This is a genomic window from Dysgonomonas sp. GY75 (genome assembly GCF_015234155.1).
Classification (GTDB): domain Bacteria; phylum Bacteroidota; class Bacteroidia; order Bacteroidales; family Dysgonomonadaceae; genus Dysgonomonas; species Dysgonomonas gadei.
Genome location: NZ_JADCLQ010000001.1, coordinates 1 through 42,285, shown reverse-complemented (window position 1 = coordinate 42,285; position 42,285 = coordinate 1). Strand labels below are relative to the sequence as shown.

At 42.3% G+C, this 42,285-nt stretch carries 41 protein-coding genes and 2 pseudogenes; 5 read left to right on the top strand and 38 right to left on the bottom strand.

Annotation, left to right across the window (positions count from 1 at the left end; translation table 11 throughout):
- Positions 1-267: 267 nt before the first annotated feature.
- From IR083_RS00215 to IR083_RS00100, 24 genes are all read right to left on the bottom strand, one after another.
- Positions 268-807, bottom strand: a complete 540-nt coding sequence (locus tag IR083_RS00215) for a DUF3872 domain-containing protein (protein ID WP_194222773.1) — start codon at positions 805-807, stop codon at positions 268-270.
- A 93-nt stretch (positions 808-900) separates the two neighbouring features.
- Positions 901-1,485: a conjugal transfer protein TraO gene (locus tag IR083_RS00210; RefSeq protein ID WP_194222772.1), complete on the bottom strand. Its 585-nt coding sequence runs from the start codon at positions 1,483-1,485 to the stop codon at positions 901-903.
- Positions 1,486-1,510: 25 nt separating this feature from the next.
- Positions 1,511-2,431 carry a conjugative transposon protein TraN gene (traN, locus tag IR083_RS00205; RefSeq protein ID WP_194222771.1) on the bottom strand — a complete coding sequence of 307 codons (921 nt, stop codon included), beginning with the start codon at positions 2,429-2,431 and terminating at the stop codon, positions 1,511-1,513.
- A gap of 134 nt (positions 2,432-2,565) precedes the next feature.
- Entirely contained in the window at positions 2,566-3,885 is a 1,320-nt protein-coding gene (traM, locus tag IR083_RS00200) for a conjugative transposon protein TraM (protein WP_194222770.1), read from the bottom strand.
- Positions 3,863-4,144: a TraL conjugative transposon family protein gene (locus IR083_RS00195; RefSeq protein WP_194222769.1), complete on the bottom strand. Its 282-nt coding sequence runs from the start codon at positions 4,142-4,144 to the stop codon at positions 3,863-3,865. The genes traM and IR083_RS00195 overlap by 23 nt, the downstream gene beginning before the upstream one ends.
- Before the next feature lie 12 nt (positions 4,145-4,156).
- The gene (gene traK, locus IR083_RS00190; protein ID WP_194222768.1) at positions 4,157-4,780 is read right to left on the bottom strand and encodes a conjugative transposon protein TraK; all 624 of its coding nucleotides are present in this window, start codon (positions 4,778-4,780) and stop codon (positions 4,157-4,159) included.
- A gap of 120 nt (positions 4,781-4,900) precedes the next feature.
- Positions 4,901-5,929: a conjugative transposon protein TraJ gene (gene traJ, locus IR083_RS00185; RefSeq protein WP_194222767.1), complete on the bottom strand. Its 1,029-nt coding sequence runs from the start codon at positions 5,927-5,929 to the stop codon at positions 4,901-4,903.
- 2 nt (positions 5,930-5,931) lie between these two features.
- The gene (locus IR083_RS00180) at positions 5,932-6,564 is read right to left on the bottom strand and encodes a DUF4141 domain-containing protein (protein ID WP_194222766.1); all 633 of its coding nucleotides are present in this window, start codon (positions 6,562-6,564) and stop codon (positions 5,932-5,934) included.
- A gap of 81 nt (positions 6,565-6,645) precedes the next feature.
- Positions 6,646-7,605: a fimbrillin family protein gene (locus IR083_RS00175; protein WP_194222765.1), complete on the bottom strand. Its 960-nt coding sequence runs from the start codon at positions 7,603-7,605 to the stop codon at positions 6,646-6,648.
- A gap of 92 nt (positions 7,606-7,697) precedes the next feature.
- Entirely contained in the window at positions 7,698-8,582 is an 885-nt protein-coding gene (locus tag IR083_RS00170; RefSeq protein ID WP_194222764.1) for a fimbrillin family protein, read from the bottom strand.
- Complete coding sequence (locus tag IR083_RS00165) at positions 8,582-9,508, bottom strand: fimbrillin family protein (protein WP_194222763.1); 927 nt, start codon at positions 9,506-9,508, stop codon at positions 8,582-8,584. Before IR083_RS00165 ends, IR083_RS00170 begins: the two co-directional genes overlap by 1 nt.
- Positions 9,509-9,555: 47 nt before the next feature.
- Positions 9,556-10,449, bottom strand: coding sequence for a hypothetical protein (locus IR083_RS00160; protein ID WP_194222762.1), 894 nt, complete (start codon positions 10,447-10,449; stop codon positions 9,556-9,558).
- A gap of 10 nt (positions 10,450-10,459) precedes the next feature.
- Complete coding sequence (locus IR083_RS00155; RefSeq protein ID WP_194222761.1) at positions 10,460-12,661, bottom strand: hypothetical protein; 2,202 nt, start codon at positions 12,659-12,661, stop codon at positions 10,460-10,462.
- Positions 12,662-12,708: 47 nt separating this feature from the next.
- Positions 12,709-13,251, bottom strand: a complete 543-nt coding sequence (locus IR083_RS00150) for a DUF3575 domain-containing protein (protein WP_194222760.1) — start codon at positions 13,249-13,251, stop codon at positions 12,709-12,711.
- Positions 13,252-13,270: 19 nt separating this feature from the next.
- Positions 13,271-13,717, bottom strand: coding sequence for a hypothetical protein (locus IR083_RS00145; RefSeq protein WP_194222759.1), 447 nt, complete (start codon positions 13,715-13,717; stop codon positions 13,271-13,273).
- Positions 13,718-13,837: 120 nt separating this feature from the next.
- On the bottom strand, positions 13,838-14,134 hold the full coding sequence (locus tag IR083_RS00140) for a DUF3876 domain-containing protein (protein WP_194222758.1): 297 nt from the start codon (positions 14,132-14,134) through the stop codon (positions 13,838-13,840).
- Between the two features lie 11 nt (positions 14,135-14,145).
- On the bottom strand, positions 14,146-14,598 hold the full coding sequence (locus IR083_RS00135; RefSeq protein WP_194222757.1) for a hypothetical protein: 453 nt from the start codon (positions 14,596-14,598) through the stop codon (positions 14,146-14,148).
- Between the two features lie 18 nt (positions 14,599-14,616).
- Positions 14,617-17,118: a TraG family conjugative transposon ATPase gene (locus IR083_RS00130; RefSeq protein ID WP_194222756.1), complete on the bottom strand. Its 2,502-nt coding sequence runs from the start codon at positions 17,116-17,118 to the stop codon at positions 14,617-14,619.
- An 11-nt stretch (positions 17,119-17,129) separates the two neighbouring features.
- Positions 17,130-17,471, bottom strand: a complete 342-nt coding sequence (locus IR083_RS00125; RefSeq protein WP_194222755.1) for a DUF4133 domain-containing protein — start codon at positions 17,469-17,471, stop codon at positions 17,130-17,132.
- A 43-nt stretch (positions 17,472-17,514) separates the two neighbouring features.
- Positions 17,515-17,814, bottom strand: coding sequence for a DUF4134 domain-containing protein (locus IR083_RS00120; RefSeq protein ID WP_194222754.1), 300 nt, complete (start codon positions 17,812-17,814; stop codon positions 17,515-17,517).
- A 146-nt stretch (positions 17,815-17,960) separates the two neighbouring features.
- The gene (locus IR083_RS00115) at positions 17,961-18,698 is read right to left on the bottom strand and encodes a hypothetical protein (protein WP_194222753.1); all 738 of its coding nucleotides are present in this window, start codon (positions 18,696-18,698) and stop codon (positions 17,961-17,963) included.
- 11 nt (positions 18,699-18,709) lie between these two features.
- Entirely contained in the window at positions 18,710-19,003 is a 294-nt protein-coding gene (locus IR083_RS00110) for a DUF3408 domain-containing protein (RefSeq protein ID WP_194222752.1), read from the bottom strand.
- A 41-nt stretch (positions 19,004-19,044) separates the two neighbouring features.
- On the bottom strand, positions 19,045-19,500 hold the full coding sequence (locus IR083_RS00105) for a DUF3408 domain-containing protein (protein ID WP_194222751.1): 456 nt from the start codon (positions 19,498-19,500) through the stop codon (positions 19,045-19,047).
- 5 nt (positions 19,501-19,505) lie between these two features.
- Entirely contained in the window at positions 19,506-20,255 is a 750-nt protein-coding gene (locus IR083_RS00100) for a ParA family protein (protein ID WP_410492833.1), read from the bottom strand.
- 773 nt (positions 20,256-21,028) lie between these two features.
- On the opposite strand from IR083_RS00100, the gene mobA reads away from it, so the two are divergent.
- Both mobA and mobB read left to right on the top strand, forming a co-directional pair.
- Positions 21,029-21,466, top strand: a complete 438-nt coding sequence (gene mobA / locus IR083_RS00095) for a conjugal transfer protein MobA (RefSeq protein ID WP_194222749.1) — start codon at positions 21,029-21,031, stop codon at positions 21,464-21,466.
- A complete protein-coding gene (gene mobB, locus IR083_RS00090; protein WP_194222748.1) occupies positions 21,451-22,698 on the top strand; it encodes a conjugal transfer protein MobB in 1,248 nt (415 codons plus the stop codon). Before mobA ends, mobB begins: the two co-directional genes overlap by 16 nt.
- Positions 22,699-22,745: 47 nt before the next feature.
- Here the strand turns inward: mobB and IR083_RS00085 are convergent, their stop codons facing one another.
- Positions 22,746-23,462 carry a hypothetical protein gene (locus tag IR083_RS00085; RefSeq protein ID WP_194222747.1) on the bottom strand — a complete coding sequence of 239 codons (717 nt, stop codon included), beginning with the start codon at positions 23,460-23,462 and terminating at the stop codon, positions 22,746-22,748.
- 191 nt (positions 23,463-23,653) lie between these two features.
- On the opposite strand from IR083_RS00085, the pseudogene IR083_RS00080 reads away from it, so the two are divergent.
- From IR083_RS00080 to IR083_RS00070, 3 genes and pseudogenes are all read left to right on the top strand, one after another.
- Positions 23,654-24,370 (top strand): annotated as a pseudogene (locus tag IR083_RS00080) (YWFCY domain-containing protein); the annotation flags it as partial.
- Positions 24,371-25,004: 634 nt separating this feature from the next.
- Complete coding sequence (gene ltrA, locus IR083_RS00075; RefSeq protein WP_194222854.1) at positions 25,005-26,669, top strand: group II intron reverse transcriptase/maturase; 1,665 nt, start codon at positions 25,005-25,007, stop codon at positions 26,667-26,669.
- Between the two features lie 105 nt (positions 26,670-26,774).
- Positions 26,775-28,079 (top strand): annotated as a pseudogene (locus IR083_RS00070) (TraM recognition domain-containing protein); the annotation flags it as partial.
- A 66-nt stretch (positions 28,080-28,145) separates the two neighbouring features.
- Here IR083_RS00070 and IR083_RS00065 read toward each other — a convergent pair.
- The 13 genes from IR083_RS00065 to IR083_RS00005 all read right to left on the bottom strand — a co-directional run.
- On the bottom strand, positions 28,146-28,574 hold the full coding sequence (locus tag IR083_RS00065; RefSeq protein WP_194222745.1) for an RteC domain-containing protein: 429 nt from the start codon (positions 28,572-28,574) through the stop codon (positions 28,146-28,148).
- A 280-nt stretch (positions 28,575-28,854) separates the two neighbouring features.
- Positions 28,855-29,508, bottom strand: coding sequence for a ParB N-terminal domain-containing protein (locus IR083_RS00060; protein ID WP_194222744.1), 654 nt, complete (start codon positions 29,506-29,508; stop codon positions 28,855-28,857).
- Positions 29,509-29,511: 3 nt separating this feature from the next.
- The gene (locus IR083_RS00055) at positions 29,512-30,819 is read right to left on the bottom strand and encodes a DUF3440 domain-containing protein (protein ID WP_194222743.1); all 1,308 of its coding nucleotides are present in this window, start codon (positions 30,817-30,819) and stop codon (positions 29,512-29,514) included.
- Positions 30,816-31,226, bottom strand: coding sequence for a hypothetical protein (locus tag IR083_RS00050; protein WP_194222742.1), 411 nt, complete (start codon positions 31,224-31,226; stop codon positions 30,816-30,818). Before IR083_RS00050 ends, IR083_RS00055 begins: the two co-directional genes overlap by 4 nt.
- Before the next feature lie 85 nt (positions 31,227-31,311).
- Positions 31,312-33,189, bottom strand: coding sequence for a BACON domain-containing protein (locus IR083_RS00045; RefSeq protein ID WP_194222741.1), 1,878 nt, complete (start codon positions 33,187-33,189; stop codon positions 31,312-31,314).
- 52 nt (positions 33,190-33,241) lie between these two features.
- Positions 33,242-34,186, bottom strand: a complete 945-nt coding sequence (locus IR083_RS00040) for a FimB/Mfa2 family fimbrial subunit (RefSeq protein WP_194222740.1) — start codon at positions 34,184-34,186, stop codon at positions 33,242-33,244.
- Between the two features lie 27 nt (positions 34,187-34,213).
- Entirely contained in the window at positions 34,214-35,554 is a 1,341-nt protein-coding gene (locus IR083_RS00035) for an Mfa1 family fimbria major subunit (RefSeq protein WP_194222739.1), read from the bottom strand.
- A 65-nt stretch (positions 35,555-35,619) separates the two neighbouring features.
- Positions 35,620-37,170 carry a DUF3868 domain-containing protein gene (locus tag IR083_RS00030; protein WP_194222738.1) on the bottom strand — a complete coding sequence of 517 codons (1,551 nt, stop codon included), beginning with the start codon at positions 37,168-37,170 and terminating at the stop codon, positions 35,620-35,622.
- 7 nt (positions 37,171-37,177) lie between these two features.
- The gene (locus IR083_RS00025) at positions 37,178-37,759 is read right to left on the bottom strand and encodes a DUF3575 domain-containing protein (protein WP_194222737.1); all 582 of its coding nucleotides are present in this window, start codon (positions 37,757-37,759) and stop codon (positions 37,178-37,180) included.
- A gap of 452 nt (positions 37,760-38,211) precedes the next feature.
- Positions 38,212-38,649 carry a polymer-forming cytoskeletal protein gene (locus tag IR083_RS00020; protein ID WP_194222736.1) on the bottom strand — a complete coding sequence of 146 codons (438 nt, stop codon included), beginning with the start codon at positions 38,647-38,649 and terminating at the stop codon, positions 38,212-38,214.
- 378 nt (positions 38,650-39,027) lie between these two features.
- Entirely contained in the window at positions 39,028-39,534 is a 507-nt protein-coding gene (locus IR083_RS00015; protein ID WP_194222735.1) for a hypothetical protein, read from the bottom strand.
- Positions 39,512-41,638, bottom strand: coding sequence for a hypothetical protein (locus IR083_RS00010; protein WP_194222734.1), 2,127 nt, complete (start codon positions 41,636-41,638; stop codon positions 39,512-39,514). Before IR083_RS00010 ends, IR083_RS00015 begins: the two co-directional genes overlap by 23 nt.
- A gap of 353 nt (positions 41,639-41,991) precedes the next feature.
- Positions 41,992-42,285: hypothetical protein (locus tag IR083_RS00005; RefSeq protein WP_410492832.1), on the bottom strand; the 294-nt coding region annotated here is incomplete at its 5' end.

Genomic DNA, 42,285 nt, shown 5'->3' with positions numbered 1-42,285 from the left:
AAAAAAACAAATCTGCAAGCCGGTTCAAAATCGAACCGGCTTGTGCCTTTCCGCTTATCCGTAACCCGAAAGATCTTATCTTGCGGAATTATAGTTACTTGTTGATTCGCGTTAGTTAAGCAGTTAAAATACAAATATACAGTATATGCGTATTATTTTTTGACATTCAAATGAAAGCAGCCCCTGATTCTAAAAATCAGAGGCTAATGTTATAATTATTCGATATCCTCATTCCACAGCTCCTTATCTGTAGGAGCCTTTCTTAGCTTATAGACAATAACTGCCCATACCACTACCTGATATACAAAGAAACCTATTGCCATGCCCATTTGTCAACAATTTAAATTGTTCATACTTCAAGTTTACTTCAATATTCTCTTCCTGCGTGGAACTATTGGTGAAACTAAAGGTCTTTTGAACCACTTTTCCAAAAGAATTCACGATGTACACGTCCAGAACCTGTCTGCTTGTCCCAAGAGATTTATAATAAAGCCTGAATGTTCTTTTTGTCAATGGATACAAATCATTAGGAGTGAAAATAGTTCTTTCATCATCCATCAAAATCCCCTCTCCGTCACTCTGGAAGTACCTGATATAGTATTCATTTCCAGAATAATCACCTTCCATAATCAACTGACATCTGATTTCCGCAGTTTCATTGACTGCTATTGTCTTTTGAACCGGAAGTGTTTCCAGATCAAACGCATAATCCTGTTTAATGTCCAGCTGGTCACTACAGGCACACACGAATGTCAGTGCACCCAGCACATAACATCCGATAAGTATTTTTCCTATTTTATTTTTCATTTTTATAAATAATTGAAAGTGTATAATCGTACATTTTAAGTATTACTGTTTTTATTACCTAAGCTTAGCTAGGTAATAAATAGCTCTGTGAGCTTAATTGATAATAAATTTTAATCCAACTCCTACTTGTGTATGGAACTTACTAACAGAGCTACCGAATAGCATCCGCTGGCGTGCACTAATGACCAGCACAATACGGTCAGACAGATAGTTTTCTATCTCTAGCGTGGCAGCTCCACCATATACAAAAGCACCTTCATTTGTAAGTGTAGAGCCATCGTAGAGAACCTTGTCCTCCCAATTGCAAGTCTCGTAGCCGCCCAGGGCTGATATTCCTAAAGACATAAAGAGTGTTTTGCTGCCATCAGACAAAAAGTTGTAGTAATAGCCACCCTCCGCAGTAAATGCAGAAACGGGGATTGCCATTTCTTTGTAATCATAGTTTTTCTGAAGATATTCCGCACCGAATACCCATTTATTTCCACCTGATGCATATTTGCTGATAGCAGCACCCAAATAAAAAGCTTCCTTGTTCTTCTCTTGTTTGAAGCCGTCAACCGTTCCCGCTCGAAGTTCTATGCCCCGCATCCCCGGCAGGCATCGTTGTGCCTGTATCTTCTCCATAAACAACAAGCTCATGGAGAATACCAATGATATGACCAATACTATTCTATTCATATTTTTCGTTTTCAAAGTGATGTACTTATTTTACTTCCAGTTCATTTATTACTCTGGCTCTTACCAGGTCATTGTTTTCAACAACAAAGGACTGGTGACGTCCGCCTTCTTTTTCATTGAGTTCAATAATAAGCTGTTTATCATCAGGAATTGTAAACTTGGGAAGTGCAAATACGGTCCTCTGGTCTCGTCTGCCATCTATCTGCATAGCGAAATTATGTGCCCTGAGCGGTGTTATGATCGTCTCCTGAATTGCTGTGCGTTTAGTTACTTTCTTATCTACAATCTTGAAGGTTACAAAATCTACACTGAAAGGAACATTGGAGGAATTTTTCACCTGCGTATGAAAATAAAGCAATCCATTGTGTGAGTAGATCCCTTTGAGTAAAAATTGTAGACCGAAACGTTTCGATCCGATGTGCTTTATTTCACGGCGGTCATTTTTATAGATCGAATTCATAATTAATTTTACTAATAAAGGTGATTCTTTACCCAATTCCGTCAAATAGATTTCCTGGGCATTATTCGGACGGTTTACTATTTCGCCGTCGTAGATGAAGTCTTTCATTTCAATATTCAGCTTTTGAGGTTCGTCCGAATATTTGATATTAAAAGTATAGTAGCTGCCATCATCGGTAATAACTGCCATATTGGTTTCGGTGCTGAAATCCCGTACAGAGGCTTTTACCCTGAGAACATTCTCCGCTCCGTCGGCTTTTCCTGCAATCAGGTCGGAGGAACCCAGATCGACATAACGTACAGCATCAGGAAAAATAATATGCACTGTTTTATTAAAAGTAATTTCCAGACCATAAGGAGGTATCATCCGGTCAAAAGTGACAGGACGTGTCAATCCATTATATAAGTCACCGGAGGATGGATTTTCCTGTGCCTTAACTGACAGGATACTTATAGCAAAAGCAAAAAATAAAATTAAATGTTTCATGACTAAAATTGTTTTAATGTTTTAAATACAGATTGTACTTGAAGAAGTGATCTTAAACATTCGTCCAATGCCTGTATCTTGTACTTCTTCCTGTAATAAAAAGGTCTGTGACCTTGACTTTGGATTTTTAGTGGTTATTTATCTGAAATAAGCAATACACGGTGTCCCGCTTTTAGGGTTATCTTCACTGTACGTAGCTTCTTTGAGATATATTGTGAGGCTCCCTGTATAACACCTTTGGACAGATCCGCTGCTATCTGTGATGCCGCATTGTCCGTGATGGAGATGCTTGTTCCCATATTCTGCCCCATATTGGCAACCATTTCCTTAGTGGCATTCATTTCGGCAGAGCCGGGAACAGATACCCCTTTACGCCCGTCCATGTCATAGGCAGCCAGTTCCACGGGCAGGATATTCCCGTCCAGTAAGATGGATGCAATATGAATATCAACACGCTCTCCGCTTATTTTTGCCGTTCCGCTGACAACCGTTCCTTTGGGTATATGGCGACTACCAACCTGAACAGTCTCCGCAAGACGGAGTTGTACACCTTGTCCGTCGGTAAGAGTCACTGTCCGGTAGATGGTAGCATATACTCCATTTCTGGGTTCATCATCTGTTTCATTTTTCAATGAATTAAACCCGATATTGCGGGGCTTGCTGTATTCGGCGATAAATGCCGAGTCGCTCATCTGTACAGGCAGTGAGGATACGATCTGTTCATGTATCCGGCTCATAGAAATTGTATTTTTATTATTTCCCGAAGATGGCGAAGATGTCCGGCTCTCCTCTGCTTTTAGTGCAGGCTCCAATGTTTGTCCCTGTGTCGTCTGAGGCATATATTTTGCTGCCATCTGATACGACTTTTCCATCAAAGCCAATTGATCTTCTGCTATCCGTTGCGTTTCTTTGCGCTCTTGCTCCTTTCGTTCCAATTCCTGCAAACGCCATTCAAGCTCCAATTGTCGCTGTTCCGCTTCCTCGTCTATCCGTGGTTCAGGCTCATAAAAACTACTCACCTGCCTGTTTACGTCCTGATAAGCATGAACAGAAGATTGAATTTTGACAGATGGTGCAGTCTCACTGTTTGTCGTGTTTGCCTTTTGGTCTTCGAAAGAAGATCTGTCTGTTTCTTCAAAGGCAAAGGACATATCCTGTAGAGTACGCCTTTTCTGTTGCTGTATACTTTCGAACTCATCTTTCTCGTAAGCCCCTTTCTTGTCGGATATAATACCTTCTTCTTTCGGCATCGGAAGTTCAGCATTATAACCCGATCCCTGATTTTCCTTTTCTTTATCCTTCTCTGATGGTGCAAAGATCAGGTACATAACTCCTGCAAATACCAGAAAGAACAAAGGAAAGATAAGAAGCTGCTTGCGTTTGCGGATCTGTTCAGGAGTCAGTTCTTTTTGAACTTCTGTCCCTTGCGTATTATTTATCTTGTCGCTGCTCATAATTAAAATCGTATAATTGTTTAATACTGTCCTCCTGTAATTTTAATTGCCGGATATGTTCTATCTGCAATTGTTCTTTACGTTGTTTCTCCTTTCCCCAATTATAGATAGTGGAAAAGGTAAAGTAGACGTTTACCGAAGTAAAGACCAGAATCATAATGATAACTACCGTTACCCTCTTTTCCAGGGTGATATCCCCGCATAGTTTTCGCAAATAGGAATCTATGCTGTAGCCTAATTCTTTTAAGATATGTTTCATAACCATTTACTTTTAGCGTTCCAATAGCCGTATATCCCTGTTTTCAAGGATTTCAAAGGATTCCATGGTAAAACCGTGAGGATTGTTGTCCGAGCGCACCGAATTGATCAGGTTACAACGGGTAACAAGGCTGCGTTCGGTCACATTACTTTCCCTGATAATCATTTGCCGTGCATAGGTTACAGCCTTATAGGGATAGGCATCAAAATTGCAAACGATGCTATCGACTTGTACACCTTGATTAATGTTTCCCGATACCACACGGTTGTAATACCCTTTCTCGGATAGATCCTTGTAATACCTGAACGCACTTTTGTCTACTAAAAACAAGGCACGGTTGATATTGCTTTCAATGGCGTTCTTATCCGGAGATAATGTGAAGAACAATTCATGGAAGCGACGTACATGCTCTTTGGCTTCCACAGGACGATTTTGAAATAAGTCCTGAGAAAGAGCCAGCATCAGCGACTTTCCGTCATCCAGCACATATATTTTCTGCCGTTGTTTTTCTGCAAAACTGTAAGAACTCCAGACCGAATATCCGGTAACAGCAGCACATAAACAGAGAAATATGATGGAGAAAAGACGTATCTGCTTGAAACTGGTTTCTATATTTTTTAATGATTTAAATTCCATATTTCGATGAATTATTGTTATTTAAGAAAGTATCGCCACTAGCTACCGAGCCATAGTAACCGAAGTCAGTCGCGATACTCTCTTTTGATGAATAACCGGCTCTGCTTATTTACATAAAGACTATTTGCCCATCAGACGTCCTGCAACATTTCCGGCAACGGCTCCGCCTGCACCTGCTACCGCACTTGCTCCGCCTTTCGCCATCTTTCCGGCACTCTGCGTCTGGGAATTGACATTCTTACCCAGATTCCCCATACCACCGGATTGGATGATCCAGTTGGAAACAGACGGTATTGTAAAATATCCGACTATCCCGATTAACATAAATATGATATATACGGCATCCGTACTATCGGGAATAAAGCTGGAATCAGACAAGTTTTCAATGTCTTTTTCGAGCATTTTGATCTGGATTCGTGCCAGAATGGAACTGAACAGGTCGGAAACAGGCAGCCACAGATAAACCGATATATAACGGGTGATCCACTGGATAAGTGTCGATTGAAACCCGTCATAAACACTGATGGCAAAAGCAATAGGCCCCAGAATTGCCAACACTATCAGAAAAAATGTCCGTATGACATCTATTACTAAGGCTGCCGCATGAAAGATCAGTTCCACGATATTTCGAAAAAGTTCACGGATTGCTTTTTGAGCTTTATAAGCAGTACGGGTAACATACATTCCTCCCATTGTCGCAATGTCTTTCGGTCCCCAACCTAATTCTTCGATTTGCCTGTCAAACTCAGCATCATCGACCAGATAAGCTGTTTCCGGATTTCTCATATTAGCTTCGTATTCCAGACGATCTTTTTTAGCCTGATACGCTTTCATGTCAAAAGTTTGTGTTTCCAGAATACTATGTGTGCCCGTTACTATCGGACTCATCACGGAATTAATCGTACCTAAGACCACAGTCGGAAAGAACATGATACAAAAACCGATAACAAACGGGCGGAGCAGCGGGTACACATCTATCGGCTCGGCTCTGGCTAACGCCTGCCATACCCTTGAAGCCACATAGAATAATGCACCGAATCCGGCCAGACCTTTGGCAACCCCTGTCATATTGCTACAGAGAGGCATCATTTCAGTATACAGATCCCGTAATACCTGATGTATGTTTTGAAAATCGACAGCTAACAGCATAATTACCAGTATTTATCGTTTGCATTTCCATAGAGGGCAAGTACACGGTCTGTCTGGTTCTTTTCCCTCGCTCTCAGGTAAGAGACAGAGATGTTTTTCTTCGTGTAATACACCGTCAGGTTGCGGTATTTCTTAATCTCACTATATACCTTGTCAATGATATCCATTCGTTCTTTGTCACTCATGGACAGACCATTTGCAGAGGTAACAATATTTTTAAGCTCGCTGAGCTTATCGGCTCCCTCTTCCAGAATCTTAGTATAGCCGAAAGAGATGGCAGCCAGTTCATCCACCGAATAATTGGGATCGGTCATCATCTTTTGGAAATTTTCGATATAGATATCGGATATTTCGCCTACAAGAAGTACCGTCTGCTGTACTTTACGGGCATCTTTCACAAGGTCATGGACACTTTTCAGCTTATCATAATACTCTTTGCCCTGATTGTAAATCTTAACTGTTTCCTGAAAACTCGACAGCATATTTTTTGCAGTCGAAGAGGTCTGAACTATCTGGTTAGCAGAGTTTACTATTCCCTGAGCCAGATTTGTCGGATCGGTCACTACCCATTGTGCATTCATATTTGTTGTGAAGAGCAAAAGGCTCACCCACAACATAAAAATCTTAGTTTTCATGCTGCTATTTTTTTAATAATAATGTTTTTTAAAGGAAGTATGGAGTATTAAACTCCATACTTTCAGAATTTAATACAACTATTAGTATAGATTAATCTCCCCTTTAGGCCCTTCTGTCCAGTCGGTGATAATTACATCATCGACAACCAGCTCCGTTCCGTTGAAAGTGACATTGTAGAAATACTTGGTTCCCTGTTTCCATTTTGTATCGTAAGGCACATTGTAGGTATAGATATCCCCGTCAATAAAGAAACGTATCATAACGCTTCCCGCTGAGTTTGTCTTGACTACAGGCAATACCATTACTTCCATGAAATCTTTATCTTCAGTTGGTTCTTTATCTGTAAGGGTATATAACCCATTGACATCTTCAATAAAAGCCGGACTGAACTGTGAATCGTAGTAAGTTAATTCCCCTGTCGCAAGATTCAGGGACGCACCACTTTTGAGATCACCCTTTCCTGTAGCATTAGACACTTCAATCCGGGTTAATTTACCTTCTCCCGGATAATTCATTTTACGGATACCGAATTGTATAAGGGCTTTGGCATGCTTCATACGAAGTCTTACATTCGGATTAGCCCTGTTGATATCACCCTGCCCTTCGGCATTCGTCCCATACATATTATCCACCTGATTGTTGTGGTATATATTCATATTGGCAGTACCGTTTGTATAAGCAGCACCGTAAGGGTAAAATGCAAATACAGTCGCAGGAGTATCACTCAGCTTAACGGCAGGAGTCAGTTCCCATTTGCCGGATTTATATTCCGCCTTCACATTGTTATACGGACCTTGCGGATAGTTACTACCCAATGTTCCGTTTGTTACGAAGAGACTGAGAGCCGATCCTTCGGGGAAACTGCTTAATGCGGCTTTTGTGGAACGCAAGCCTGTCTCTGCGGAAGTTATTTCCGTTTGGATACGTAAATCCGCAGTTTGACCCTGTGATGGGTTTACTGTTTCATCATCGTTATTACAACTTGAGAAGCTTAACACTGTAGCGGAAATCACCGCCATACATATAAATAATCGTTTCATCTTATTAAAAATTAATTGTTTATAAATAAGCCGTTTTACAGGTTTTGGCGCCTTATACCCATTCGACGGCTTTGGGTTTTTATAATTATTGTTTATTCGTACCAGGGCAGGTTTATCCTGTCTGTTCCCTGATCTATCCAATCCTCTATCCGCACATCCACAATTTCGAGCAGGCGTTCCTGTATCAGTACCTTATAGGTATATTTCTTCCCGCTTTCCCATTTGGTTCTCGCAGGTACAGGCCAGTGGGCTTTCAGGTTATCTGTATAGAAATCGATCATGATATCCCCATCATATTCTGTTCTGTCGACGGGAACGACCATCAATGACGCTTTTGCCCCGTCATAAAGATGATCGGAATCCAGCTGCCATCCGTAAATTATCGCCGGATCGTTCCATCCTTTCTGATGTTCCATCTTTCCGGTAAGAAGATCCAACTTCGCCTTGCTGTAAAGACTCTGCCCTTGAATAGAAATAAGATTCAGGTTTGCGGCTAGGGAAATATCCGTCCACTGAAACTCAAATTCAATCAGTGCCAATGCATGCTTCATGGTTAGCGAGAGCACCGGATTGGAACTGTTGACACTGTGCATATCACTATAGAGGTAATCCGTCTGACTGGAGTGTTCTATCTCAAAAGAGGACGCTACATTATTTTCAGGATCGTAAGGATAAGCAGCATATATATCCGTATAGCTTTCCCAAAGAGATACAGGAGTATGTAATACCCATGAGTTATTTTTATAAGTCATTCCTCTATACCCACTTCCTTGCAAATCATATATATGCAAGCCGATCTGATCACCCTGCTCAAAATAAGATTTAGATGTAGTACCATTTGCCGATTTGAGGTTAAATTCTACCTGTGCGACAGACAATAACTTTTCTTGTTCCTGATCTACCCAATCATTGGAATCACTGCAAGCATAAAACAGGGATAGTATCACCATCATTGAAAAAATAGATTTCTTTTCCATTAGTAACTGCTTGTTTGGGTTAATACTATGCTAATACCTGTCGCTGCACCGGAAGATTTGAATGTCCGTACCGGAGGAACCATATCCACCTGATAGGTATATTTCATACCCGATTGCCAGAGTGTTCCTTTTTTTAGAGGATATGTATAAATATATCCGTCGATTTCAAACTCAAAGAACAGATCGCCATCGTTTTTAACCGGTTCTATTGGCATAACCAGAACACAGGCATACTCTTCTTCGCTGGTATACGGCTCATAGAAATTCATATCTTCGGGTCTGATGGCAGCCTGGTCATAATAGCCATCCAAAGGCTCTATCTCTGCGTTTTCCAGATTTAGTGTTCCCCTGCTTTTCAGATGTGTTATCCCGTCCGCATTCCGGATAGAAACCTTTTGTACGGAACAGTCATGCGGGTAATCGTTTTTAATAAACTTAAATTGTACCAAAACCAGCACATGCCGCATAACTATATCCGCATAAGGGTGTTCATGCATTACATATCCGTCTACAACCGTTCCGTGCATATAATCGGTTTGGGTGATATGTTCCACATATATATACTTATCCGACTGGTAAGCATGTTTCTTTTGTTCGAAAGGGTAATATGCAAACAGGCGTGACGGCTCACTGCTTAAGAATATAGGTCCAGATAAATTCCACCAGTAATGATAGCGGGCTATATAAGGGAAAGGATATCCTCTATGGTATTCCGGCAGGTACAAACCGATTGTATCGCTATTCTCAAATTCGCGGATTGTCCCGTTTCCTGATTCCGGCCTGTCATTAAACACTGCCACCGATTTGAGTTGTAGCTGTGTATCATACAGAGTAGTACCCGTATCCGCTAAATTCTCATCTGAACAGGAAAAGAACAGAGCAAAAGCAGAAAAGAACAATATTGTTATCATTAAAATCTTTTTCATAATCGTATCGATTAGTTATGAAATAGTCAATAAAAAGGTCTGTGACCTTATAGTTCAATAATACCACCGTCTGAAACATTCCATCCGGTAATAGCGACCTCCATACCCATCAGCCCCAAGCGTATTTCAATCGAAATATTGATAATACGTGTTATAAATCCGCTGAAAACATTTGTCAGGTCGATGGTTTCATAGTATGTATTTCCCCCGGACGCTTCTAAAGCGATATCCAGCAGGTTATCTGTCCTCTCCTCACTTTGCTTATCCGGATTTACCCCGAATACCTCTAGAGTGGAAGAGAACACATTGTCTTTTTCTATGTTTCTTTGCGTATCAAAAGCCAGCCATGCAGCAGACTCCAGTGCATCTAACTGTTTAAAGCCATATTTGTAGGAAATACCTGAAAGTTCTCCGTTAATGGAGCTGACACCCACACCCGAATTATCTATCACCACAAAATCAATATTGATTTTCCGTGTTGCCGATTTCAATGCAGGCTGACTGAGAACCCTTTCAAAAGGGATCACCGTCAAATCTGTATTTGCCGCATACAATGCCGGAGCCTGAACCGTATATAGCCTGCCGTTACCTTCAGATGTATTTAATTCTACTTTAGCCGTGTTCGGACAATCCATGCCGGAAAAGTTGATGTTTCCCAATCCGTAAGAGTTAAATGCCAGTACCTTATAGTTTACCGCTTGTACATCTGTCACCAATGTATCCGATGTAATGCTGTACATATAGTTACGTTGTGGAGACAACAGATAAATATCTGTCAACGCAGGTCTGGTATCATCTTGAGCCAACCCCGACCAGTCCGGTTTGATTTCTACATCCCCGTAATAGGTGCAATCTTCTGAGAAATCGATCAGGTTGCAGGATGCCATCAGCATACAGCAGATAAACGATACTGTCAATCCTATTTTTTTTATTCTTTTCATAACTAGCTTTTTAATAATTATCATCGTCATCCTCTTCCTGATTCAGGTTATACGCCTTAATCAGCTTATTGATCTCAGGATCGAGGGTACCCCGCCAACGTTTCATAGGATCGAGTTCTACCGAGTGCAGGTAACGGGTGACAGCCTCCTCGGTCTTACCCAGCCGTGATGCGACTACAGCCAGCAGATACTCGCTGTTTGCCGTTTCAGGTTCATTCAATAGTATATTGTATGCCGCCTGATCGTAGCCTAAACTCATCAGGCAAATAGCCGTATTGTAATCGTTATACTCATGGAGTATCGAAAGGGCTTCGGCGTACTTGCGTTTTTTCATCAGCTCCATACTCCTTGCATACACCGTATCAGGCTCCGTGGTATGGATGGTATCTTTTACCATTCCTTTACGATGCACATGGAAAGTAAAGTCCACAGCCCGCAGATGCGGATAGAGTTTCTCCCGAATATATTTGTAGTCCACAGGATGTTTCGAACGGATATCCAGTTCCTTTTTATCGGGATCACTATCTGATGCAATTAGATCGAGTATTGCCTGTTTGTTTCCGCTTTTCAGAGAATCCGTTACCAGCTTCGATAGTCCCTGCCAGTCTTCCCCCTTTGGATATGGTTTCAGCATTTTATCGATCCCTTCAATTCCCGATAGCTCCCCACTGAGATATTTACTGATAGATTCCGCACGCCTTTTTGACAAAAGCATATTCGAGCGGAAACTGCCTTCGGGTGAACAGCCTGCAATCAGTGAAATACTATCCATCACAAACTCTCCTGTTTCAGTTAGCTTATCCAACATACCCTGTACCTTTTCCAGCTCCGTACGGTTATCCCCTAAACCGATATCCATATCGTATTTTCCTGTCTTGAATGTGACATTCGCCCGGAGTGTAGACATGGCTTTACGTTCAATAATCTTACGCATATAGCGGGGAGTAGTATCTAAGAATTGTATCATCGAAGAAACTACATACTCCAGCGTATCGGAATGAGGTAACAGATGGCTGTCCCCACTTGTCGATTGTGCATATCCGTCCATATAGATTTTCATCCTGCGGCTGTCCTCGTCTGCCATGACCTGCTGCTTGTAGTAATATTCGAACTTGCCTTTATTGTAGATCACTGTATCAAGCCGTGCTTTTTCGTTCTTCGGGAACTTCACCATTTCGGCAAAAACAATATGTTTGTTATCGATCAGGCTCTGGTTTTTGGCAATCTGACGATCTTTGAGGAATCGCTTTTTAAGAAAAACCGAATCGGCAGCCGTAACAGGTTTATAATCGTTCACAAAACCAATGGTATATTTATCCTTACGGTATTTCCACAAAGTATATTCCGGAGAGAACTTACGTAACAGGTGGAACATCGGCAGCAGGTTTACAATTTGCTTATATCGCTTATTGTAAACAGAAGCAATATGAATCGTATCCTGCCCGAAGTATTCGTATCGTTCTTTTATTCCCCAAAAGCCCATCTGCTTTTTGAGCCAATTCCTGTTGCGGTACATCTTTTGGTTAAAGAACTCGTAACGCTTGTTCAGGCGAGACTTATACTTTGAGTATCCTGCATGATCGAGTGAATCCTTGCGAACCTTTCCAAGTTCCGATTTATTGTAATTGGCAATATACCTATGAAAAGCTCCTGTTTTGACAAAGTATTCGTCGAACAGGCTGTCGGGTATGATCTTTAAAAGGTATCTGTCAAACTCAGCGTACTGCTTTTGCTGTAACTTTCTGAACTCATCGCCCGAAATAACAAGGTCTTCAAAGTCCGAGATTTGGTCTGCTTTGATTAAGTGCGGAGTCAGGTTCAATTGCCATTTGCTGTTTATCAGTTCTTCGGGAACCGAAACAATAAAATCCACATCCACTTTACCAAAGCGTTCAGGCACGTTTTTCATTTTCGCTGTTACGGTTACTTCTTTTAGTTGTACCGCTAACTGTGCATTTCCATCTTTATCCTTTTCTGTCTGTACATAGGTGGTCACATTGCCGTGCCTGTCTTTCATATCGATGACCGAAGGTAGTTTTTTGTCCCGCACCTTTTCCTTTGTCTCTTCCACAGGCTGCACAGGCAGATGAATATTGGCACGTGCCTCTTTATCCATCTTTTGAGTGCTACAGGAAGAAAAAAGGGATGTAATCAGCAGCACGACTGCTAAGAACAGATAGAAGAAAGGGTTTGTTATTATTCGTATATTCATAAGTCTTTTATTTATACTTTACCTGAGTAATAAAAAGGTCTGCGACCTTAGAATAAATAGATTAATGAAAGGGCGAACTTGTTCGGTACGGCTACCCAGCGAGAGTATTCTCCCTTTTGCCGTCCGCACTCCTGACACTCATACTCGTTATAGTCTGCCCAAACAAGACCTATGCCCCCTTCAATTTCCAGATTCCAGCGAGGCGATAAGAGCCACGCATACCCTGCACTGATTCCCATTCCGTAGGCTTGTCCTTCGTAACGGCTGTTTTTCCATGTAACATGGTATTTTGAGCCGATAGCATTAACCCCGACAAAACCATTCACATAGGATTCCAACAGCCAGTAGCGTACTCCGGGCATTACCGTAAAGTTTTGTAATTTCTTATTATCCTTGAATACAAAAGGGTTATAGTACACAGGAAGGTGCAGCGACCATTTACGGTCTAACGTCATGCTTACTTCTGCATTTATTGTTGCTGTTCCCAGAGCCGGGATATTCGTGCCCAGCGAATAGAACTGGGCACGCAATCCACTGCATGAAAGGAGAAAAACAGAAAATAGCATGTATTTGAATAATAGAGTTTTCATATTTCCTTTTTCAGAGTTATTAATTGAGGTTGAAATCGAGAGGGATAGCCGGATAAGGAAATAGATCTGCTTCCGGACGAATCAAGGAAAGATTCCCGCAAAGATTTATCTGGTTCTTATCTTTGTCGTATTCCACAAAAATGGCATATGATTCAAGGATGAAGTAACAGATATTATTATATGTCCTGATGATGTGGGACTCTTTATAATCACCGGCCGGACTATCTATATCCCGTACAGATGCATAAAATTTATCTTTTTCTTTTGTAACCAAAAGGCATATTCCCAGACTTTTAACTATCCATTCTCCGCATGCTTCATTAGGCAGAATTTCTGTATTTGACTCTTCATTCTTCTTATTCATATCCTTAAGGATGTTTACGAGATCTTTGAGTATTTCATATTGTAAGAGTAATAAGCCCGTAAGGGTCTTTATCTGTTTTGCTTTATTGAAAAATCCGAACATATTGTTTTAATTTAAAATGTTAATACTTTTGGGAAATGATTCCCTTTTTGTTTATACTACAGGTTTGGAAGTTTAGATTTGTATTTCTTTCCGGAGCAGCAACTACATTCCCTGTAAGGGTTACTCCTGCTTATCCCGTTTATAACTTCCTTCGGATGCGACAAGCAACAAATCGTTTTCTTCGTCGTAAGCCAATTCTATACGACCGAACATGTCGAATATCATTTTATCCTGAACGACTGATATACGGGTGTCTACTTTTACCCCGTCCCTGTATTCAAATTCAATGTGATAGGAATGGCTTCCTTTGTAAATACGTACCGGAGGAGAACCTGAATTATTTACCCAACGGCCTGTTAAATGGACTAAAGGACATTGTGCAAACGGTTGTTTGCGAAGTCTTTTCTTCTTTTCCATAAGATGCCTTTTTAGCTTTCAGAGCGTTTCTGATAATTGAAGTACGGGACGATGTAAATCCCTTTCAGATCAGGATTGTAGCATAGCTTGAAATAGCAGGATTCAATAAAGAAATAGAATACCCCTTCTTCCCGGTCATCGGCAGTGATCCTGTAGATCAGTTCCGGTTTATAGTCAAATGAGATCAGGTAAATATCTTCTTCCCTGACGATGGTAAAGCAGGGTGGTATCATGTCTTTGAGTTGTTTGAAGGCATCCGTCTTATACGACCACTTTCCGCAGAGATCGTCCAACGAGACGGGCTCCGGCTCTTGCTGATGCCTTTCAATACATTCTGCAAAACTGATACCTGATACAGGTATGTTTATTTCTATCTCCTGTGGCTTATTGAGCAGTATATCCAATACCTCAGTTAAATGTCCGAGGATTGCTGTTAAGTCATTTCTATCTAATTTTTCAAACATCGTTTTTTATTTTTTTAATTAATTACTTGCTTTATTCATGGCTATTTGTTTAATAGCCATCTCGATATCCCCTCCCAGCTTTTCGGTTAGTTTTTGAACTTCAACCTTTTCGGTTTCTTCCGTTGTATACGTATAGTATTCCGAGGGACTCACCTCTGTGGCATATACGGCTGATTGGACACCACCCAGACCGAACCATACTTCTTTGTATTTACGCCCCGGATGATTGGACATATTGATAGAGAGGATCTGAGCCTTTTCCTTATCGGTAAGACCTAAGAGCGATTGAATCACGTCAAAACGGTTCATGAATTTGCGCTGGTCTAACAGGATTTTGCAATCAGAGTTATTAATGATGGCTTCCTTCACTATTTCGGATGAAATAAGGTCTGTAATTTCCTGTGTTACAGTGATAACTTCGCCGAAATACTTTCTAACTGTTTTATACATATATTTCATGTATTCAGCCATACTTGCCGAAGACAAGGCTTTCCACGCTTCTTCAATTATCAATTGTTTACGAATACCCTTTAACCGCCTCATTTTGTTGATAAAGGCTTCCATAATGATGATGGTTACTATCGGGAAAAGTTCGCGATTCTCTTTGATTTGATCGATCTCAAAGACTATGAACCGTTTATTAAGCAAATCGAGTTCCTTATCCGAGTTCAGCAGAAAGTCGAAACGACCACCTCTGTAATATTGACGCAGGGTAGTCAGCATATTGTCAATGTTGAAATCCCTCTTTTCCACTTTGATCTCTCTACTTTCCAGCTCCGGTTTGTAGGTATCCCGCATAAATTCATAGAAAGTATTGAAGCTCGGACGAATACTTCTATCGCTTTGTATCAGTCCGATATACTCGTCAACGGCACTACCTAACTCTCCCGATTCGGTCTTCGTGATTTTATCGTCTTCGCTTTTCCAAAGGGTAAGCAACAGGGTTTTCAAACTGTCCTTCTTTTCTACATCGAACTGATTGTCATCGGTATAAAAAGGGTTGAAAGAGATCGGGTTATCTTCGGTATAGGTGAAATATACTCCGTCCTGCCCCTTTGTTTTGCGGCGGATCATTTCACATAATCCCTGATAGCTGTTACCCGTATCCACCAGAACGACGTGCGTGCCCTGTTCGTAGTACTGCCTGACAAGGTGATTCATAAAGAAGGACTTACCACTACCCGAAGGCCCCAATACAAACTTATTCCGGTTGGTGATGATTCCTTTCCTCATCGGTAAATCGGAGATATCCAGATGGAGCGGTTTACCCGAAACCCTGTCACACATCTTGATTCCAAAGGGAGATGGTGACGATTGGTAATTTGTTTCTTCCGTAAAAAAACAAAGGGCAGGTTCGATAAAAGTGTAGAATGATTCTTCCGAGGGAAAATCCCCGGCATTACCCGGCATCCCGGACCAATAAAGGGTAGCGGCATCCACAGTATTGTGGCGTGGCTTACATTCCATAAGAGCCAATTGACTGCCGACATCATTTTTGATATGCTTTAATTCCTCCTTGTCATCACTCCAGGCGATAACATTGAAATGTGCCCGTATGGAGGTCAGCCCAAAAGAATGAGCCTCATTCAGATAAAGATCGATCCACTCTTTATTAATTTGATTGCCTCGGGAATAACGGGAAAGAGATTGCATATTCCGTGCTGATTTCTCAAACTTCCGCAGATTCTCCGCACTGTCATCTAAAAACAAATATTGATTGTAGATGTGGTTACAGCTAAGCAACAAGCCTACGGGAGCGGCAAAACTCAATCGACAGTCACTTCTGTCCGTAGACAGTTTTTCATAACGCATATCCGTTGCGATCTTTCCGGGTAGGTCTTCCGCATCCGACAGGGTATGCAGGCATACCCGCTTGTCTCCGATACGCAAGCTGTCAGCCCCTAATTCCATATCCTGCAAGCAGGTCGTCTTTTCAAGTGACAGGGAAAAGTATTTTTCTACCAGCCCTGCCTGATCTTCGGTTCCGGTAATCTCATCCGATGTGAGGCGGGTAAGGGTGATGAATCCCGAATCGTTCATAATCTGTTCAAACTGTCCGACCGCTTCAAGGAACTTAACAGCCGTATCCTTATTGAATTCCTTGGGTATAATCTTCCCCCTGCACAGGGATGAAAAATTTGATTGCATACGCATCCGCTCCTTGGTTGTTTTGGTCAGGAACAGAAAGCCGGTGTGGTTTAAAAACGGACGTTCGTTAAAATGAAGTTCATACGAGCGGGATAAGAAAGTAAGGTCCTCTTTCTCCGTATCCGGCTGATACTTCTCTCTGGTAAACCAGTCCTGCTTATGGATAATACTGTAATCGGGCAATACTTTGATCGCTTTCCCCCAGGATGAATGAATGGCTTCGTACTCGGTAGAGGTGACTGTGAAAAGTTCAGGTAGAGCTACTTTGTAGGCTACCGTTATATCCGCATCCTTGCTGATAATACAATCATGCTCTACCGAAAGAAGCGGAAACTTACTCTCTATAGTTGAAGCTTTCAGAATATTTCTCATGTGATCCTGTTTTATATTTTATTCGATATTTTTCTTCTTTTGGAATTTTTAAAAAGCCTGCGGGGAATTTTCCTGTTGATCAGGTAGCGGGGATGATTGCGTTTTGCCAGCATCTTCATCAGGCCGTGTTCGCCGTATTTTTCATTGAGCCGGAATGTAAGTCCTATCAAGACAGAGGCGGAGATGACTCCGAAGCCGATGCAGACCCATTGGTCTGCACCTGCCATATACATGACGACAAAAACAATGAATACGGCTAACAGCCCGGCGGCGAAAATGAACAGGTATTGAGCTTTCAAACCCTTAAATTCCACGCTTTTGCCAATTCCTTTGTTAATTGAATATTCAGCCATATCTACTTGTGTAAATCGGTTAATAAAAGGGTCTGTGACCCTCTTAGAGGAAGAAAGAGCGAAGGATAGTTGCCGCCACGATAAGAAATATACAGGCTCCGAACCAACTGGCTGCGGTTTTGGATGTATCGGGATCTCCGGAGCTGAACTTATTATATACCTTGATACCTCCTATCAAACCGACGACCGCCCCAATCGCATAGATCAATTTTGTGCCGGGATCGAAATAGCTGGTTACCATATTGGTGGCTTCAGTAATCCCGGCCTGTCCGTTGCCTTGTGCAAATGCGGATGAAAAAGCCATAAGAATGGCTAACGAAAAAAAGAGTCTTTTTTTAGTCATTGTGAATTGTTTTAATTTAGGTGCAGGAAACAGGAGTTTCCCGCACTGGTTAATGAATGATTTTAAAAATGGATTTTTAGTGGGGGTCGCAGACCCTTTTGTTGCCAGCGTACACACGCTAACCATAATCTCTTTCTTTCATACGTTTATTTTTTAATCTGTTGAACAAGATCATTGATATCAAAGCCATCGGGAACCTCCTTCGGTTTACGGTTTCTCTTACCCGCTATACCTGCCAGATAATCTTTCATGTGAAAGTCCATCAGTTCGCTAATAATATCCCGGTGTTCAGGGGCACTTGACGCCAGCTTTTCAAACAACTCCGTGTTTTCCAATTGGCTGAGCGTTTTCCCTGCTTGAAGACATTCTTCAGGTGTCGCTTCCTGATAATGGACAACCACTGTTACCGCCTGGCCCATATCCTCGAAGGTCATTCCGCTTGCGATGGAAGCTCCACGAAGCCCCTCAACTTCCTGGGATTCGTCTTCGTCCTGATCTTCACTTTCTTCCTCCTCATATTCAAGCGGGACATCAATCGGTAAAGGCGGATTTTCTTCTGTTTCTTCCTGTTCTGCTTTATCCTCCGGAACGCTTCCCTCAGGCTTTGATGCAACAAAATTATTCGAATTTTCAGCCTCTTTTTCGTTTCCTTCGGGCTTGGCATCGAGTGGCTCCACTTTGGCAGGGCTTGGCTCTGATATACTCTGAACAGGCAACTTAAACATGCTTTTTCCAATAATATCGTTTGAGGACGGTTGCCCGGAGGTTGTCGCTTGTCGGTTATCCGTTCCGCTTCTCCACCTTTTATTTGAATGTAGCCACAGAACGTAACTGGTGACAAACACCACATAGAGCAGAACGACTATAATAAATATGGTCAGCATAGCTTACGGATTTATTTATCTATACCGAAAATATCTTTCGGACAAGCTTCTTCATACAATTTTTGAATTACTTCTTTATTCTCATTGAAGTGATTTCTGAGTATATTGTCCAAATATTCGGAAATCGAAACGGTATTACCTCCTGCCACCTGCGTGAGCTTTTGGATAATCCGATGGTACTCCTTTCGGATATTAACTGACTTGCCATTTCTGGCTATTAAATTTGTCTCTTTCAGATAAAGGTTCTTATAGCCTTCTGTCCCTGTAAGATTCTTTTCCGTTTTTTTACTAAAAATGTAACTCATGACTTTTAAATATTAATTGTTTATAATAGAATGTATTCGATTTACAGCAACCCGCTTAAATCGTTTTCTTCTTTTTCCTTCCATTTTTGGTAGGCTTCTATAATCTCATCTTTATATTGCTCCAGATGTTCACCCAGAATAAGGTCAATGTAACCGCCGACTGTTATTTCCTTGTCGCCCAACATGCGGACGACAGCTGAAATAATCTTATGGTTCTTCTGGCTGATATAGACACATTGGCGGGTCTTGAACTCATTGCGCTTAAAGAAAATATCCCCATAATTGACAGATCCTTTTTTGCGGCGGGAAGAGTTTTTAGGTTCACTTGTGTTGGGTGCAATAACAGGTATTTTGACAGCCTGCTGCGTATCATGACTTGCAACCGGAGGCTCCTGCTCTTTTCTTTCTTCTTTCCGTGGGGAATGGATATCCCTGTCACGGAACGTCGAGAGAAGAAATTCTTCATCGATACGATCTGTATTTAGTTTATTCTTCATCTTTTTTAGCTAATAATTTTCAGGATTTCGTCTGTCAGTTCTTCCAGTGAGCTTCCTTTGAGCAGGCTTCTGTCAGGAGGGAACAGGGTAGACCGGAAAACGGCTTTTCCCGATGTAGGTAATTCCCTACGGAAACGTTTGCTGTCGGGGATAAAAGTTTTCAGGACAGTCAAACCCAGTTCACCTATCACTGTCTCGTATATTTTGTATAGTTCCGATTTTTCCCTTCCGTCCACCATATTCCAGAACAGGTACAAACCTTTAATATCGCTTCTTCCTGTGGTGATCAGGTTTTCGTTTATGTTCACCACAAATCTCAATGTGCTTTCCAGCACCACCCTGTCAGCGGCAATAGGAGAAAAAATATAGTCCATCTTGGAGAGCGTTTTCAATACGCCCGGACTATTGACCGTTCCCGGCAGGTCGAAAAAAATAAAGTCAAGTTCCTCATGTTCCAATTTTTGAGCTTCCTCCAAGGCATATTCAGGTTTGCTTTCCAGTATGATGTAACCTTTCTTCCGGGTACGGGTAATCTGGTTATATGCCAGCTGTTTGTAATATTCGCTATGCAATGTCATTTCGACATCCCGCTTGCGCATCTCGGTGATGCTGTGTTGGGGAAAGTCACAATCGACAATCGCCACATTAAAACCTCTGACGTATTGCAGGTAACTGGCGATCAAAACTGTCAATGTCGTTTTCCCTGCGCCTCCTTTTTGGGTGGAGAATGCCACACATTTTGCTTTCATATTCAACTGTTATAAAAATTAATAATCAATGACTTCATTACTTCCGTTTATCATTATTGTAATGCTGATTCAAATCATTGCTGATTTGCTGCTGTATCGTGTTATGTCCACATTCCGATACTGAATGGCTTCCCTGCATCCTGACGTCAGTACTTCAGTAAATCAGTACGTCATCGCTTCTGCATTTCCTTTGTTCGCTACATCCGTATCGAATCTTTTCAATATTTCAGTATTTAATTACAGGAGCAAAGATGAATTCCAGTTCTTCAGTACATCTGAAATTCTTTACTTCCATAAAGAATCTGTTCACTATTTATTTAATGTTGTACCTCTGTACTTACTTATTTCTATACCGATGCTCTTCAGTAGAGAAGTAAATCATTCTCTCTGCAAATAAACATCAAAAAAGAGCCTTCCATATGCTCTTTTTCTCTGGTGGCAGCCAGTGGCGTCGGTTTGGCATCGCTTGGCACTACCTGCTTATATACAGGATATTATAATGGGAATTAACTTTGTGGAGTGAATAATTCCGGACATCTTGGTCTATCCTTACAGGCTAGTCCGCTAACGTTAAATCTGTCTCCTTCGGAGCAGATTTCGGATGCACGTCAGTGCACAGCAAGCTGTGTTTTTTGCTGCAAAAAATTCATTCTGCTGCAAAAAACGCTTGCCCCCTTTAGGTGGGGGAAAAGCACTCTCCGAAGTCGGTGCTTTTAGTTAATGTAATGGTGGCAGGATGCCCCGGAATTGATTGCGATAACCACTTAAAAATCCATTTTATGACAACGGAAAAACAAAAGGCTCCTAAACGGAGTAAAAGGGGACGAACACCGTCCGAGGAAAAAGCAGAGTACAGGTATTCAGTGAACCTGACACCAACGGAACATGCCCGTTTCCTGACTCTTTTTGAAGAATCGGGAGTAAAATCGAAGGCTCAGTTTATCGCTGCGCGGATATTTAATGAAGAATTCCGGGTAGTAAAAACGGACCGCACGCTACTCGAATATGTGACAAAGCTATCTGCTTTCCATGCACAATTCCGGGCAATCGGTGTTAATTACAACCAGATTGTGAAGTCCCTGAACAGTAATTTTTCAGAAAAAAAAGCCCTTGCTTTTCTCTATAAACTGGAAAAAGCAACTATTGAATTGGTAGAAATAAGCAAGCAAATAGTTCTGTTATCCGAAAATTTTCAACGACAATGGTTGCAAAAATAAGTGCCGGGAAATCACTTTTTGGTGCATTGGCTTATAATCAGGAGAAGGTTGATGATGGAAAAGCGAAGGTCTTGGGAGCCAATCTTATTTGTGAACCCGCAGACGGAAAGTTTAACATCGGAGATGTGATGGATGATTTTAACAGGTGGATTCCCTCACATTTCCGTACCAAAAATCCGGTTTTTCATGTGTCGCTCAATCCGCATCCTGATGACAAATTGACGAATGAACAACTTGCTGATATCGGGCGTGAGTATATGGAAAAGCTTGGATATGGTGATCAACCTTATCTCATTTTCAAACATGAGGACATCGACAGGGAACATATACATATCGTCTCGCTACGGGTAAAAAGTGACGGTACTAAGGTAAAGGATTCCAAAGAGCATGAGCGAAGCAAAGCCATTACAATAGAGTTGGAACACAAGTACAACCTGATACCCTCTGAAGGGCAAAACCAGGGAGAACTCTGGATGCTCTCTCCGGTAGATGCTTCCAAAGGAAATCTGAAGAAGCAAATAGCATCGGTCATAGAGCCTTTGACATCCATGTACCATTTTCAGACAATAGGTGAATATAAGGCTCTTTTGTCCTTATATAATATAGGCATAGAGGAGTTGCGTGGAGAAGCGAAAGAGAAACCATACCGTGGATTATTGTATTCTACTCTTGATAAAGAAGGAAATAAGGTCGGCAAACCTTTGAAATCATCTATTTTCAGTAAAACAGTTGGATTGGATAGCTTGGAAGAGCGTATGACAGAATCTTCTCAGAAGATAAAAGAAGGAAAAATTCGGGATCAAACACGAAAAATAGTATTCGAAGCATTGGTTACAGCAAAAGATGAGCTTCAATTCAGAAGAAAGCTCCAATCCTCAAATATTGATCTGGTATTGAGGCGTAATGATGAGGGAAGAATATACGGTGCGACCTTTATCGATCATAACAACCGATGTGTACTCAATGGTTCACGGCTCGGTAAGGAATTTTCCGCTAATGCATTAAATGAAAAATTCAGCAACAAGGAGTATATCGATAATACACAATCACAAACTATTCAATCGGCAGATGTACCAACGATAAACAGTCCGGTTAATTTGGAGAGTATCGGAAATATGATTGATTCGCTCTTGGATATTCCTGTATTTGACAACTCGGCTAACCCTGATGCCAATAATCGGCAGTTGAAGAAGAAAAGGAAGAAGAATAGACGGTACGGCAGACAGATGTAATAAATATACAATGCTCATAGAATATGCTTGTTTGTGATAGGTTCTGCTTACCAGAACCTATCTTCTTCGTACCATTTTCCCTCTTTGTTCTGGTATAAATTCCCGACAGCATAACCGTTATGCTCTCTTCGATAAAAAGAATATCTTCCATCTCCATCATCGAATCCATAAAGGTCAACTTCATTCATTTTTGCGATAATAGGAAAACCATAGCCGTTATTTTCATGGCAGTGGCATTTCATTTTGGGACATTCGTGATTAAACGTGCCAAATACAGTGCGAGCCAGAAAATCTTCATCTTGTACTGTTCCGCAATGTTGACATTTATTACTCCAATATTTAATCGATCTTTTCGGGGACTGTAAATAATCCCATTGAGGAAATATTTTCTGTATAAGCCGGGCTGTAGGAAACGGTATAAAGCGGATATGACCAAAAGAATATAGACAGTCACCCTCGTCCCAGCGTTCTCCCTTTTTATTCTGTTCCATCTTTATATGCAGGGATTGGGAAGCTAGAGATATTACTGAAGTTCTATTACGGCATTGGTTGCATATTACCGGAGCTTCATGGATATAAAACCCTTCGCTAATAATGGCAACAGTGTTTTCGGGGAGCCAGTGATCAAAAGTTTCGGGAGTATCGTCGTCTCTAAAATAGAAACATTTAAAATCCTGATCAAACTTTCCTCCTTCAGAAAAAAACACCTTTTCCTGACCTTTGGGTACACTTACAATTGTTCCTTTATATTCGGCCGTATACATGATAGGTTCTGTTAATGTAACTTTTGTAAAGATATAATTAAAATAAACTACTTAATTGCTTTGTTTCACTTTTCAGTTTTTGTGCCACTCACTGCCATACTAACGCCACTTCCTACAAGAAAGATGTAAGTAGCTATATAACAATACGCTATCCTCTCATATTTGCATTTTATCAATTAAAAATTCATATTATGCAACAAGAAGATGATTTGAGAGGACTCGCAAAAGTCATGGATTTTATGCGGGCTATTAGTATTCTATTTGTAATTATTCATATCTATTGGTATTGTTATGAATCGATATTCGAATGGAAAATCAACATTGACGTAGTAGATAGAATTCTACTGAACTTTAACCGGACAACAGGATTATTCAAAGCATTATTGTACACAAAGCTTTTCCCTATTGTATTTCTTGCACTTTCATGTTTGGGAACAAAAGGAGTAAAAGAAGAAAAGATCACATGGGATAAGATTTATATACTACTTGTGATTGGTTTTCTTTTATTCTTTATGAATTGGTGGCTATTAGAGCTACCTTTTCCATCCACTTCCAGCAGCATCATTTATATTTTTACGCTTACCTGTGGCTATTTATGTTTACTGGTAGCAGGTACGTGGATGTCACGTCTTTTGAAAAACACACTGATGGATGACGTTTTCAATTTAGAAAACGAATCATTTATGCAGGAAACCCGCTTGATGGAGAATGAGTATTCAGTTAATCTGCCAACGAAATTCTGGTATAAGAAGAAAACATGGCGGGGATGGATAAATGTGGTCAACCCTTTCAGGGCAAGTATAGTATTAGGTACGCCTGGTTCCGGTAAATCATATGCAGTAGTTAATTCATATATGAAACAACAGATTGAAAAAGGATTTTCAATGTACGTGTATGACTTTAAATTCGTGTGACGTGGTAAGTTACACCAGTAGCTGTCTGTCAGCGGAATAAATCCACCGAACAGACCTATTGTTTCGCCAATAGTAGCCTACGAGCAGGTGCGCTTGTACAAGGGTATCAAGCTGCTCGGACAAGGTAGCCCTCCCGAAAGGGTCAAGAACAAACCATGAGGGGAGTTCAAAGGCCGTAAGCATTATGCGGTTGGGGAGCTTGGCTCGGAAGGTATGGTCAACGTAAGTGAATTGCTAATAAACGTCGTTAAGTCGAACAAGCCTACGAATGCTAACAGGCTTGAACCAAAATGGTAAAGTGGCTGGATAACCCTGTGAATTTTGGGGTTACGCGAACAACAAAGCCATCGGCGAAGAGGCAAGACCTAACCCATCCTGGTACTTGGTGTAGAACACGGTAAGCCCGTATATCTCCCGCAAGGGTAGGCAATCCGTAAGGAACGCTAATGGGTATGCGGGTAAAGGAAAACCGGAGAAAGCGAACGCTGTTCTGTAATGGAGCAGATACGGGTTAAGCCGAAATCATGAATTGATTTTGTCAACATTACTCGACGCGAAAGCGGGCAAACTTCCGGTATGGTAACGTTTTACAAGATAACTTTTAGAACTTATGAAAGAAGGAAAGCAAATGAACGAAAGTAAAACATCGTGTGCGTCTTCTGACCAAAACGGGCAAACTTGGGAAAGCATCGACTGGAACAAGTGCGAACAAACGGTCAATAAGCTGCAAGCGCGTATTGTAAAAGCTCAGAAAGAAGGTAGGTACGGCAAAGTGAAAGCTCTGCAATGGACACTTACCCACTCGTTTTATGCCAAAGCATTGGCTGTGAAACGAGTTACTTCTAACAATGGCAAGAAAACTTCGGGTGTGGATAATGTCCTATGGTCTACTTCACTATCGAAACTCAAAGCCATCGTGACACTAAAAAGGAGAGGCTACAAACCTCAACCGTTAAAACGAGTAAACATTAAAAAGAGTAATGGCAAACTTCGTCCATTGGGAATACCAACAATGAAAGACAGAGCGATGCAAGCCCTCTACCTGATGGCATTAGAGCCAGTGTCCGAAACTACAGCGGACAACTACTCCTTTGGCTTCAGGAAAGACCGCAGCACTGCTGATGCAATGGCTCGTTGCCATTCACTTCTGTCCAAGAAAACGTCGGCACAATGGGTGTTGGAGGGAGATATTAAAGGTTGTTTCGACCATATCAGTCATAATTGGTTAATGGAGAATATCCCTATGGATAAATCCATATTACAAAAATGGCTAAAATGTGGATTCGTGTACAACAATGAACTCTTTCCGACAGAAGAAGGAACGCCACAGGGCGGAATCATTTCGCCGACTCTTGCCAATATGACACTCGACGGGTTACAGACGCTTTTGGAAATCAACTTCCCTTGGGAACACATTCCCGGTAAGTCGGGATGGTACTGTCCGAAAGTCAGGCTGGTTCGCTATGCAGATGATTTTATCATCACGGGCGACACGAAAGAACTATTGGAGCAGAAAGTCAAACCTCTGGTCTCTCAATTCCTTGCAGAACGAGGATTGATGCTATCGGAAGAAAAGACTAAAATCACACATATAAGTGATGGCTTCGACTTTCTTGGTTTCAACGTCCGTAAATTTAAGGATACTCTGCTAACGCAACCCGCCAAAGACAGAATCAAACGAATGTTGAGCAAAGTCAAATACGAAATCAAACGATTCCGTGGCGATGCACAACACCAGTTGATTATGCGACTGAATCCGATACTCAGCGGATGGGCAAACTACTATCAATATAGTGCGGCCTCAAACGTTTTCCGCAAAGCAGACTACCAAATCTTCAAGAAGTTGTGGCAATGGGCACTCCGCAGGCATGGTAACAAGTGCAAGGGGTGGATTAAAGACCGCTATTTCCATAGAATTGATGGTCGTGACTGGGTATTTGCTGTTAAGAAAAAGAATGAGAAGAAAGAGGAATACTACATTCCGGTTACTATCCTGTTCAATACTAAAATAGCCAAATACCCACAACTGAAATGTGACATTAATCCTTTTGACCCTGAATGGAGGCAGTATCTTGAAAAAAGAAGAACTACCAAAATGAAAATGAGCCTTAAAGGGAAAAGGTCACTCATCGCAATGTGGGAAAGACAAAAGCGAAGCTGTGTTCTGTGCGGTCAGCCAATTACAGCAGAAACCGCATGGCACACAATGAACCAACAAAAGGATGGAAGAAACCATCTCTGCCTGGTTCATGATAGCTGTTATCAAAGTGTTACACATAAAAAGAAGAAGTAAGTTATGAGCATATTCCTATTTAAAAGGAAATATTGTTTGCTTGAGCCGTGTGAGGGGAAACTTTCACGCACGGTTCTTAGGGGGGAAAGCACCCGCAAGGGTGCTGACCTACCCGACCCCGATCTTTCCACCATTGCATACAACCATCTATTGAATAATCAGAAAGGATATAAGACAGTACCTAAATTCTATGTAATAAACTTTGATGACCCTTCCCGTTCACATCGATGCAATCCCATCAATCCCTCTTTTATGAATGATATTTCGGATGCCTATGAATCGGCTTATACTATAATGCTTAACCTTAATAAAACGTGGGTACAGAAGCAGGGAGACTTTTTTGTAGAATCTCCGATCATTTTATTTGCGGCTATTATCTGGTATTTACGTATTTACGAAGATGGAAAATACTGTACTTTCCCTCATGCCATTGAGTTTTTGAATAAACGCTATGAAGATATTTTTCCGATTTTAACTTCATATCCTGATCTGGAGAACTATCTTTCACCTTTTATGGATGCCTGGCTCGGCGGTGCGATGGAGCAGCTCCAGGGTCAGATTGCTTCCGCTAAAATCCCTTTATCCAGGATGATAAGCCCCCAATTGTACTGGGTGATGAGTGGTGACGAATTTACCCTTGATATCAACAACCCTGATGAACCCAAAATATTGGCAGTCGGCAATAATCCGGACCGCCAGAATATTTATGGTGCAGCACTCGGTTTATATAACAGCCGTATTGTTAAACTGGTGAATAAGAAAGGGCAGCTAAAGAGTAGTATTGTGATCGATGAGTTGCCAACTATTTATTTTAAAGGTTTAGACAATCTGATCGCCACAGCCAGAAGTAATAAAGTTGCAGTACTCCTTGGCTTTCAAGACTTTTCTCAACTAAAGAGAGATTATGGAGACAAGGAGTCCGCAGTGGTGATGAATACCGTCGGCAATATTTTTTCGGGACAAGTGGTAGGTGAAACAGCTAAATCTTTATCGGATCGCTTTGGAAAAGTGTTACAGAAGCGGTCTTCTATGACAATTAATCGTCAAGATAAATCCACCTCAATCAGTACACAGATGGATAGTCTGATACCTGCATCAAAAATAAGCAATTTGACTCAGGGAATGTTTGTAGGAGCCGTTGCGGATAATTTCGATGAACGAATAGAGCAAAAAATATTTCATGCTGAGATTGTTGTTGATAATGACAAAGTCGCAGCCGAAACGAAAAACTATAAGAAGATTCCTGTTATTACCAGCTTTGTAGATGAGAACGGCGTGGATCGTATGAAAGAACAGATACAAGAAAACTATAATCGTATCAAAGCAGAGGTGAAGCAAATCGTGGAAGATGAACTGATTCGTATTAAAGCAGATCCGGAACTGAGTAAATTATTACCTAAAGAAGAATAAACTGAATTAGGGTGATCTCTCACATGATCACCCTATAATACGTTGTTATTGGAAAGTTTGTTCACTTTACCTCCGGCAGTTTTTTTCGTCATCCCTGTCCATCTTTAATTCCAGCTTTTTTTTCAATTTATCTATGAATGCAGTTCTGTTACCGCTTTTCGTTCGCATTTTATAGTAAAAATCAGAGCATCGTTCAACTTTTATATTAAATGTTTCTCCTAAAAATTCCACAAATGCCATAATTTCAACATCGCCATTATCAACACATCCTGCTTCTAATATGGCATATGCAAGTTCAACGAGATTAGATATATCTGCGGTCCACTGATATTTGAATCTTTTATTTTTTTTTTGTATCCGGGGGTTCGAAGATACATCTTCCGATTTAATTAATTCAATTGCACAATCCAGCATTAGGATTGCTTTAGCCAGATAATCAAATACCTCATTTTTTCCCCGATTCGTATTCGGATTTTCTGTTTTGTATGGATACAAATTCTATACGGGTATAGTTCAATATAAGGAAAAGGCTGATGTGGTCAATTTCAGATTTACAAAAAGAGAATATGCTGTGTGTAAAACTCTTGTACGCATTTTTAATGTCCATACTATAACATTGCTTCTCTGTGTAATCCCGTATACAGTAATAAAAATCTGTTTCTAATAATATTTCCATGGTCCTGCTAAATTAATATTGTTAATAATGAAAACATGATAGATCAGTACTTCAGGGGTCACAGCATGGCCTCTATACTCCTCGTTTTACCGGGCCGTATTAAGTCTGTTCCCCTTCGCTTTTGGAAAACTCCCTGCCGGCAAATAAAGCGGCCAGTCCGGTCAGTTGCTTTAAGCGGAGTATCTCATCCATATCCATACCCACATGCTTAGCTATCCAGGCGGTGGACTTGCCCACAGAGACCAGTTCCCGCACAATGGAGGACATCAGCCCGATGTCATGCGACCCCCTGGCCCTGTTATGGCGTATGGTCGAGGCCATCCGGTTGTCCAGGCCGCGTTGCGCCTCACGGATAAAGGTAACCGGCAGGCGGCCGTATGTAGCGGCGGATATCTTTTGCGAGCGTATTTCAGCCTGCCGGCGGTGGAACCCGTCCACAATCCGGAACAGGCCGTCCTGGGGACTGGTAACCACAGGCATGGTATAACCGTCTTCTTCGATCGAGGTGACCAGCAGCCGCATTTCGGGAGGAGCCACGCTGTTCGGATTATAATCGTTGCCTTCCACATGCCCGGTCTTCTCCCAGGCGACAAAATCGACCGGCTGGTGGTTCAGCGGACTGACCCGGTGAAGCAGCATACGCACATAATTAAGCGTATCGATCCGGTCCTGTATCCCGGCAATGCCGCTTATCAAACGGCAAATCTCATTTGCCAGGTCCTGCACCTGTATATTTATTTTATCTGTTTCCATCTTTTATAATAGTTTCCTGTATTTCTCCAGAAGTTCCTGCTGCCGTAATATCTGCCTGCGGGTAATAGAAAACGAGAGGCTTTGGCACAGTATATCGTTCTTGAGTATAGCCATGCACATACGTCTCCAGGAAAGGAAATCGGACTTGTTATCCAAGCCGGGCAACACATCGGGGATGCTGCGGAATCTAACGACATATTTGTCACCCTTTCCCCGTTTGCTGTATGCATACGTATTGACAACCATGTCCGGGTCCAGCTCTAAAATATCTTCATTGCAGACAGGTGAACCGACCCTGTGCCAGTAACGGATAAACCGGATGAATTTAGTGGTATATATGCTGCGGGTTTCTTCGGGCAGTGTTTTCAGCAGGAACTTGCAGTAGCTTCTCCATGTATGCCCCCGGGGGAGGCTTATCCTTCTGGCTCCCGTCGCTTTGGTCCCGCAATAGATATTCCCGAAGTTGGCTCCGCTGACACGGTCCACCACTTTTACCCATGTTTCGGGCTCAAGCTCCCTGAACAGGTTCAGCCCGGCTTTCTGCTCGTCCCCGTAAGGTTCGCAGATACGCATCCTGGACAAGGGAACGCCGGCTTTATAAAACAGGTCGTAAATCGGGTTGTAAGGCTTCCGGTATTTACCGTTATAGACCCAGATATCGCTTGTCTTCCAATCGTATACCGGGTAGAAATTGTAGGTGGTATCCGATACCCGCGTCGAATATTTCTTATTGTCGAACGTACTCTTGTCAGGCCGTTGTATGGCCCGGTAACGATTCAGGCTCTCATCCGTGCGGATGCCTATCAGGCAGGCCGTCTTTTTATTCCCGTGTTGCCGGGCATACCAATCGCCGAACAGGGGAGTGAACTCTTCGAAAGTCATATTCTCCCTGTAAAAATCAAAGGGATGGTTGTCCTTATTGATAATGAAGTCATGTTCCGGCATCGGGCGCACCCATTTGTCTTTTTTAGCCGGATCCCAGAAGATCCAGTACGGCTCGTACATGGAGACCGCATTGGTGGTGGTCATCGGAAGGCAGACCCAATAGGGTTCGATCAGGTCAGTGTTATCCAGGTACATGCGTTCTATGAAGGCGGCGGTTCGTTTATAGGAAGCCTCCACGTCTATATACAGCACGCCGATCTTACGCTTTATTCCGTGCAGGCGCATATAGTCGAGGACCATATTGAGCATCGCCCCGCTATCCTTCCCGCCCGAAAAGGCCAGGTATATATTCCCGAATTCCGAGAATATATAGCCGATGCGCTCCAGGGCAGCCTCATAGACATCCTTCATCCCGCGCCCGTTCATACGGTCTTTGCCATTTTAAAATACCGCACGCTTTTTCGCGCGACCGTGAATCCCAGCTTTTCCAGGACGGGCAGCTCATACTCTTCCGCCGTAAAGCAGACCGGGGTTCCCGCCTCCATCTCCGACAGGGCCCTGTCCAGCAAGGCTTCCAGCACATCGTTATCCCGCCAGGTGAAATCGTTGCAGATATGCCCGTCGCGGATGGATAAAAATCCGGTCACCATATTTTTGCCTTTGACGGAAATGTACCACAGGTGGTCTTCCGTATTCTTAAACGGATAACCGCCGTTCAGGCGGATCACATCCGGATTCATTACAAAAGGGCCGATAAGGCTGTGAAGCCGCAGGTCCGTACCCCATACCTTCTCGATACGGCAGGTGTGTATATCAAGGCCTGTTACATCCATCGGTTTGCTTTTCAGGTGATACGGCCGGGATTAAATCCTGGTATCGGCAAAGCCGGCCCAGGTTCCCAGGCCGGTCCTGCATCTTTCAGGGAGTGTCCGGCTCTACATAACGTACAATCAACCTCTCTTCGTAAGTTTGCTCTCCATTCGAGACAATAAATACAATACTGGTAGCATTGCCGACATCCTGGTTTCCTGTAACAAGCAGCGTATAGCCCATCATTCCGTTCCTGGAATTGGCGAGAATATATTGTAATGATCCGTCAGGGGAGTTAATTGAAACATTCAGGTGTGGTATATTTGCAACCGGAGCTTCATAGGCTATCAGCCCGGATCCTGCAGGCGTCCATTTTACAATGAACCGGTATGTTTCGGAAAACATTTCGTTACGATATATTAAGATTTCATTATTCTCTATCCTGCCGCCTTCCAGATAATTTGCGTCTGCATGATAAAAAGTGATCACCGGCCTTTGTCTTGTATTTTGTGTGATGATGACCGGGTAGCGCAACCGGCCGGCAGCGAATGTTATCCTGACAGACCTGTCGCTTGCCGTATTATTTTCCTGACAGGTTAATCTGCATTCCGCTTTTATATTTGCATCGCCCCGGGCCTCGAGATCCTGCCTGCCAAAAGGATCGGTAATCGTCAACCAGCCCGGATCGCCGGTTGCGGGTTCCACACTTTCTATAGACATAACTTTCCAACCGGAGGAATTAGCAGTGTTGCGTACATAATCGGTTATGACATTTAATATCCCGGCAGATCCCTCTGTTGAAGCATCTTTCGAGAACAGGATATTATTCTTATCCACACTCAGGTAATTTTGCCCGTCGAAAACGATGTCATTCATGCCGGAGTCATTCCAATCGAGGATTTCGACATCCATATTGACGCCGATACCTTCCCAGGCCTCTTCCGGCGTATTATGGCCGGGCCCGTTAACGTCTATAATATTGACCAGGTATTGATAATTACGGAGGATGCTCCTGAAAGATTTATCGTTATTCAAAAAATCCACCCTGTAATAAGTTTCGCGGGTATCATTCTCATACCAGCCACCGATGACTAAACCGGTTGCCTTTGAACGGTTTTTATCTGTAGGGGGCATCGTTTCGAATGTATAGATCGTATTGAGCATGGAAATATTTTCCTCGCTAAAATCATTGTCATATACCAATGGACCGGCCCAGGACCGGGGAGTGGCCGCAAGCGTGGCACCCGTGACAAACGGCTTGTTATCCGTTCCTTTGGTAATCACGTTAGGATCGGGGACAATGGCCCCGTTGGCATTCGTATTATACACCCTGACACTTTTCAGCTTAAACCGGTTTGCAAGCCCCTGAACCGATTTGTCCAGCTGTACATTGATTTTGGCAACCATCCGTAAAAGGAATACAGGGGACTCCAGTGCGGTAAAAGAAGAATTTATTCTAACAGTCTGGCTTTCGCCCCACATGGGTAAAGGGGTGTAATTCGCGGAGGTATCCCATTTGTTGCCTGAAGTTATGGAAAATTCCAGGCCGCCAAGCATATCATCCTTTTCCATGCCTTTCAAAGGAGCCGAATCAACCAAATCCTTGATTTTCGATCCGGTATTGGTTATGACAACCAGCCTCTGCAAGTAATCTTTTTCCAGTACGGTTACTATATATGACTGTACCGCAGCTGCTCCCGCATTAGTGGCTGCAGGACGTACTTTTGCACAATAATCGTAATATTCTTTTCCGTCATCTGCTACGCGGAAGGCCAATACATCTATAGTCTGTATAGCCTGCTCCTGAGTATTGCCCAGCGACTTTGTTGCCTGCGCAGCCGGAACAGCTATCCTGACTGTCACTTCTTTTTCTGTTGCCTCCGAGGAAATAGCCTGGTTGCCATCTTCAGAACTACATGATGAGGTTACAAATATTATCATAAACAGCAACAACCAACTTTGCCATATATTTGCTAATCTATCCATTTTAATTATTTTAATTGTAATATTATTTTTCACAGCCTTTTCCGGGTTACTTTTACTCGGTCATTAATTCATTATCTGAAGGAACCAGCTTCCATCCGTTTATCAGGACGTCAGTCCCAACGAAAAGAATTTCGATGTCATAATTATGCCTTTTGTCGAAATCATTCCCGGGGTATATAAGTTCCAGCAATCGCACCAGGCTGGTTGTAATTCCCTTCGCATTGGGAAACAATACTTTCCCGGTAGTCGCATCCAGTATTTGCAATGAAGCGCCGGGACGGCTTCCCGACAACTTCAGGACCGTTAGGGACGACCCCAGGGTACCAGACTCATACTTCGCGCCTTTTGTATACGAAAACCGGGTACACGGTGAGAAATCATTATCAAAAGTGTAAATTCCATTGTCATCGCTTATTTCGAAGCGATAATCATGGTCATCGGGTAAAAGCCCCCCGACACTGATATTGATCGTATTGGTATTCCGGGTAACAGGTATCGTTACCAAATTGTCTGTTCCTTTTATCATCGCTTCCTTATTCCCGTAAAGCAATAAAGGAAGCGTGGTCTCCTCTTCATTTATCATTCTGTTATCCGGGACCTGGAGGAGAAAGTGTTGCGAAGCCTTTGCAGCTCCTACAGCCAGGTCGCTGGGCAGGGGACTGAATGCATATGGAGAGTCCGGATTGAACCATACGGCAAAACGGTATGTTCCCGCATCCAGTCCGATACCGGTCTGATAAGTTTCATTCAGCCGCGGAGTATTTATCTCCCGGTAAGCTATAAACCTGTCATCTTGGTCATAGACAAAAAGTACGGCTTTGTTTAACCCGGCCTGGTACCCCGCATCCATCTCTTCCGTCCCCTCGTGTAAAAAGAGCACTTGCACCTCCCTGCCTTCCGGCGGACATATGCCGCTTATTTCCCCCTGAATGCAAGAGGATAAGGATAGCAATACGCACAGTACTACGCAGGAGTAATATGTTAATATCCGGTTCATCTGAATTTCTTTCATAAACAGCATTAATCAAGGCTCCAATTCGTAATTACCCAGAACGGGATCATTCCAGTAAACCACCTCCACATTAATTGTAATATCAACATCGCTTGCCGGCGGGCTATCCGGGTCTTTCGGGTCATCTGTAGGCCGTCCGGGAACCAGGATGCGCGTGACCGTACATTTATAATAATCATTGCGCAGCACATCCCATACATTCTTATTCAGGTACATATCCCAGTAGCAGAGCCCGTCTGTATAGGTGACGATATCTGCCGCCGTTTTTCCGTTAGCAACGGCATAGTTCTCTGCTGTAGTGCGGTCAAAGAAGCAATATATTTGCGGCTCAGGCCGGCTCAGTATGATTGTATAGAATGTCTGCGGCGCGGTTTTTCCCTGTGAAGCGGATGTTACCTCAATATAATTTCCATTCCCGTAAATTACCACCGAGGCAGGTAAAAATCCGGCCCGCACCTGAGCCCGTGTTATTTCCTTTACCCTGTGGTATTGCGATGTATTTTCGGCGGCATACAGGGCATTCAGATTCCTGGGATCTGTAACATCCGGTTCATTTACCCGTATATAATCATTTGCAGTAGCTTCAGAGAAATCGGATGCCGTATAAACATCCCAGTTCGGATCCTTAAAATCCGGGGCAGCGCCTTGTATAAAATAAGACTTGCTGTTAAAGTTATTTATTGCAAAGCGCATATCGAACAATGTTCCCGGAACTCCGGCCTGCACCATATCCGCAGCTTTCTGTGCCGTAACTTTGGCTACCATACGTTCTACGCTAATTGTGGGATTGTTGGCAGCCCCATTCTTTACAAATTCATAGGTAAGGAGCTCCGTGCTTGTCATAACAATAGAGCCGTCTGCGGCTACCAGCTGGTTTGCTGCTAACGTTTGGGCAACCTGCGTCAGTTCATTAGACGGTTTATCTTCAAGGGCTGCTGCCACACCCGAAGGCAGGTTTACAGCGACAAAGATTTTTTTAGGCCCGGTAGTAGCGGGGATCTTAGTTGTGGAAGCATACTGGTATTTGTCGGATGTCCCGCTACCTTCCACTTGGGTAAAATCCGCGACGGAAAGGGATGTATGGGAAATATAATAACCGCTTTCACCATAAATGAAAACATCCACCGTCCCTACTTTCGCTTCCGCCTCCGTTGCGTTGGGGTCTCCGGTGCTTTTAAGAAAACTCTTGGTTCCCGGGGTGGTTATCGACGAAAAATTCAGTTTGAGATTAAAGGTCGTTCTTTCACCTTCCGCAGAGAGACTTTCATCCTCCATTTTGCTGCTATCGCATCCTGAAAAGGATATAAACAGGATACTGATTAACGAAATCATTATTTTTTTACTAACTTTCATATATATATATTTTAAAAATGATTATTTTTCATATTTTCTTTTCACCGGCCAACGTCCGGTCCCGGTTAACCGGGATCAGCCGGACCCTGTGTTTCATACTTTTGTACGGCAACCTTTAATTCCTCCAGGATTCCAAGATTATATACGGCTTCTTCCACCCCCATATCCTTTGCTTTGGCCAGGTACTTTTCTGCTTCGCCAAGCCGTAATCCGCTCATGTAGACGATACCTAAGTTATTCCAGGCCGCCGGCTCATCCGCATATCCCTCCAGTAGTTCTTCCGCCGCCTTGTAATCTTTTTCCAGGATCAAAACAGAGGCGGCATTTATAGAAGCGGTCTTATCTGAAGGGTAAATAGCTGCCGCCGTTTTGAAAACATTATTAAATGCTGCGCTGCCTTTTTCGTATGTATTAGCGATCCGGAACATTTCATCAAGGCTCAACATACCGGGCTTGCTGTTTAAGAGTTGTTTGCCCTTTTCTATTGTAAAAGACGGTACGTTATATTCTATTTTATAATCTGTTCTCCGCAACAAAGGGAAAAGTGTTTCCAGCATATATTTATATGGCCTGCCTTCGTCCATATCCATCAATTTCTTTTCGCGTCCCTCATGAATGCCCACTGTGTGTATTATATTCAGGAGCTGCCCTTTATTATCCAGTTTCGTGTCTTTTTCGATCAGTTCGGCCAGCCGGGTCCAGTCTTCCCCCAATCCTTCAGATAATACGTCCGTTTCTTTGGGAAAGGTGTAAACTTTATCTACATAACCCAGTAGCGACCCGGCGCGTTTCTGCGATAGGGCCAGGTTCATCTCATAGCTGCCTTCAACCGAAGCATATGCTTTTATATGCAGTTTTGTAATACGGGCGCTAGGCTCTTCCCTGATATAGTTAAGGCTTTGCTCTATTTTTGCCAGTTCCGACCTGTTGTTATACATATCCGGACTGATATTCCATTCACCCTGCCCAAAAATCAGATAAGCCTCCCCTGCACTGGAGCGCTCCTTTTTTTCTTCCCGGGGCGGCGCGATAAAGGCCACATGCGGTGTATATATGCCGAAGTCCGGTTTAATACCCTTTGGTTCCACTATCTTTTCAGGGCCGGTTATACCATTTGCAACCAAATATTCCGTATAATCTTTTGCTGAACCGTCACAGCCGCATAAATCGGCGCTCAGGTAAACCGAAGCGTTTTTCATCCATGGTTCATAAGTTATAGAAGTCTTGTATGATATAACCTTATCTACATCTTTCTTATCCGCCCGAAACACGCTATGGACAGACAGGTCTTTTTCCATGCCTGTCAGGATGAGTCCCCGTTTGTACAGCTTGTCCCTGGTTTTCCCATTGATCAGCGAGGCCGGCAGAAATTGTTGCTTTCCGTCGATGGTATCCCGGATAACAGGCGTTAGAACCAGGCGGTTATTTGCTGACACATGCACATTATGGATCAGAATATCGAAATCCATCACCAGCTTATCGCCCATTTTGCCCAACTCGTTTTTCTTTATTCGGATACTGTTGTGTAAACGGCTTTGTCCGAAAATATTCTGAACACCTGCGAACAGGAACAAAAACAGACAGACAGATATAATTCTAGTATTCTTTAGTAGCATATCCTCATTATTTTATTATATAAATCAACGTAATACCGGCCTGGGTCGGCCCCCAGTAGTTTTTCTGCAGATGCCCGGCATATTTTACACATTCCCTGCATTCATACTTATCATAATCCAGATACGCATATCCTATCCCAGCGGATAACTCCAGGTTCCAGCGTGGGGATAAATAAAACTGGTATCCGTAACTGATCCCTGCCCCGTAGGCATCACCCTGGTAACGGTATCCTTTCATCCCTGAATACGGGATACCGATTCCCCCGATATCATAATGGGCGTAGAGGGCATGTATGCCAAAAAAATGGCCATTGAACGATTCGCACAGCCACCGGCGGAACTCGGGCTGTACCAATATAAACCTGTATAGCTTGTTTGTCCCGTATTCCCAAGGGTTATAGGTAACCGGTAATTTCAGCGTGTACCGGTCTCCTGTCCTGATTTCTACTCCCAGATTGAGATTCGTCGTGACGTCATAAAGCAGGTTACTGTTTACTGTTATAGCAGGTGTAGCCTGCGTTACGGCTTTGTCCTGCGCATACATAGTACCGATGCAGAAAAAAAGCAATATGAATGTGAATATTCTCATCTTATCTGTTATGTGTTTTAAGCGTGCTTAATAAGTATGGTTTGTTCTGCGGACCCCGGCCCGCCTTATGCCCTTTTTTACAGGCTGTCAATGACATGCTTCCTCCAATACATACCAAAGACCGGTTTTCCGGGTTTCTTATAACCGGTACACCGTGGCCGGCAGTATAACCGGGGGTGGCTGTTTTCTTTACGTATTCCATCATTTCTATCTTTATGCAGCCCAAAAGCCGCGGTTTTATTCTTATTATTCTTATCCGCTTTTAAAAAAGCGGGTTGTCCCGGCTTATCGCAAGCGTGCGACAACCCTGATAAAGACAAATTATTCCTTACCGCTTTAGCGGGGGGAATGACAACAAACTGATATTGGTCCGACCGGTTAATCCGTTTTGCCTGATAATATCTTTTCTGTTGCCGGTACCGTACGATGCATATCCGGTACGGACCGTGCTTTTATTCATCGGTAAAACCCTGTTCCTGTTCCTGTTCCTGTTCGTCCCGGCCGGGCTGTGACAACACGTTGCGGGTCATCATACATCGCCCTTCAAAGCGGGCGCCGGCCTCGATCTCCAGCTCCGCGGTCTCCAAATCCCCATGCAAAAAACCGCCTTTGCGCAGCATGGTACGCCCGGTGATACCGGCATTGCCGTCCAGGTAGCCGCATATGTCCAAAAAGGCAGCCGTGATATTTCCGCACACCTCGCCGCTACGGCCGATGACCACGGTCTTCTCACAACAAATATCCCCAACCACGGCCCCGTCCACGCGCAGGTCTTCACTGAGCTTCACCTGGCCGGTGATAACCGTACCGATAGCCACTATGCTCGGAACCTGGGCCTGCGGTCCGCTTTGCGGGCTCTGCCGTCTTTGTTTTTTTTCAAATAATCCCATCGTTTTATTTAGTTTCTCCGTTTTTTTATATTTCGGTTATGGCTTACATGTCCGGGCCGGACAACAGTTAATTTACCTTACATCGTTTTTTTCCTATCCGGGATATTTTAATAAAAAGCTGGTTATCCCGGCGACAGGGCGATCATCAGCAATGGATGCCGCATTATGTCTGTTCTCTTTTTCATATTTAACTTCATATAGCGTTTATATTCTGGTATCAGTACGTTTTTATCCCTGACGAATTGGTTAACAGCTCAATAAATCAGACACAATATACCTGATAATAGAAATTCAGACATACATACCGGCCTTGATTTTCAGTTTCCGCGCCATGTCATGCAAACGGACGGCGTAAGTAGTGTCCGGAGCGTCTTTATATCATAGCTTCGATATGATATTATTTAAAGTCGTTCTATAGTCAGATTCATTCTCATTTGTGCATTTTTCAAGATAATGCAACATCTCTGCTCTGGCAAAACGCTCTTTTTCGTTTAAGTATTCGTTACCAAAAAGAATATTTATTTCTTCTGTTATTGCTTCGAACTTTTGGAAATCCATTATCCTTTTTTCATAGCTGTCATTATCGGCTTTTATTTTTTTTATTAGTTGATCGCGTTTTTTCAGCATATGTCTTTTTTTGTTCTCTTTGTTTTGATCATAGAACAACATGATAAGGATCCCGATCACTAAATACCCCAGCAAGATTTTATACCATTCTTCCGTAAGTTTCACATAATCAAAATCCAAATCTTTTACCCATGTGCATTGTGGAATAATTATTAAAACCAACACCATGATCGTACCTGTCATTTTCATCCTGTTTTGCGAGATAAAATCATTATCTTTAATCCACCCTATAATTTTAGAAATCTTTTGTAGTTTCATCGATTTTATCCTTTAGTATTTCCAGTTTATCAATAATAGCCTGTATCCCTTCATATCTTCTTGTCCTGGCATAACCGAGCATTTTTTCAACAAAAACCTGTACAAAAAATATTTTCCCGTCATGATAGAATGGTGCGAAGTTATTGAAGTAATGTTTTCTGCATTCCGGGGTTTCCAATGCTCCATAAAATGCTTTTTCCTCTTCAAATAAAAATTCAAAGTATTTTATTACCTGTTCAAATCTTAAAATGACATTCTTTTTTGTTTCAATACAACTTAGTATCCCGGATTCATCTTTGAAATTAATGTCATCTTTCATAAAGTAAAAGTATTCGAAGATCGAGATGATCGACCTGTAATAATAATGGCCTAAGTCTTCCATGTAAAACGCGGCTGTAGTATCTATCTTTTCAGATATTTTATCGGGGTTTTCCGCCTCAGGAATTGCCAGTATTGTATTATTACCGATCAGATTGTAATTATTCAGGCGTTTAAGCGCTCTTGAGATATCTTTTTCGATCGTTTCGTCGGAATAATTTTTTGCAACAACTTCTTTATATCTTTCGAGAATATCAGTAGAAGTGAATGAAGAGCTTCCGTTCCTTGAAAAAAACGATAACAGATGCAGCCTTATTAAATATGTATTGATACTTGATGTGCCGTTGCATAAAATATTTACGACAAATTTGTCGGGTTCATTAAACACCATTCCAAATACGGTTTCATAGTTATTTGTAAATATGGCTGAATACACAATCCATATAGGGACATTATTACTGGTTTCAGCGGTAATGTGTTTTTCCACCAAACTACAAATTATGGATGGACTGGCATCGATATAACCTGATTTCAAATAAATTTTAATAAATTCATTCAACTTCCTCAGATTACCGCCCGAAATATTTTTCAAAAATTCCAAAACCGAGTTACTTAGGGATATATCTTTAAAGTTGTTAAAGAACAACACGACATTTAATGGTTTCAGAATCAAATTGCCACCTATATTGATACCATCCCCGGCAGATATACTTTCGCTTTTGGCGATCCGTTCCGACATCTTGCTGAATTTCGCTTTCAGATAATCCTTTGCAAAACTATCTGTAAATGAAATCTGATTATTAATCCGTATTGCTTCCGCTATACTTCTTGATACGATGTCATATGAACGCGGACGCATCGAAACGATGACCTTTATCTTATAAGTATGTGCCAATTTATAGCTCTCTGTAAATAGATAGGTTTGGACAGTAGTGTGTAAGGGATCCAGGTCGTCCAGGACAATCAATGGAATTGCGCGACAATCGGTACTGGCGTTGCAATAAGAGAAGGAATACAATATTACTTTTTCTTCTTTGCCAAGCCTTTCTCTTAGCGTATTCAGTTCTTTTTCCCGGTCATCCGTTGTTATCCACGCGTTTTCATGTTTATGTATAATATTGTTATATTCCGATCTATATGCGGAGAAGATATCCTTTTCAAGTAGATATTGATAAAAAGGACCCTTGATATCACTGTTAATACACTCATAACGAAGATTCCTTATCTTATCGAGGATAATCTTATAAAACAAGCGGGGATATTCCTCTTCACCCGCTAAGTTTAAGCTGTTTATTTCAGAATTAAAAGATATATAAACAGGCAAGCAAGGTTTAAAAACAGGCTGGTCCGTGGAATCCTTCCGTTTGTTGAACATAGGAATTAAATAACGGGAAATATATCTTAAAAATGTAGTCTTTCCCCAGCCCTTTTTCCCTGTCAGCAATAAGCGGTGTCCCCCGTTATATATGAAATCAAATATTTTACGCTCCATGGTTCCTACTTTATCAGTCAGGTCTGCCGGAATATTTAATCTCGCAGGATTGATCTCGACCTGGTCGTTTGTTTTATCAAAAACGATAAACTGATCTTCAAAAAAAGTGGTCTCGTCCTCATTGGGAGTATGTATGATCTCATCACCTTTACATTTGATGTTTAACTCGCCGGCATCCGGAACTGTTGCAAAGATTATTTCTTCTATATCCTTTCCAAAGTATTGATATATCGCGTTATTCGGCAATTTATACCTGGCACTTTCACTCTTGTATTTGTTTGCTAATTTTCCCATAATTTCGTTCGTTTATTTTTGATAGACAATGATAGTAACCTCCCTGTAAAAATCTATTAACTCTTTTATGACCTCAGAGCCTGCGTTACTTTCAATAATAAATCCTTTTACCTTATTATTTATCCTAACTTTCCTGTTTATTATTACTCCTTTTTACAGATCGTGCGAACCGGTATTTGCGCGCTTATCCCGATGGTAAGGATCAATAAAATAGCCGGTAATAAATTCCTTTTTCATTCTAATCGTCATTTTTAATAATCATATAAAGCTTTCTGATCCGCCTGCAAATCCCGGAGGGCCGGCCTGTTCCTGTTTGCGGGGGCATGACAGGCCAGTCCTTCTCGGCTCGCGACTCATTTCCTGCGCGTCAGCGTTACCGGAATATCTTCTTGTCCTTCACTATGCAGGGTGCCTTTCAGGAGGTTTCCCCTGATATACACCCCGCCTATCTCAAGCACCAGCGGGGGGCGGCTGTCGTAAATCAATGTCAGCGTCCCGTTTTTGATTGTCCACTGAAAAGTCAGGTTACAAACGGGTCTGGAATCTGAAGCCGAACCGGCATCATATTGCTTGTCGGAGCCTGTGCCGTTGCCTATGAAATACAGTTCGCTGATCACGGGCCTCCCGTCGAAATTGAAGCCCAGGTC

What these genes read in the sequence shown, in the direction of transcription:
- IR083_RS00215 (WP_194222773.1), bottom strand. Translation starts at nt 807, where the DNA reads ATGAAAAATAAAATAGGAAAAATACTTATCGGATGTTATGTGCTGGGT.
- IR083_RS00210 (WP_194222772.1), bottom strand. Translation starts at nt 1,485, where the DNA reads ATGAATAGAATAGTATTGGTCATATCATTGGTATTCTCCATGAGCTTG.
- traN (WP_194222771.1), bottom strand. Translation starts at nt 2,431, where the DNA reads ATGAAACATTTAATTTTATTTTTTGCTTTTGCTATAAGTATCCTGTCA.
- traM (WP_194222770.1), bottom strand. Translation starts at nt 3,885, where the DNA reads ATGAGCAGCGACAAGATAAATAATACGCAAGGGACAGAAGTTCAAAAA.
- IR083_RS00195 (WP_194222769.1), bottom strand. Translation starts at nt 4,144, where the DNA reads ATGAAACATATCTTAAAAGAATTAGGCTACAGCATAGATTCCTATTTG.
- traK (WP_194222768.1), bottom strand. Translation starts at nt 4,780, where the DNA reads ATGGAATTTAAATCATTAAAAAATATAGAAACCAGTTTCAAGCAGATA.
- traJ (WP_194222767.1), bottom strand. Translation starts at nt 5,929, where the DNA reads ATGCTGTTAGCTGTCGATTTTCAAAACATACATCAGGTATTACGGGAT.
- IR083_RS00180 (WP_194222766.1), bottom strand. Translation starts at nt 6,564, where the DNA reads ATGAAAACTAAGATTTTTATGTTGTGGGTGAGCCTTTTGCTCTTCACA.
- IR083_RS00175 (WP_194222765.1), bottom strand. Translation starts at nt 7,605, where the DNA reads ATGAAACGATTATTTATATGTATGGCGGTGATTTCCGCTACAGTGTTA.
- IR083_RS00170 (WP_194222764.1), bottom strand. Translation starts at nt 8,582, where the DNA reads ATGGAAAAGAAATCTATTTTTTCAATGATGGTGATACTATCCCTGTTT.
- IR083_RS00165 (WP_194222763.1), bottom strand. Translation starts at nt 9,508, where the DNA reads ATGAAAAAGATTTTAATGATAACAATATTGTTCTTTTCTGCTTTTGCT.
- IR083_RS00160 (WP_194222762.1), bottom strand. Translation starts at nt 10,449, where the DNA reads ATGAAAAGAATAAAAAAAATAGGATTGACAGTATCGTTTATCTGCTGT.
- IR083_RS00155 (WP_194222761.1), bottom strand. Translation starts at nt 12,661, where the DNA reads ATGAATATACGAATAATAACAAACCCTTTCTTCTATCTGTTCTTAGCA.
- IR083_RS00150 (WP_194222760.1), bottom strand. Translation starts at nt 13,251, where the DNA reads ATGAAAACTCTATTATTCAAATACATGCTATTTTCTGTTTTTCTCCTT.
- IR083_RS00145 (WP_194222759.1), bottom strand. Translation starts at nt 13,717, where the DNA reads ATGTTCGGATTTTTCAATAAAGCAAAACAGATAAAGACCCTTACGGGC.
- IR083_RS00140 (WP_194222758.1), bottom strand. Translation starts at nt 14,134, where the DNA reads ATGGAAAAGAAGAAAAGACTTCGCAAACAACCGTTTGCACAATGTCCT.
- IR083_RS00135 (WP_194222757.1), bottom strand. Translation starts at nt 14,598, where the DNA reads ATGTTTGAAAAATTAGATAGAAATGACTTAACAGCAATCCTCGGACAT.
- IR083_RS00130 (WP_194222756.1), bottom strand. Translation starts at nt 17,118, where the DNA reads ATGAGAAATATTCTGAAAGCTTCAACTATAGAGAGTAAGTTTCCGCTT.
- IR083_RS00125 (WP_194222755.1), bottom strand. Translation starts at nt 17,471, where the DNA reads ATGGCTGAATATTCAATTAACAAAGGAATTGGCAAAAGCGTGGAATTT.
- IR083_RS00120 (WP_194222754.1), bottom strand. Translation starts at nt 17,814, where the DNA reads ATGACTAAAAAAAGACTCTTTTTTTCGTTAGCCATTCTTATGGCTTTT.
- IR083_RS00115 (WP_194222753.1), bottom strand. Translation starts at nt 18,698, where the DNA reads ATGCTGACCATATTTATTATAGTCGTTCTGCTCTATGTGGTGTTTGTC.
- IR083_RS00110 (WP_194222752.1), bottom strand. Translation starts at nt 19,003, where the DNA reads ATGAGTTACATTTTTAGTAAAAAAACGGAAAAGAATCTTACAGGGACA.
- IR083_RS00105 (WP_194222751.1), bottom strand. Translation starts at nt 19,500, where the DNA reads ATGAAGAATAAACTAAATACAGATCGTATCGATGAAGAATTTCTTCTC.
- mobA (WP_194222749.1), top strand. Translation starts at nt 21,029, where the DNA reads ATGACAACGGAAAAACAAAAGGCTCCTAAACGGAGTAAAAGGGGACGA.
- mobB (WP_194222748.1), top strand. Translation starts at nt 21,451, where the DNA reads ATGGTTGCAAAAATAAGTGCCGGGAAATCACTTTTTGGTGCATTGGCT.
- IR083_RS00085 (WP_194222747.1), bottom strand. Translation starts at nt 23,462, where the DNA reads ATGTATACGGCCGAATATAAAGGAACAATTGTAAGTGTACCCAAAGGT.
- ltrA (WP_194222854.1), top strand. Translation starts at nt 25,005, where the DNA reads ATGAACGAAAGTAAAACATCGTGTGCGTCTTCTGACCAAAACGGGCAA.
- IR083_RS00060 (WP_194222744.1), bottom strand. Translation starts at nt 29,508, where the DNA reads ATGGAAACAGATAAAATAAATATACAGGTGCAGGACCTGGCAAATGAG.
- IR083_RS00055 (WP_194222743.1), bottom strand. Translation starts at nt 30,819, where the DNA reads ATGAACGGGCGCGGGATGAAGGATGTCTATGAGGCTGCCCTGGAGCGC.
- IR083_RS00050 (WP_194222742.1), bottom strand. Translation starts at nt 31,226, where the DNA reads ATGGATGTAACAGGCCTTGATATACACACCTGCCGTATCGAGAAGGTA.
- IR083_RS00045 (WP_194222741.1), bottom strand. Translation starts at nt 33,189, where the DNA reads ATGGATAGATTAGCAAATATATGGCAAAGTTGGTTGTTGCTGTTTATG.
- IR083_RS00040 (WP_194222740.1), bottom strand. Translation starts at nt 34,186, where the DNA reads ATGAACCGGATATTAACATATTACTCCTGCGTAGTACTGTGCGTATTG.
- IR083_RS00035 (WP_194222739.1), bottom strand. Translation starts at nt 35,554, where the DNA reads ATGAAAGTTAGTAAAAAAATAATGATTTCGTTAATCAGTATCCTGTTT.
- IR083_RS00030 (WP_194222738.1), bottom strand. Translation starts at nt 37,170, where the DNA reads ATGCTACTAAAGAATACTAGAATTATATCTGTCTGTCTGTTTTTGTTC.
- IR083_RS00025 (WP_194222737.1), bottom strand. Translation starts at nt 37,759, where the DNA reads ATGAGAATATTCACATTCATATTGCTTTTTTTCTGCATCGGTACTATG.
- IR083_RS00020 (WP_194222736.1), bottom strand. Translation starts at nt 38,649, where the DNA reads ATGGGATTATTTGAAAAAAAACAAAGACGGCAGAGCCCGCAAAGCGGA.
- IR083_RS00015 (WP_194222735.1), bottom strand. Translation starts at nt 39,534, where the DNA reads ATGAAACTACAAAAGATTTCTAAAATTATAGGGTGGATTAAAGATAAT.
- IR083_RS00010 (WP_194222734.1), bottom strand. Translation starts at nt 41,638, where the DNA reads ATGGGAAAATTAGCAAACAAATACAAGAGTGAAAGTGCCAGGTATAAA.